55 protein-coding genes (2 of these 55 running past the window's edge) are annotated in these 56,666 nt (G+C 69.9%); 33 read left to right on the top strand and 22 right to left on the bottom strand.

Translation table 11 applies throughout. The features are described 5' to 3' along the window. The 3 genes from ACX80L_RS14755 to ACX80L_RS14745 form a co-directional block, all read left to right on the top strand. Window positions 1-978, top strand: the 3' portion of a protein-coding gene (locus ACX80L_RS14755; protein WP_459290529.1) for an ABC transporter family substrate-binding protein. The gene continues 672 nt to the left of window position 1, outside the view; the window shows 978 of its 1,650 coding nt (coding positions 673-1,650); its start codon lies off the left edge, out of view; the stop codon is at window positions 976-978. Between the two features lie 232 nt (window positions 979-1,210). After that, window positions 1,211-2,752 carry an ABC transporter permease gene (locus tag ACX80L_RS14750; RefSeq protein WP_208741619.1) on the top strand — a complete coding sequence of 514 codons (1,542 nt, stop codon included), beginning with the start codon at window positions 1,211-1,213 and terminating at the stop codon, window positions 2,750-2,752. Then, a complete protein-coding gene (locus tag ACX80L_RS14745; RefSeq protein ID WP_459290527.1) occupies window positions 2,749-3,783 on the top strand; it encodes an ABC transporter permease in 1,035 nt (344 codons plus the stop codon). Before ACX80L_RS14750 ends, ACX80L_RS14745 begins: the two co-directional genes overlap by 4 nt. 8 nt (window positions 3,784-3,791) lie before the next feature. Here the strand turns inward: ACX80L_RS14745 and ACX80L_RS14740 are convergent, their stop codons facing one another. Next, a complete protein-coding gene (locus ACX80L_RS14740; protein WP_459290525.1) occupies window positions 3,792-4,418 on the bottom strand; it encodes a PH domain-containing protein in 627 nt (208 codons plus the stop codon). Window positions 4,419-4,507: 89 nt separating this feature from the next. Here ACX80L_RS14740 and ACX80L_RS14735 point away from each other — a divergent pair, with 89 nt between their 5' ends. From ACX80L_RS14735 to ACX80L_RS14705, 7 genes are all read left to right on the top strand, one after another. Continuing rightward, window positions 4,508-6,337: an ABC transporter ATP-binding protein gene (locus ACX80L_RS14735; protein ID WP_459290523.1), complete on the top strand. Its 1,830-nt coding sequence runs from the start codon at window positions 4,508-4,510 to the stop codon at window positions 6,335-6,337. Between the two features lie 370 nt (window positions 6,338-6,707). Further along, a complete protein-coding gene (locus ACX80L_RS14730) occupies window positions 6,708-8,345 on the top strand; it encodes a peptide ABC transporter substrate-binding protein (protein ID WP_459290521.1) in 1,638 nt (545 codons plus the stop codon). Between the two features lie 133 nt (window positions 8,346-8,478). Next, window positions 8,479-9,405: an ABC transporter permease gene (locus tag ACX80L_RS14725; protein WP_459290519.1), complete on the top strand. Its 927-nt coding sequence runs from the start codon at window positions 8,479-8,481 to the stop codon at window positions 9,403-9,405. Then, window positions 9,398-10,420: an ABC transporter permease subunit gene (locus ACX80L_RS14720; RefSeq protein ID WP_133083297.1), complete on the top strand. Its 1,023-nt coding sequence runs from the start codon at window positions 9,398-9,400 to the stop codon at window positions 10,418-10,420. Before ACX80L_RS14725 ends, ACX80L_RS14720 begins: the two co-directional genes overlap by 8 nt. Further along, entirely contained in the window at window positions 10,417-12,129 is a 1,713-nt protein-coding gene (locus tag ACX80L_RS14715) for a dipeptide ABC transporter ATP-binding protein (protein WP_133083296.1), read from the top strand. Before ACX80L_RS14720 ends, ACX80L_RS14715 begins: the two co-directional genes overlap by 4 nt. Before the next feature lie 216 nt (window positions 12,130-12,345). Next, window positions 12,346-14,262 carry a translational GTPase TypA gene (gene typA / locus ACX80L_RS14710; protein WP_208741611.1) on the top strand — a complete coding sequence of 639 codons (1,917 nt, stop codon included), beginning with the start codon at window positions 12,346-12,348 and terminating at the stop codon, window positions 14,260-14,262. A gap of 13 nt (window positions 14,263-14,275) precedes the next feature. Continuing rightward, window positions 14,276-14,878 carry a hypothetical protein gene (locus ACX80L_RS14705; protein WP_459290516.1) on the top strand — a complete coding sequence of 201 codons (603 nt, stop codon included), beginning with the start codon at window positions 14,276-14,278 and terminating at the stop codon, window positions 14,876-14,878. Between the two features lie 12 nt (window positions 14,879-14,890). Here ACX80L_RS14705 and ACX80L_RS14700 read toward each other — a convergent pair whose 3' ends face one another. After that, entirely contained in the window at window positions 14,891-15,385 is a 495-nt protein-coding gene (locus ACX80L_RS14700; protein ID WP_208741610.1) for an ArsR/SmtB family transcription factor, read from the bottom strand. Between the two features lie 51 nt (window positions 15,386-15,436). Continuing rightward, window positions 15,437-15,673, bottom strand: coding sequence for a hypothetical protein (locus ACX80L_RS14695; protein ID WP_133083292.1), 237 nt, complete (start codon window positions 15,671-15,673; stop codon window positions 15,437-15,439). 144 nt (window positions 15,674-15,817) lie between these two features. Here ACX80L_RS14695 and fdxA point away from each other — a divergent pair, with 144 nt between their 5' ends. From fdxA to ACX80L_RS14680, 3 genes are all read left to right on the top strand, one after another. Next, complete coding sequence (gene fdxA / locus ACX80L_RS14690; RefSeq protein ID WP_049829022.1) at window positions 15,818-16,144, top strand: ferredoxin; 327 nt, start codon at window positions 15,818-15,820, stop codon at window positions 16,142-16,144. Window positions 16,145-16,147: 3 nt separating this feature from the next. Next, the gene (gene dapC / locus ACX80L_RS14685) at window positions 16,148-17,299 is read left to right on the top strand and encodes a succinyldiaminopimelate transaminase (protein WP_459290555.1); all 1,152 of its coding nucleotides are present in this window, start codon (window positions 16,148-16,150) and stop codon (window positions 17,297-17,299) included. 167 nt (window positions 17,300-17,466) lie between these two features. Beyond that, complete coding sequence (locus ACX80L_RS14680; protein WP_133083290.1) at window positions 17,467-18,750, top strand: citrate synthase; 1,284 nt, start codon at window positions 17,467-17,469, stop codon at window positions 18,748-18,750. An 86-nt stretch (window positions 18,751-18,836) separates the two neighbouring features. Here the strand turns inward: ACX80L_RS14680 and galE are convergent, their stop codons facing one another. Further along, window positions 18,837-19,862 (bottom strand): UDP-glucose 4-epimerase GalE, encoded by a 1,026-nt coding sequence (galE, locus tag ACX80L_RS14675; protein WP_459267071.1) that lies wholly within the window; start codon window positions 19,860-19,862, stop codon window positions 18,837-18,839. Between the two features lie 166 nt (window positions 19,863-20,028). On the opposite strand from galE, the gene ACX80L_RS14670 reads away from it, so the two are divergent. Next, complete coding sequence (locus ACX80L_RS14670) at window positions 20,029-20,637, top strand: hypothetical protein (protein WP_459290514.1); 609 nt, start codon at window positions 20,029-20,031, stop codon at window positions 20,635-20,637. 12 nt (window positions 20,638-20,649) lie between these two features. On the opposite strand, the gene ACX80L_RS14665 is transcribed toward ACX80L_RS14670, so the two are convergent. Together ACX80L_RS14665 and dapD are read right to left on the bottom strand one after the other, a co-directional pair. Next, complete coding sequence (locus ACX80L_RS14665) at window positions 20,650-21,465, bottom strand: hypothetical protein (protein ID WP_459290553.1); 816 nt, start codon at window positions 21,463-21,465, stop codon at window positions 20,650-20,652. Between the two features lie 66 nt (window positions 21,466-21,531). Continuing rightward, window positions 21,532-22,512, bottom strand: a complete 981-nt coding sequence (dapD, locus tag ACX80L_RS14660) for a 2,3,4,5-tetrahydropyridine-2,6-dicarboxylate N-succinyltransferase (protein ID WP_133080998.1) — start codon at window positions 22,510-22,512, stop codon at window positions 21,532-21,534. A gap of 33 nt (window positions 22,513-22,545) precedes the next feature. On the opposite strand from dapD, the gene dapE reads away from it, so the two are divergent. Then, the gene (gene dapE, locus ACX80L_RS14655; RefSeq protein ID WP_133080997.1) at window positions 22,546-23,637 is read left to right on the top strand and encodes a succinyl-diaminopimelate desuccinylase; all 1,092 of its coding nucleotides are present in this window, start codon (window positions 22,546-22,548) and stop codon (window positions 23,635-23,637) included. A gap of 72 nt (window positions 23,638-23,709) precedes the next feature. Here the strand turns inward: dapE and ACX80L_RS14650 are convergent, their stop codons facing one another. From ACX80L_RS14650 to ACX80L_RS14635, 4 genes are all read right to left on the bottom strand, one after another. Next, window positions 23,710-24,579: an amino acid ABC transporter permease gene (locus ACX80L_RS14650; protein ID WP_133080996.1), complete on the bottom strand. Its 870-nt coding sequence runs from the start codon at window positions 24,577-24,579 to the stop codon at window positions 23,710-23,712. After that, window positions 24,576-25,253 (bottom strand): amino acid ABC transporter permease, encoded by a 678-nt coding sequence (locus ACX80L_RS14645; protein WP_133080995.1) that lies wholly within the window; start codon window positions 25,251-25,253, stop codon window positions 24,576-24,578. The genes ACX80L_RS14650 and ACX80L_RS14645 overlap by 4 nt, the downstream gene beginning before the upstream one ends. A 77-nt stretch (window positions 25,254-25,330) precedes the next feature. Then, complete coding sequence (locus tag ACX80L_RS14640) at window positions 25,331-26,170, bottom strand: transporter substrate-binding domain-containing protein (protein WP_133080994.1); 840 nt, start codon at window positions 26,168-26,170, stop codon at window positions 25,331-25,333. Window positions 26,171-26,229: 59 nt separating this feature from the next. After that, window positions 26,230-27,006 (bottom strand): ATP-binding cassette domain-containing protein, encoded by a 777-nt coding sequence (locus ACX80L_RS14635; protein ID WP_133080993.1) that lies wholly within the window; start codon window positions 27,004-27,006, stop codon window positions 26,230-26,232. 118 nt (window positions 27,007-27,124) lie between these two features. On the opposite strand from ACX80L_RS14635, the gene ACX80L_RS14630 reads away from it, so the two are divergent. The 5 genes from ACX80L_RS14630 to ACX80L_RS14610 all read left to right on the top strand — a co-directional run bounded on the left by ACX80L_RS14630 (window position 27,125) and on the right by ACX80L_RS14610 (window position 30,665). After that, window positions 27,125-28,009, top strand: coding sequence for an LOG family protein (locus ACX80L_RS14630; RefSeq protein ID WP_459290511.1), 885 nt, complete (start codon window positions 27,125-27,127; stop codon window positions 28,007-28,009). A 35-nt stretch (window positions 28,010-28,044) separates the two neighbouring features. Beyond that, window positions 28,045-28,443 carry a DivIVA domain-containing protein gene (locus tag ACX80L_RS14625; protein ID WP_133080991.1) on the top strand — a complete coding sequence of 133 codons (399 nt, stop codon included), beginning with the start codon at window positions 28,045-28,047 and terminating at the stop codon, window positions 28,441-28,443. Then, on the top strand, window positions 28,440-29,123 hold the full coding sequence (locus ACX80L_RS14620; RefSeq protein ID WP_459290509.1) for a DNA-3-methyladenine glycosylase I: 684 nt from the start codon (window positions 28,440-28,442) through the stop codon (window positions 29,121-29,123). The genes ACX80L_RS14625 and ACX80L_RS14620 overlap by 4 nt, the downstream gene beginning before the upstream one ends. Then, a complete protein-coding gene (locus ACX80L_RS14615; RefSeq protein ID WP_459290507.1) occupies window positions 29,120-30,331 on the top strand; it encodes a hypothetical protein in 1,212 nt (403 codons plus the stop codon). The genes ACX80L_RS14620 and ACX80L_RS14615 overlap by 4 nt, the downstream gene beginning before the upstream one ends. Window positions 30,332-30,497: 166 nt before the next feature. Then, entirely contained in the window at window positions 30,498-30,665 is a 168-nt protein-coding gene (locus tag ACX80L_RS14610) for a DUF3117 domain-containing protein (RefSeq protein ID WP_087076540.1), read from the top strand. A 12-nt stretch (window positions 30,666-30,677) separates the two neighbouring features. Here ACX80L_RS14610 and ACX80L_RS14605 read toward each other — a convergent pair whose 3' ends face one another. After that, window positions 30,678-31,316 carry an O-methyltransferase gene (locus ACX80L_RS14605; protein WP_208741597.1) on the bottom strand — a complete coding sequence of 213 codons (639 nt, stop codon included), beginning with the start codon at window positions 31,314-31,316 and terminating at the stop codon, window positions 30,678-30,680. A 300-nt stretch (window positions 31,317-31,616) separates the two neighbouring features. Between ACX80L_RS14605 and sigE the strand changes: the two genes are divergently transcribed. The 3 genes from sigE (at window position 31,617) to ACX80L_RS14590 (ending at window position 33,754) form a co-directional block, all read left to right on the top strand. Continuing rightward, on the top strand, window positions 31,617-32,267 hold the full coding sequence (gene sigE, locus ACX80L_RS14600; RefSeq protein ID WP_459290504.1) for an RNA polymerase sigma factor SigE: 651 nt from the start codon (window positions 31,617-31,619) through the stop codon (window positions 32,265-32,267). Between the two features lie 4 nt (window positions 32,268-32,271). Further along, window positions 32,272-33,240: a zf-HC2 domain-containing protein gene (locus tag ACX80L_RS14595; protein WP_133080986.1), complete on the top strand. Its 969-nt coding sequence runs from the start codon at window positions 32,272-32,274 to the stop codon at window positions 33,238-33,240. Window positions 33,241-33,343: 103 nt separating this feature from the next. After that, the gene (locus tag ACX80L_RS14590; RefSeq protein WP_133080985.1) at window positions 33,344-33,754 is read left to right on the top strand and encodes a Sec-independent protein translocase TatB; all 411 of its coding nucleotides are present in this window, start codon (window positions 33,344-33,346) and stop codon (window positions 33,752-33,754) included. Between the two features lie 37 nt (window positions 33,755-33,791). Here ACX80L_RS14590 and ACX80L_RS14585 read toward each other — a convergent pair whose 3' ends face one another. Genes ACX80L_RS14585 through ACX80L_RS14575 form a run of 3 tightly spaced genes read right to left on the bottom strand, consistent with a single transcriptional unit; the run spans window position 33,792 to window position 36,794 of the window. Beyond that, a complete protein-coding gene (locus ACX80L_RS14585; RefSeq protein ID WP_459290501.1) occupies window positions 33,792-34,922 on the bottom strand; it encodes an Mrp/NBP35 family ATP-binding protein in 1,131 nt (376 codons plus the stop codon). Next, the gene (locus ACX80L_RS14580; RefSeq protein WP_459290499.1) at window positions 34,919-35,518 is read right to left on the bottom strand and encodes a DUF1003 domain-containing protein; all 600 of its coding nucleotides are present in this window, start codon (window positions 35,516-35,518) and stop codon (window positions 34,919-34,921) included. Before ACX80L_RS14580 ends, ACX80L_RS14585 begins: the two co-directional genes overlap by 4 nt. After that, entirely contained in the window at window positions 35,511-36,794 is a 1,284-nt protein-coding gene (locus ACX80L_RS14575) for a magnesium transporter MgtE N-terminal domain-containing protein (RefSeq protein WP_133080982.1), read from the bottom strand. The genes ACX80L_RS14580 and ACX80L_RS14575 overlap by 8 nt, the downstream gene beginning before the upstream one ends. A 183-nt stretch (window positions 36,795-36,977) precedes the next feature. Between ACX80L_RS14575 and ACX80L_RS14570 the strand changes: the two genes are divergently transcribed. Further along, entirely contained in the window at window positions 36,978-37,874 is an 897-nt protein-coding gene (locus ACX80L_RS14570) for a general stress protein (protein WP_459290497.1), read from the top strand. Window positions 37,875-38,009: 135 nt separating this feature from the next. Here ACX80L_RS14570 and ACX80L_RS14565 read toward each other — a convergent pair whose 3' ends face one another. Next, window positions 38,010-39,590 carry an aminopeptidase P family protein gene (locus ACX80L_RS14565; protein ID WP_459290495.1) on the bottom strand — a complete coding sequence of 527 codons (1,581 nt, stop codon included), beginning with the start codon at window positions 39,588-39,590 and terminating at the stop codon, window positions 38,010-38,012. Between the two features lie 104 nt (window positions 39,591-39,694). Between ACX80L_RS14565 and ACX80L_RS14560 the strand changes: the two genes are divergently transcribed. Next, on the top strand, window positions 39,695-40,537 hold the full coding sequence (locus tag ACX80L_RS14560) for a PHP domain-containing protein (protein ID WP_459290493.1): 843 nt from the start codon (window positions 39,695-39,697) through the stop codon (window positions 40,535-40,537). A 73-nt stretch (window positions 40,538-40,610) separates the two neighbouring features. Here the strand turns inward: ACX80L_RS14560 and ACX80L_RS14555 are convergent, their stop codons facing one another. The 4 genes from ACX80L_RS14555 to ACX80L_RS14540 form a co-directional block, all read right to left on the bottom strand. Next, window positions 40,611-41,480, bottom strand: coding sequence for a DNA-methyltransferase (locus tag ACX80L_RS14555; RefSeq protein ID WP_459290491.1), 870 nt, complete (start codon window positions 41,478-41,480; stop codon window positions 40,611-40,613). Between the two features lie 6 nt (window positions 41,481-41,486). After that, complete coding sequence (locus ACX80L_RS14550) at window positions 41,487-43,229, bottom strand: DEAD/DEAH box helicase (protein ID WP_459290489.1); 1,743 nt, start codon at window positions 43,227-43,229, stop codon at window positions 41,487-41,489. A 259-nt stretch (window positions 43,230-43,488) separates the two neighbouring features. Beyond that, the gene (locus tag ACX80L_RS14545; protein ID WP_459290487.1) at window positions 43,489-45,018 is read right to left on the bottom strand and encodes an RNB domain-containing ribonuclease; all 1,530 of its coding nucleotides are present in this window, start codon (window positions 45,016-45,018) and stop codon (window positions 43,489-43,491) included. Between the two features lie 65 nt (window positions 45,019-45,083). Next, window positions 45,084-45,530 carry a YdeI/OmpD-associated family protein gene (locus tag ACX80L_RS14540; protein ID WP_459267052.1) on the bottom strand — a complete coding sequence of 149 codons (447 nt, stop codon included), beginning with the start codon at window positions 45,528-45,530 and terminating at the stop codon, window positions 45,084-45,086. Between the two features lie 168 nt (window positions 45,531-45,698). Here ACX80L_RS14540 and ACX80L_RS14535 point away from each other — a divergent pair, with 168 nt between their 5' ends. Continuing rightward, window positions 45,699-46,520, top strand: a complete 822-nt coding sequence (locus tag ACX80L_RS14535; protein WP_459290485.1) for a ferritin-like fold-containing protein — start codon at window positions 45,699-45,701, stop codon at window positions 46,518-46,520. A gap of 87 nt (window positions 46,521-46,607) precedes the next feature. Here ACX80L_RS14535 and ACX80L_RS14530 read toward each other — a convergent pair whose 3' ends face one another. Together ACX80L_RS14530 and ACX80L_RS14525 are read right to left on the bottom strand one after the other, a co-directional pair. Then, window positions 46,608-46,832, bottom strand: coding sequence for a DUF3107 domain-containing protein (locus ACX80L_RS14530; protein ID WP_133080975.1), 225 nt, complete (start codon window positions 46,830-46,832; stop codon window positions 46,608-46,610). A 49-nt stretch (window positions 46,833-46,881) separates the two neighbouring features. Beyond that, entirely contained in the window at window positions 46,882-47,502 is a 621-nt protein-coding gene (locus tag ACX80L_RS14525; protein ID WP_244186268.1) for a TetR/AcrR family transcriptional regulator, read from the bottom strand. A gap of 147 nt (window positions 47,503-47,649) precedes the next feature. On the opposite strand from ACX80L_RS14525, the gene moeB reads away from it, so the two are divergent. Further along, complete coding sequence (moeB, locus tag ACX80L_RS14520) at window positions 47,650-48,945, top strand: molybdopterin-synthase adenylyltransferase MoeB (protein ID WP_459290483.1); 1,296 nt, start codon at window positions 47,650-47,652, stop codon at window positions 48,943-48,945. Window positions 48,946-48,994: 49 nt separating this feature from the next. Here moeB and ACX80L_RS14515 read toward each other — a convergent pair whose 3' ends face one another. Further along, entirely contained in the window at window positions 48,995-50,395 is a 1,401-nt protein-coding gene (locus ACX80L_RS14515) for a glutamyl-tRNA reductase (protein WP_459290481.1), read from the bottom strand. A 182-nt stretch (window positions 50,396-50,577) separates the two neighbouring features. On the opposite strand from ACX80L_RS14515, the gene hemE reads away from it, so the two are divergent. The 6 genes from hemE to ACX80L_RS14485 form a co-directional block, all read left to right on the top strand. Then, on the top strand, window positions 50,578-51,639 hold the full coding sequence (gene hemE, locus ACX80L_RS14510; protein ID WP_133080972.1) for a uroporphyrinogen decarboxylase: 1,062 nt from the start codon (window positions 50,578-50,580) through the stop codon (window positions 51,637-51,639). A gap of 2 nt (window positions 51,640-51,641) precedes the next feature. Continuing rightward, window positions 51,642-53,168: a protoporphyrinogen oxidase gene (gene hemG, locus ACX80L_RS14505; protein ID WP_459290479.1), complete on the top strand. Its 1,527-nt coding sequence runs from the start codon at window positions 51,642-51,644 to the stop codon at window positions 53,166-53,168. A gap of 72 nt (window positions 53,169-53,240) precedes the next feature. Continuing rightward, the gene (hemQ, locus tag ACX80L_RS14500; protein ID WP_459290477.1) at window positions 53,241-53,957 is read left to right on the top strand and encodes a hydrogen peroxide-dependent heme synthase; all 717 of its coding nucleotides are present in this window, start codon (window positions 53,241-53,243) and stop codon (window positions 53,955-53,957) included. A 47-nt stretch (window positions 53,958-54,004) separates the two neighbouring features. Further along, on the top strand, window positions 54,005-55,162 hold the full coding sequence (locus tag ACX80L_RS14495; protein ID WP_208741747.1) for a ferrochelatase: 1,158 nt from the start codon (window positions 54,005-54,007) through the stop codon (window positions 55,160-55,162). Continuing rightward, window positions 55,159-56,106 (top strand): hydroxymethylbilane synthase, encoded by a 948-nt coding sequence (gene hemC, locus ACX80L_RS14490; protein WP_133080970.1) that lies wholly within the window; start codon window positions 55,159-55,161, stop codon window positions 56,104-56,106. The genes ACX80L_RS14495 and hemC overlap by 4 nt, the downstream gene beginning before the upstream one ends. 6 nt (window positions 56,107-56,112) lie before the next feature. After that, on the top strand, window positions 56,113-56,666 hold the 5' portion of the coding sequence (locus tag ACX80L_RS14485; protein ID WP_459290475.1) for a uroporphyrinogen-III synthase. It continues 304 nt past the right edge of the window; the window shows 554 of its 858 coding nt (coding positions 1-554); the start codon lies at window positions 56,113-56,115; its stop codon lies off the right edge, out of view.

The raw sequence follows: 56,666 nt of genomic DNA, 5'->3' as shown, positions 1-56,666 counted from the left end.
ATCGCCTCGGCCATGACTCCGGACCAGTCCATGACGCTCGTTCGCAACGAGGACTACACCTGGGGCCCCATCCCGAAGGTGGACGAGATCACGGTCCGCTACATCGGCGAGGCGCCTGCGCAGGTCCAGGCGCTGCAGAACGGTGAGGTCGACATCATTGCACCGCAGGCCTCGGCAGACACCGTCGAGCAGCTGGAAGCCGTTGAGGGCGTCACCCTCGTGCGTGGAAATGAACTGTCCTACGACCACCTGGATCTCAACTTCAGCGGTGTCTTCGAGGACGAGAAGGTCCGCGAAGCCTTCATGAAGACCGTGCCCCGCCAGCAGCTGGTGGACTCCATCACCAAGAAGCTGAACCCTGACGCTGAGCCGCTCGACTCCCAGCTCTTCCTGACCGATCAGGAGCCTTACGAGGAGGCCGCCTCGAACAACGGGTCCGACGCCTACGACGAGGTCGACATCGAAGGGGCGAAGGAGCTGCTCGACGGGGCGACACCCGAGGTCAGGATCATGTACAACCGCGACAACCCGAACCGCCTCAACTCCTACACGCTGATCGCGGAGTCCGCCTCGCAGGCCGGCTTCAAGATCGTCGACGGCGGCCTCGGTGCCTCCGACTGGAGTGCGGCACTCGGCAACGGCACGTACGATGCGACCATCTTCGGCTGGATCAACACGGGTGTCGGCGTATCCGGCGTGCCGCAGATCTTCAAGAGTGAGGCCGGTTCCAACTTCAACGGGTTCTCGAGCCCCGAGGCCGACGAGCTGATGGACGAGCTCGTCGTGACCACGGATCCCGACAAGCAGGACGAACTGCAGGTCCAGATCGACAAGCTCATCTGGGACTCGAAGTACGGACTGCCCCTGTTCCAGGTGCCGGGCATGAATGCCTACAGCGACAACGTCAGCGGCGTCGAGTACATGCCGAACCTGACCGGTGTCTGGTGGAACTTCTGGGATTGGCAGATCGCCCAATAGCTCGACCACCGGGACACCGGCTCTGAGCGAGGAGGCGCCGGGACAGGAGAAATCGCCTGTCCCGGCGCCTTCGTCTGTTCCGCCTACAGCGAGGGTGCCGCCCGGTCGGCGCCCGTACAGAGGTTCCCGGAAGTGCGGGATCGGCCGCGTCCCGGCGGCCTGAAACCCTGCACTACACTTCTGCGATAGCACGGGAATGACCCATCGAATCCGATATTGAGGCTCGAAATCTATGGTGACCTACATCGTTCGGCGTCTGGTGACGGCCGTCCTCATCCTGTTCGGTGCGTCCTTCGTGGTCTACCAGCTCACGGCGCTCTCCGGCGATCCGCTGGAGGAGCTCCGGGCCAGCAACGCCCCGAACCGGGAGCAGCTCATCCAGGCGCGGACGGAGCTTCTCGACCTCAACACGCCGGCGCCGCTGCGCTACTTCGGCTGGCTGGCGGGTGCCGCGAAGTGCCTGATCCCCTTCGCGGCGACCTGCGACCTCGGATCGAGCATCCAGGGTGAAGCCGTGACCACGGCACTCGTCCGCGCGATGGGCAACACCATCACGCTTGTCACCACGGCCACCGTACTGGCGATCATCATCGGTGTCTCGCTGGGCATCATCACCGCCCTGCGCCAGTACAGCGGACTGGACTACGGCGTCACGTTCATGTCCTTCCTGTTCTTCTCCCTGCCGATCTTCTGGCTCGCCGTCCTCCTCAAGGAGTTCGGCGCCATCGGCTTCAACAACTTCCTCGCCGATCCCCGGATACCGGGTTCGACGATCCTCGTCGTCGCCATCGCCAGCGGCCTCATTTGGGCGCTGTTCGCCAGCAGGTCATGGAAGCGCAAGGGGATCGCCTTCGTCCTGGGCGCCGTCGTCGCCGCGGCGCTCCTGTTCGTGCTGGACCTCGTCGACTGGTTCTCCTCTCCCGGGCTCGGGCCGATCGTCATCCTCGTCACGGGCGTCGGTATCGCCTTCGGCATCGTGCTGCTGACGGCGGGGCTGCGCAACCGCAAGGCCCTGTACTCGTCCCTCATCATGGTGGCGATCGGCCTGGTGGCGTACTACGTCGTCAACCCGATCCTCAACGCCGCCACGATCTGGATGATCGTCGTCCTCGCGATCCTCACCGTGCTCGTCGGCATGGCGGTCGGCTACGTCATGGGCGGGTACGACCGCGGTCAGAGCATGAGGGCAGCGGCCATCACCGGCCTGCTCATGGGACTGCTGATCGTGGTGGACCGCTTCATGGTCACGTGGCCGTCCTACGTCAGCAACTCGCGCGTGCGGGGGAGGCCGATCGCCACCGTGGGCGCCGAGACGCCCGGGCTCGAGGGGACCTTCTGGGTCACGGGCCTCGACACATTCACCCATCTGCTCCTGCCCACCCTCGCACTGCTGCTCGCCTCACTTGCGAGCTACAGCCGGTACTCCCGCGCATCGATGCTTGAGATCATGAACATGGACTACATCCGCACGGCGCGCGCGAAGGGCCTCAGCGAGCGGACCGTGGTCATGCGGCACGCCTTCCGCAACGCGCTCATCCCCCTCGCGACCCTCGTCGCCTTCGACATCGGCGCCCTGATCGGCGGTGCCATCATCACGGAGCAGGTGTTCGCCTTCGCAGGGATGGGGCAGCTCTTCGTGCAGGCGCTGCAGCGCACCGACCCGGATCCGATCATGGGCTTCTTCCTCGTGGCCGGCATCCTGGCGCTGGTCTTCAACCTGGTGGCCGACATCGTGTATTCGTTCCTCGATCCTCGTGTAAGGGTGAAAGCATGAGCACTCAGACTCCCTCCGACCTGCCCGGCGGAGAAGCGGGGACCATCACCGGTCCCACCCACCCCGTCCCGGAGGTCGAGGCGAAGGGCCTGTCCCAGGGGCAGATCGTCCGCAGGAAGTTCTTCGACAACACGGCCGCGATCATCAGCCTCATCGTGTTCGCCATCATCTTCGTCCTCGCGTTCACGTCCGTCGGGTTCGCGGGCATCCCCGGCTGGTGGAAGTACAACCACACCGAATTCGTCGCCCTGCTCAACGGAGGTGCCCCGACCGTCACCGGACCGTTCAGCTGGGGTGAGCACCCGTTCGGGCAGGATTCCATCGGGCGCGACTACTTCGCGATGACGATGCGCGGAGCGCAGAACTCGATCATCATCATGTTCCTCATCGGCGCTCTCGCGTGCCTCGTCGGCGTCGTGGTCGGGGCGTGCTCCGGCTACTTCCGGGGCTGGACCGAGGCGGTGCTGATGCGCTTCACCGACATCATCATCATCATCCCCCTGGTCCTGATCGCGGCGACGCTGGGCGAGTCCGTCAACCGGTTCGTCGGCAGCGGCGCCCAGGTGTGGCTGCTCGGCATCTTCCTCGGCCTGATTGCCTGGACGGGCCTCGCCCGCCTGGTCCGCGGCGAGTTCCTCACGCTGCGGGAGCGCGAGTTCGTCGACGCGGCGAAGATCGCCGGCGCGTCCAACACCCGCATCATCTTCAAGCACATCCTGCCGAACGCCGTCGGCGTGATCATCGTGAACACCACGCTGCTCATGTCCGCGGGCATCCTGCTCGAGACAGCCCTGAGCTACATCGGGTTCGGCGTGAAGGCACCCGATGTGTCCCTGGGCCTGATCATCAGCCAGAACCAGGAGGCGTTCCAGACGCGTCCGTGGCTGTTCTGGTTCCCCGGGCTGTTCATCGTGCTCATCTGCCTGTGCATCAACTTCATCGGCGACGGACTGCGCGACGCCTTCGACCCGCGGCAGAAGAAGTTCAACGCCAACCGGGCCAAGGACGCAGAGAAGCCCGCCGCGGCGTGAGGAGCTTCCTAGGACGCGAGGTTCAGCGACGCGGCGCCCGCGGCGACCAGGACCACCGCCACGGCGAGATGCGGGAGATTCCAGGAGCGTCGGGCGCGTTCCGGGCGGTCGACATCGAGCGCGCCGCTCTCCACCAGGTCCTGCCAGCGCGAGCGGACCAGGTACGCCGCGTAGCCGGAATCCGTGTTCTTGAGATCGCCCGGGCGGATGGACCCTCCGGGGCCGTAACTCGTGGACGGCAGATTGGTCACGTGCTCGGGCTTCCCCGCGTGGGTTCCCCAGACTCCCGGAGCAGGCGCGGCCCAGGCGGTGAAGGCACCGGTGGGCGTCACGAGCTTCAGGGCGTACTTGGTGTCCACATCGATCAGCGCGGCCCAGGGGACGCGGACGGTCGCCAGCGGGTTGCGGAGGGTCACGGCGTCCTCCGCGAGGACGACCGCCGGGTACCAGAACAGCCACCAGCCGAGGTAGGCGATTCCGACGAGCGGCCAGCCCGCGAGCAGGCCGCCCGCGCCCTCGGTCGCCACGACCGACGCGAGTCCGCCCGCAGCGACGAGGACAGCGACCCCCGTGAACCAGACACCGGTGCGCGGTTTGAACACGGTGGCCCCTGCCACTTCCCTCGAGCTCTCCATGGCTCAATAGTCCCAGCACCGCAGCCGCGCGCGGCAATCCAGGAGGCTGCGCGCCCGCGCGGTGCCTCCGTCACGAAGGAGATCCCCTCATGAGTACCCAGGTAATCGGCGGCACCGGTGACACCGGCGCGGACCGCGACGCGTCCCAGGGGCCCGTGCTCGAGGTCCGCAACCTCAGCGTCGACTTCGGCGTGGACAAGAAGTGGGTCCCGGCGGCGATTGACCTCAACTACGAGGTGATGGCCGGCGAGGTGCTGGCGATCGTGGGGGAGTCCGGCTCGGGCAAGAGCGCCAGCTCCATGTCGCTGCTCGGGTTGCTGCCCTCCAACAGCCGCGTCACGGGTGAGGTGCTGCTCAACGGCAAGTCCGTGCTGACGATGTCGCCGGCGAAGCTGCGGCAGATCCGCGGCAACGACGTCGCGGTCATCTTCCAGGAGCCCATGACCGCGCTGAACCCCGTGTACACCGTCGGGTTCCAGATCGTCGAGACGCTGCGCCTGCACAACGAGATCTCCCCGGACGAGGCCAGGCAGCGGGCGTTGCGCCTGCTGCAGATGGTCGAGCTTCCGGATCCCGACAAGGCGTTCCGCTCCTACCCGCACCAGCTCTCCGGCGGCCAGCGCCAGCGCGCGATGATCGCTCAGTCGCTGTCCTGCGACCCCAAGCTCCTGATCGCCGATGAGCCGACCACGGCCCTCGACGTCACCGTGCAGGCCGAGATCCTCGACCTCATGCGCAACCTGCGGAACCAGCTCAACAGCGCGATCGTGCTGATCACGCACGACATGGGCGTGGTGGCGGACCTCGCCGACAGGATCGCCGTGATGCGCAAGGGACGCATCGTGGAGACGGGCACGGCGGAGCAGATCTTCAACGCTCCGCAGCACGAGTACACGAAGGCGCTGCTCGCCGCCGTGCCCCACCTCGGACAGGGGGACGGGGACGACGACGTCGACATCACCGCGGCGCTGGCGGCGGCGACCCACACGGAGCTGCAGACGATCGATCACGACGAGCTGGAACGGCGTGAGCAGGAGGTCCTCGCCCAACTCCCGGCCGAGGACGCGGTGGCCCCTCCGGCCGCCGCGCCGGTGCTCGAGCTCGTCGACGTCGCCATCGAGTACCCGAAGCAGGGTCGGGTCCCGGCCTTCCGGGCGGTGGAGGGCGCGAACCTCACCGTCTACCCCGGCCAGGTCATCGGGCTCGTCGGCGAATCGGGCTCCGGCAAGACCACCATCGGCAGGGCCGCCGTCGGCCTGCTGCCCGTGGCCGCCGGGTCGCTGAAGGTCGTGGGTACCGACATCTCCGGTCTCCGGCCCACGTCCAGGGAGCTCGTGGCGGTGCGGCGCCATGTCGGGATGGTGTTCCAGGACCCGTCGTCGTCGCTGAATCCCCGGTTGCCGATCGGCGAGAGCATCGGTGAGCCGATGTTCCTCGCGGGTGAGGCCAAGGGCGGTGAGCTGCAGAAGCGCATCGAGACGCTGCTCGACCAGGTGGAGCTGCCGCGCTCCTACCGCAACCGGTATCCCCACGAACTCTCCGGCGGTCAGAAGCAGCGCGTCGGCATCGCGCGGGCGCTGTCGCTGAAGCCGAAGTTGATGGTCGCGGACGAGCCGACGTCGGCCCTGGACGTGTCGGTGCAGGCGAAGGTCCTCGAGCTCTTCCAGAACCTGCAGCGCGAACTCGGTTTCGCCTGCCTGTTCGTCACCCACGACCTCGCCGTCGTGGACGTGCTCGCGGATTACATCTGCGTGATGAAGCGCGGACGGATCGTGGAGCAGGGCACCCGTGACCAGATCCTCCGCAGCCCGCAGGACCCGTACACCCAGCGGCTGCTGGCGGCCGTTCCGCTGCCCGATCCGGCGAAACAGCGCGAGCGCCGTGAACTGCGGGCGAAGCTCCTGGCGTCGACCGACTAGCCGCCCCGCACCGGCGAGGAGCCCGTCCTGCCTACCGGCGGGGCGGGCTCTCCCGTGAGCTCCCTGCAGGTCCCGCCGTGGCGGGCGCTGCAGGGATCCGCCGCGTCGTCCTGTCGCCGGTACAGAGCCGGAGTGCCAGTTCCCGCACCCGTTATCAAAGCGTGATGCCGCGCCCTTCTCCCCGCTGGCCTGCGGAAATACTGGAACGGCTGCCGAAGCTGAAAGCCGGCTGGGAGCCTTCCCCGACAGGATGTTCAGGGAAGCAACAGAACGGGCATAGAATCTTCCGGTGTGAGTTGGCTCTCGCTACCTGCGGGACAACTATCCGGCCACATCAACGCCGGAACGACCCAAATACCTAGGAGGCGGAATGCGTTTCACGCGCACTTCCCAAATGCTCAGCGTCGCGGCCATCGCCGTTCTGTCGCTGAGTGCATGCGGCGGCGGAAGCACTGAATCCAGCACGGGCGGCGGCACCACGGACGCCGTCATCGTGGTGGACGGATCCGAGCCCCAGAACCCGCTGATCCCCACCAGCACCAACGAGGTGGGTGGCGGAGCGATCCTCGACCTCATCTTCGCGGGCCTGGTCAGCTACGACGCCGAGGGCAAGCCCCAGAACGAGATGGCAGAGTCCATCGAGACCGAGGACGCCCAGAACTACACGATCACGCTCAAGGAGGGCAAGACCTTCACCAACGGTGACCCCGTCACCGCGAGCTCCTTCGTGAACGCCTGGAACTACGGCGCCGCCGCGAAGAACGCGCAGCTCTCGAGCTACTTCTTCGAGAGCATCGAAGGCTACGACGAGGCCAGTGCCGAGGGCTCCACCGTGGAGACCATGAGCGGCCTCACCGTCGTCGACGACCGGACGTTCACCGTCAAGCTGGCCCAGCCCGAGTCCGACTGGCCGCTGCGCCTCGGGTACAGTGCGTTCTTCCCGCTGCCCGCCGCCGCCCTCGAGGATCCTGCAGCCTTCGGCGAGAACCCGATCGGCAACGGACCCTACAAGTTCGCGTCCGAGGGTGCCTGGCAGCACAACCAGCAGATCGAACTCGTGCCGAACGACGAGTACGAAGGCCCCCAGGCCGCCCAGAACGGCGGCGTGACGTTCAAGATCTACCAGAACGACACGACGGCCTACCAGGACCTGATCTCGGACAACCTCGACGTGCTGAAGACGATCCCGACGAGCGACATCAAGAACTTCAAGAACGACCTCGGCGAGCGCTCCATCGAGTCGCCCTACGCGGGTAACCAAACGATCGCCGTGCCGTACTACCTCCCGAACTGGGAGGGTGAGGCGGGCAAGCTGCGGCGCCAGGCGCTCTCGATGGCGATCAACCGTGACGAGATCACCGAGGTCATCTTCAACGGCGGTCGTGAACCTGCGAAGGACTTCACCGCTCCCGTCCTTGAGGGCTACAGCGCGGACCTGCCGGGCAGCGAGAACCTCGAGTACAACCCGGAGGAGGCCAAGAAGCTCTGGGCCGACGCCGAGAAGATCGCGCCCTACGACGAGTCGCAGCCCCTGACCATCGGCTACAACGCCGACAAGGGCGACCACAAGACGTGGGTCGAGGCCGTGGTGAACAACATCAAGAACAACCTGGGCATCGAGGTCGCGGGCAAGCCGTACGCGACCTTCAAGGAAGCGCGTACGGAAGCCACGGAGGAGACCCTCACCGGTGCCCTGCGTGCCGGCTGGCAGGCCGACTACCCGTCGCTGTACAACTTCCTCGGACCGATCTACGCCACCGGCGCCGGATCCAACGATGCCCGCTACAGCAACCCGGAGTTCGACCAGGAGCTGACCGACGGACTCGCCGCCAGCTCCGTCGAGGAGGGCAACGAGGCCATGAACAAGGCCCAGGAGCAGCTCCTCGAGGACCTCCCGGCCATCCCGCTGTGGTACCAGGTCGCCCAGGGCGGCTGGAGCAACAACGTGGACAACGTCGAGTTCGGCTGGAACGGTGTTCCGCTCTACTACGCCATCACCGGCAAGTAACCCGTAGCGGTCCCGGGGCCTGCCCGGCACAGGGCAGGCCCCTTTTCCGTGCCAACGAAAAGGTTTTCCACCTCATGAGCAACCCCCACCCGCGTCCCGTCCGGACGCACGCCGCACCGGGAGGTGCGCACTGATGGTCTGGTACATCGTCCGACGCTTCCTGCAGCTGATCCCGGTCTTCCTCGGCGCCACCCTGCTGGTGTACTTCCTCGTCTTCAGCCTCCCCGGCGACGCCACCGCCGCCATCTGCGGCGAGCGTGGCTGCACCCCGGCCGTCGTCGCGGGTCTCCGCGAGCAGTACAACCTGGACCAGCCCTTCTGGATCCAGTACCTGCTGTACCTCAAGGGCGTGCTGACGTTCGACCTCGGCACCAACTTCTCGGGCCGGCCGATCGCCACCATCATCGCCGAGGTCTTCCCGACGACGGCGAAGCTCGCCGTCATGGCCCTGGTCATCGAGGCCGTCTTCGGCATCGTCTTCGGCCTCATCGCGGGCCTGCGCAAGGGCAAGCTGTTCGACTCCTCCGTGCTCGTGCTGTCCCTGATCGTGATCGCCGTGCCCATCTTCGTGCTCGGCTTCCTGATGCAGTTCCTCATCGGGGTCAAGCTCCAATGGACCAACCCGACGGTCAGCGGTGACGCCACCTTCACGGAGCTCCTGCTCCCGGCGGTCGTCCTCGGCCTGGTGTCCTTCGCCTACGTCCTGCGCCTGACCCGTACCAGCATCATCGAGAACGTGAATGCGGACTATGTCCGCACGGCGACGGCCAAGGGCCTCAGCCGCCGGCGCGTCGTCGTCGTGCACGTCCTCCGCAACTCGCTGATCCCCGTGGTGACCTTCCTCGGAGCCGACCTCGGCGCCCTCATGGGCGGCGCGATCGTCACCGAAGGAATCTTCAACGTCAACGGCGTCGGCAACACCCTCTACCGTGCCGTGCTGAACGGAGACGGACCGATGGTCGTCTCGATCGTCACGTTCCTGATCCTCATCTTCTGCCTCGCGAACCTGCTGGTGGATCTCCTGTACGCGTGGCTGGACCCAAGGATTCGATATGCCTGAACCAACACCCACCTCCACCGGGACGCAAGCTCCCACCGAGGCACCCACCCCCGTGGCACGCACCAAGAAGTCCGCCTACCCGATCGAGCACTTCGTGGCGGACCCCGACGAGACACCGGTGCGGGCAACCGACAGCGCTGTGTCCGACGCCGCGCCCCGCAGCCTGTGGGGTGAGGCGTGGCGCAGCCTGCGCAAGCAGCCGCTGTTCCTCATCAGCGCCGTCCTGATCCTCGCAGTGGTCTTCGTGGCGCTGTTCCCCGGCATCTTCACGAACGAGCCGCCGAACGAGAACTGCCTGCTCGAGAACTCCGACGGCGGGCCGGCCCCCGGCCATCCGCTGGGCTTCACCGTGCAGGGCTGCGACATCCTCTCGCGCGTCGTCTACGGCACGCAGTCCTCCCTCACCGTGGGTCTGTTCGCCACGCTCGGCGTGGTCCTCATCGGAGGGCTGATCGGCGCGCTGGCCGGCTTCTTCGGCGGCTGGGTGGACGCGGTCCTCGCCCGCGTGGGCGACATCTTCTTCGCCCTGCCGCTGATCCTCGGTGCGATCGTCGTGGTGCAGCTTCCCGTCTTCCAGCAGAACCGCAACGTGTGGACGCTGGTGGTCATCCTCGTGACGTTCGGCTGGCCGCAGATCGCGCGCATCACGCGTGCGGCGGTCATCGAGGTGCGCAACGCCGACTTCGTGACGGCCGCGCGGTCCCTCGGCGTCTCGCCGCTGGGCTCCCTCGTCAAGCACGTCATCCCGAACGCGCTCGCACCGGTGATCGTCATCGCGACGATCTCCCTCGGCACGTTCATCGTGGCGGAGTCGACGCTGTCGTTCCTCGGCATCGGACTGCCGCCGGACGTCATGTCGTGGGGGAACGACATCTTCTCCGCGAAGCCGTCGCTGCGCAGCAACCCCATGGCCATCTTCTGGCCGGGCCTCGCGCTGTCGATCACCGTTCTGAGCTTCATCATGCTGGGCGACGCCCTGCGTGACGCTCTCGATCCGAAGGCACGCAAACGATGAGCCACAGCACCAGCAACGCAAGGGCCGCAGCGCCGTCGGGCATGCCGCAGCCGCTGCTCGAACTCCGCGACCTCGCCATCACCTTCTCGACGTCGAACGGGGACGTCCCGGCGGTGCGCAACGCGCACCTGACCGTGATGCCCGGCGAGACCGTCGCGATCGTGGGGGAGTCGGGCTCCGGCAAGTCGACGACGGCGCTCGCCGCCATCGGCCTCCTGCCGGCCAACGGCCGCGTCTCGAACGGCAGCATCATCTTCGACGGGGAGGACATCACCTCCGCGTCGGAGAAGCGCATCATCGAGCTCCGGGGTTCCTCTATCGGCATGGTGCCGCAGGACCCCATGTCCAACCTGAACCCGGTGTGGAAGATCGGTTTCCAGGTCAGGGAGACCCTGAAGGCCAACGGCCTGCCGAGCGGCCCGCAGGACGTGGCGAAGGTGCTCTCGGAGGCGGGCCTGCCCGACGCCGAGTCGCGCGCGAACCAGTACCCGCACGAGTTCTCGGGCGGCATGCGCCAGCGTGCCCTCATCGCCATCGGACTGTCCTGCCGTCCGCGGCTGCTCATCGCCGACGAGCCGACGTCGGCCCTGGACGTCACCGTGCAGCGGCAGATCCTCGACCACCTGGACACCATGACGGAGGAGCTCGGCACCGCCGTGCTGCTCATCACGCACGACCTCGGCCTCGCTGCCGAGCGCGCGCACAAGGTGATCGTCATGTACAAGGGGCAGGTCGTCGAGGCGGGTCCCGCCCTCGAGCTGCTGACCAACCCGCGCCACCCGTACACGCAGAAGCTCGTGGCATCCGCGCCGTCGATCGCGTCCCGCCGCATCGAGTCGGCGAAGCGGGCCGGCATCGAGACGGAGGACCTGCTCGCCCCGGCGTCAGCGAAGAGTGCTTCGCCGGACAAGGTGATCGAGGTCGAGGACCTGACGAAGGTCTTCAAGATCCGCGGGAACTGGGGCAAGTCCACGGAGTTCACCGCGGTGGACAAGGTGTCCTTCTCGATCGCACGCGGCACCACGACCGCCGTCGTCGGCGAGTCCGGCTCGGGCAAGTCGACCGTCGCGAAGATGGTCCTCGGGCTGGAAGGGGCGACCTCGGGCAGCATCCGCTTCGACGGCGTGGACATCACCACGCTCGGACGCAAGGAGATGTTCGACTTCCGCCGCCGCGTGCAGCCGATCTTCCAGGACCCCTACGGTTCGCTCGATCCGATGTACAACATCTACCGGACCATCGAGGAGCCCCTCCGTGTCCACGGGGTGGGGGACGCGAAGAGCCGGGAGAAGAAGGTACGCGAGCTGCTCGACCAGGTGGCACTGCCGTCCGCGATGATGCAGCGCTTCCCCAACGAGCTGTCCGGCGGCCAGCGCCAGCGCGTGGCGATCGCCCGCGCCCTGGCCCTGGACCCGGAGGTCGTGATCTGCGACGAGGCCGTCTCGGCGCTCGACGTGCTGGTGCAGGCGCAGATCCTGAACCTGCTCGCCGACCTGCAGTCCGATCTCGGCCTGAGCTACCTCTTCATCACCCACGACCTCGCGGTGGTGAGGCAGATCGCCGACTCCGTGGCCGTCATGGAGAAGGGCAGGCTCGTCGAGCAGGGGACCACGGACGAGGTGTTCGACAACCCGAAGACCGCCTACACGCAGGCGCTGCTCGCGGCGATCCCCGGCGCCGGACTCGTGCTGCCTCCCGAGGTCGCATAGCGGCCCGGCACGACGGCGCCCACCGCGCCGACCGGAGGACGACGGCGGCGGTTCCCTTCCCGGGGGCCGCCGCCGTTGTGCGCCCACAGCGAATCCGGACGCCGATTGACAGGGCGCATTAGGTCTGTTTTTACCTCTCGCCTAGACTGGTAGGAGGGCGCGCACTGCAGCCGCCGTCACTTTCCCCGCAGTTGATACTGAATTGAGTCCTTACGCATGTCTGAAACCACAGGCAACACCGCTGTCCGCAGCGATCTCCGCAACGTAGCCATCGTGGCCCACGTTGACCACGGAAAAACCACCCTGGTCGATGCCATGCTGAAGCAGACCAACTCGTTCGCTGCGCACGGCGACGTCGCCGACCGCGTCATGGACTCGGGTGACCTCGAGCGCGAGAAGGGCATCACCATCCTCGCCAAGAACACCACGGTGTTCTACGACGGTCCGTCCGCCAAGGGCGAGACGATCACTATCAATGTCATCGACACCCCCGGCCACGCCGACTTCGGCGGCGAGGTCGAGCGCGGCCTGTCCATGGTCGACGGCGTCGTCCTCCTCGTCGACGCGTCCGAGGGCCCGCTGCCCCAGACCCGCTTCGTCCTCCGCAAGGCCCTCGCGGCCAAGCTCCCCGTGGTGCTGCTGGTCAACAAGACCGACCGCCCCGACTCCCGCATCGAGGAGGTCGTCAGCGAGTCCATGGACCTGCTCCTCGGCCTCGCCTCCGACCTCGCGGACGAGGTCCCCGACCTCGACCTCGACGCGATCCTCAACGTTCCCGTCGTCTACGCCGCCGCCCGCGCCGGTGCCGCCTCGCTCGAGCAGCCGGCGGACGGGACCGTGCCGTCGAACGACAACCTGGAGCCCCTGTTCCAGACGATCATCGAGCACATCCCCGCACCCCGCTACAACCCCGAGGGTGTCCTGCAGGCACACGTGACCAACCTGGATGCCTCGCCGTTCCTCGGCCGCCTCGCCCTGCTGCGCATCTTCAACGGAACCCTGCGCAAGGGCCAGACCGTCGCCTGGGCCCGCCAGAACGGCGAGCTGAAGTCCGTCAAGATCACCGAGCTCCTCGCCACCAAGGCGCTGGACCGTGTTCCCACCGACTCCGCCGGACCCGGCGAGATCGTCGCCGTCGCCGGCATCGAGGGCATCACCATCGGTGAGACCCTCACCGACGTCGACAACCCCCAGCCCCTGCCGCTCATCACGGTCGACGACCCCGCGATCTCCGTGACCATCGGCATCAACACCTCGCCGCTCGCCGGCAAGGTCAAGGGCGCCAAGGTCACGGCACGCCAGGTCAAGGACCGCCTCGACAAGGAGCTCATCGGCAACGTCTCGCTCCGCGTCCTGCCCACCGCACGCCCCGACGCGTGGGAGGTCCAGGGCCGCGGCGAGCTCGCACTGGCCATCCTCGTGGAGCAGATGCGCCGCGAGGGCTTCGAACTCACCGTCGGCAAGCCCCAGGTGGTCACCAGGACCATCGACGGCAAGATCCACGAGCCGATGGAGCACATGACCATCGACGTCCCCGAGGAGTACCTCGGCGGCGTCACCCAGCTCATGGCCGCCCGCAAGGGCCGGATGACCAACATGGCCAACCACGGCACCGGCTGGGTCCGTATGGAGTTCATCGTCCCGGCGCGAGGCCTGATCGGCTTCCGCACCCGCTTCCTGACCGACACCCGCGGTGCAGGTATCGCAGCGTCCATCTCCGAGGGCTACGAGCCGTGGGCCGGTGACATCGAGTACCGCACCAACGGTTCGATGATCGCCGACCGCGCCGGCGTCGTGACCCCGTTCGCGATGATCAACCTGCAGGAGCGCGGCTCCTTCTTCGTGCAGCCCACCTCCGAGGTGTACGAGGGCATGATCGTCGGCGAGAACTCACGCGCCGATGACATGGAGGTCAACATCACGAAGGAGAAGAAGCTCACCAACATGCGTGCGGCCTCCTCCGACACCTTCGAGAACCTGACCCCGCCCCGCAACCTCACGCTCGAGGAGTCCCTCGAGTTCGCCCGCGAGGACGAGTGCGTCGAGGTCACGCCGGAGTCCATCCGTATCCGCAAGGTCATCCTCGACGCCAACGAGCGCATGCGCGCCTCGCGTTCACGCGCCCGCGCCTAGCTCCACGAGCACCATGGCACACGACGACGCCGGCGCCTCCCCAGCGGGGGAGGGCCGGCGTTCGGCGTTCCCGGGGACGGGGGACTCCGGCCCGATCTCACGGGCGGACCCGTCCGTGCCGGACGCATCGGCCGCCGGACGGTACGGGAGCGACGACGATCGACGGGCGGCTGCGGCCGCGGCTCCTGGCGCCCGGCCCGGGTCGTCGGGCCCCGCGACGTCCGCCCCGAGCCGCATCGTGGCCGTGGTGGGGGCTGCCGTCGCCGGGATCACGGCAGCGGTGTTCGGGACGCTGCTGCACGCGCACGTGCTCTTCGTCGCCGGTACGGCGCTGCCCGTGGGCGCGGTGGCCGCACTGGCGCTCGCCGGCAGCCTGTTCCTGCTGAGCGGGCTCTGGGCGCGGAGCGTCGCGATGACGGCGGTGGCAGGAGTGGTCGCGTACGGCGTGGTCGCCCTGCTGTCCACGTCGTCGAAGACGCTGATCCTCACCGGCTCGTCGGAGGTCGCCCCGGGGACCGCCGCCGCGGGCAACCTCTGGCTCTTCGGTGTGCTCGCGATGACGCTCGTCGCCGTGACGCTGGGCGCCGTCGTGCTGCGTCCGCAGCGGCGCCGCTAGCAGTCCGCGGAGTCAGTCCGCGGTGCGGTCCAGGTGGTGCGCGAGCATGATCGAGGTGGCCGTGCCGTCCTCGTCGGGGTCCCGCCGGGCGTACTCCTCGAACACGTCACGGATGCGGCCCATCATCTCGGCGCGGTGCTCGTCGTTGAGCCGGACGCCGAGGCGCCAGACGTCGATCTCGGACGGCTGCAGGCCCTCGATCTCCTGCAGGAACGTCTCCACGAGCACGGGCGCCGCATTCGGGATACGGCTGTGCCAGGACAACCCTGTGGCGCGGTAGGGGATCTCCTTGGCGCCACGGTTGCCGGTGCGGGCGTCGTCGGCCGCGAGGAAACCGGTGGACAGGAGGGTGCGCACGTGGTGCAGCGCCGTCGCCGGATTGAGATCCAGCGTCTCGGCGATCTCCTTGTTGGTCCTCGCCTTGTGGAGGCACAGACGCAGGATGCGGAGCCTGACAGGGGAGCTGAGCGCCCGGCCTCGGGCCTGGAGATCCTCGTCTGTGTCCATCCGCCGATTATACGGGAATTCGACCTATCGATTGATAGGTCCCAATCACTGTTACGCCGTTCCCCGGCGGGGGGCCCTGCGCGGCGGAGCCGGCGGCACCGTCTTCGCGGCCGCCACATCGGAGAGTAGGACGACGTCGTCCCCCCTGCGGGTGCGCACGGTGCAGCTGGTGCCGTCCCGCGCGATCAGGTCGCCCAGCGAGTCGGTGAAGCCGTCGTCGAGGCGGCGCCGCACGACGACCCTCGTATTCAGAGGGAGCGAGGCGAGGAGGTCGAGGGGGCTCTGCACCCGTCAAGGGTAGACCTCCGGGCGCGTCGGCGCGGCCGACCCCGGGCGGGGAGCGGGTGGTCCTGCCGGAGGGAGGCGTTGCGTTAAGCTGGAGACCGCACCTCGGGTGCGCAGCCGACCCAGCTCCAACGAAAGGCGTGGGAAGTGACCTACGTAATCGCGCAGCCATGCGTGGACGTCAAGGACAAGGCCTGTATCGAAGAGTGCCCTGTCGACTGCATCTATGAGGGCGAGCGGTCGCTCTACATCCACCCCGACGAATGCGTGGACTGCGGCGCGTGCGAGCCCGTCTGCCCGGTGGAGGCCATCTACTACGAGGACGACACTCCCGAGCAGTGGGCCGAGTACTACAAGGCGAACGTCGAGTTCTTCGACGATCTCGGCTCGCCCGGCGGTGCCGCGAAGGTCGGCAACACGGGCTTCGACCACCCCATCATCGCGGCCCTGCCGCCCCAGAACCAGCCCGCGTAGGTGGTGGCCGGGGAGCCGAAGCCGTTCGGCCTGCACCTGCCCGACTACCCCTGGGACGCGATGGCGCCCTACCGGGCGGTCGCCGCCGAGCACCCGGCGGGCGTGGTGGACCTGTCCATCGGGACGCCCGTCGATCCGACCCCGGAACTGATCCGGTCCGCGCTGGCCGCGGCCGCCGATGCGCACGGGTACCCCACCACGCACGGCACCACAGCGCTGCGGGAAGCCATCAGCGCCTGGTTCGCGCGCCGCCGCGGCGTGCCGGGCCTGGATCCCCTCGACATCCTGCCCACCGTCGGGTCCAAGGAACTGGTCGCGTGGCTGCCGCTCCTGCTGGGACTCGGCGAGGGGGACGTCGTCGTCCGTCCCACGGTGGCGTACCCGACCTACGACATCGGAGCCCATCTCGCGGGTGCGACGCCCGTCCCGGCCGATTCCCTGGCGGAACTCCCCGCGGACGTGCGCGCCCGGGTGCGCCTCGTCTGGATCAACTCGCCGGGCAACCCCACGGGGGACGTGCTCGACGTCCACGCCCTGAAGGCGATCGTCGACGACGCCCGCTCCCTCGGAGCCGTCGTCGCATCGGACGAGTGCTACGGGGAACTGGGCTGGGGCGCCTGGGATCCCGCGGAGGGTGGCGAACCCGTGCCCAGCGTCCTCGACCCACGGGTCTCCGGCGGCTCGCACGAGCTCCTGCTGGCCGTCTACTCACTGAGCAAGCAGTCCAACCTCGCCGGGTACCGTGCTGCCTTCACGGCCGGCGATCCGGCGATCATCGCCAGCCTCGTCAACTCGCGCAAGCACGCCGGCATGATCGTGCCCTATCCGGTGCAGGAAGCGATGCGCGTGGCGCTCGGTGACGACACCCACGTGGCGGAACAGAAGGACCTGTACCGGCGACGCCGTGCCCTGCTGGTCCCGGCCCTCGAGGCCGCCGGATTCACCATCAGCGGTTCCGTGGCCGGCCTGTACCTCTGGGCGTCCGACGGCGAGCCCACCTGGGACACCATCGGCCGCCTGGCCGGGCTCGGCATCCTCGCGGGCCCCGGCACGTTCTACGGGGATGCGGGTTCAGGTTTCATCCGGGTCGCGCTCACGGGCAGCGACGAGAGGATCGAGGCGGCGGTCGCCCGCCTCGCCGACCTGGTCCGCTGAGCGGCGCTGGTCACCGGTGCACGGCGAAGGGCAGCAGGATTAGTGATCGGGCCCCGCTGGCGGTAGCGTTTCAGCTGAATGTGCGTTTCCCGGAGTGACGTGTGTCCTCCTGTGTTGCGATGACGATATGTGGCGACGACCTCGCTCCAGCTCCTGAAGGAGAATCGATGACCGAGCAGAATGCTGCTTCCCTGCACTACGGCGGTGGCGAACTCAGCCTCCCGCTGGTGCCCGCCGTTGAGGGCAACAACGGCTACGACGTGTCGAAACTGCTGAAGCAGACCGGCCAGGTCACCTTCGACCCGGGCTTCATGAACACAGCGGCCACCACGTCCGCGATCACCTACATCGACGGCGACGCCGGGATCCTGCGCTACCGCGGCTACCCGATCGAGGAACTCGCGAAGAACTCGAGCTTCCTGGAGGTCTCCTACCTCCTCATCTACGGCAACCTGCCGACACCCGAGGAACTGTCCGCGTTCGACGGACGGATCCGCCGCCACACCCTGCTGCACGAGGAGCTCAAGGGCTTCTTCGGCGGATTCCCCCGCGACGCGCACCCCATGCCCGTGCTGTCCTCGGCCGTCTCGGCGCTGTCCACGTTCTACCAGGACTCCCTGGACCCCTTCGACGACGAGCAGGTGGAGCTCTCCACGTTCCGCCTCATGGCGAAGCTGCCCGTCATCGCGGCCTACGCGCACAAGAAGTCCATCGGCCAGCCGATGCTGTACCCGGACAACTCCATGAACCTCGTGGAGAACTTCCTGCGGCTCTCCTTCGGCCTGCCGGCCGAGCCGTACGACCTCGATCCGATGATGGTCAAGGCCCTGGACCTGCTGCTCATCCTGCACGCGGACCACGAGCAGAACTGCTCCACGTCGACGGTCCGCCTCGTGGGCAGCTCGAACGCGAACATGTTCGCGTCGGTCTCCGCGGGCATCAACGCTCTCTTCGGCCCGCTGCACGGTGGCGCGAACGAGGCCGTGCTCAACATGCTGCGCGACATCCAGGCCAAGGGCATGCAGCCCGAGGACTTCATGGAGAAGGTCAAGAAGAAGGAAGACGGCGTGAAGCTCATGGGCTTCGGGCACCGCGTCTACAAGAACTACGACCCGCGCGCCAAGATCGTCAAGGCCACGGCCCACGACATCCTCAACAAGCTCGGCGGCAACGACGAACTGCTCGACATCGCCATGCGCCTCGAGGAGAAGGCGCTCGCGGACGACTACTTCATCGAGCGGAAGCTCTACCCGAACGTCGACTTCTACACGGGGCTGATCTACAAGGCGATGGGCTTCCCGGAGAAGATGTTCACCGTGCTGTTCGCGATCGGGCGCCTGCCCGGCTGGATCGCGCAGTGGCGCGAGATGATGCAGGATCCGCAGACCAAGATCGGGCGCCCGCGCCAGCTGTACACGGGCGAGGGAGAGCGGCACTACCCCGCGATCTGAGCCGCGGGACGAGCTTTCCCGCACCCGGTACGGAAACGGCCGCCCACCATCAGGTGGGCGGCCGTCGTCGTTCCGGGACGAGGAGGTCAGGCGACCGGGGCCGTCGCGTAGCCCTGCGGGTTGTTCCTCTGCCAGCGCCAGTGGTCCTCGCACATCTCGGCGAGGGTCCGCGTCGCGGACCAGCCGAGGTCGGCCAGGGCGGAGGAGGGGTCCGCGTAGCTCACGGCCGCGTCGCCGGGCCGGCGGGGAGCGAACTCGTAGGGGATGTCCCGGCCCACCGCGGCCGAGAACGCCGTGAGGACCTCGAGGACGGAGGAGCCGTTGCCGGTGCCGAGGTTCCACGTGTGCACGCCGCCGCGCGCCACGAGGTAGTCGAGCGCGGCGAGGTGCCCCTCGGCGAGGTCGACCACGTGGATGTAGTCGCGCACGCCCGTGCCGTCCGGCGTCGGGTAGTCGTTGCCGAACACCATCACCTTCTCGCGCCGGCCGACGGCCACCTGCGCCACGAACGGCAGCAGGTTGTTGGGCACGCCGGTGGGGTCCTCACCGATGGTGCCCGAGGCATGCGCGCCCACCGGGTTGAAGTAGCGCAGCAGGGCGATGTTCCACCGTGGGTCGGCGGCACCGAGGTCCGAGAGGATGTCCTCGATCTGCTCCTTGGTGCGCCCGTAAGGATTCACCGCGTCCAGGGGGAGCTTCTCGGTGAGGGGTACCTCCTCGGAGGCACCGTACACGGTGGCGGACGAACTGAAGACCAGCGTGCGCACGCCGGCATCGTCCATCACACGCAGCAGGTTCAGCGTGCCCCCCACGTTGTTGGAGTAGTAGTACAGCGGCTTCTCGACCGATTCACCCACGGCCTTCAGGCCCGCGAAGTGGATCACCGCGTCGACCTTCTCCTCCGCGAAGATGGACCGCAGCCGGGGCTCGTCGAGCAGATCGGCCTGGTGGAACGTGGGCGTGCGGCCGGCGAGGGCCGCGACACGCTCGAGCGAGGTCTCGGTGGAGTTCAGCAGGTTGTCGACGACGACGACGTCATGGCCGTGTTCGAGCAGGGTCAGGACGGTGTGCGAGCCGATGTAGCCACTGCCACCGGTAACGAGGATCTTCATGCTTCCATCCTAGGTCGGCGTCCCACCCGACTCTTCCACCGCATCGTCCTCCGGGCCGTCCTCCGCGTGCGGTTCCATGAGTCCAGCGAAACGGACGCGGCTCTGGAGCGGCCGCGGGTGCGGGGTCTACTCTGGGAGCCAGCCCGACCGGTCCCGAAGGAGGCCCATGTCGTACCCCGGGTACAGCACGTACTTCACCGTGGACACCTCCCAGGTGCTCCTCGTGGCGCTCTACCTGCGGGACTGCGCCGGGCTGCGGGGGGTCGGACTCCCCGCGCTGCCGCCGATCGTCCCGTCCGTGCGGACGGTCGAGACCCGGCGGCTGACCGAGCCGTCAGGTGGTGACACGGCACTGCGGGTCGAGTGGGAGGCGTGGTGGCACAGCCTCCTCGGAGGCCGTATCAGCGACGCCGTCCTGCCCCTGCCGCCACGCTTCGAGGCGCTGGACGGCATGGAGGCGCTGAAGGCGCTCATGCGGGCCCACGTCGGGGCAGCCATGGACTGGGCCGAGGAGCGGTGCGCGGAGTATGCCCTCCACGCGGGGGCGAGGGGCGCCGACAGCATGGAGTACCTGCTGGCGCGGATCGTGCAGGAACGCGAGCTTGAACTGGGCCGGGCCGCCCGCCACTTCACGCTGCAGGTCGTCGAACTCCCGCTGGGCGTCCACCGCGCGTGGTGGGTGGAGCCGGACAAACTCCTGATGTGCCAGGAGCTGTTCGACGACGAGCGGTCCTTCCGCAGCTATGTGGAGCCGGTGGTCAGGGTGCTCGCCTGAGCCGTTGGCCGGTCAGGGCGTCATCCCCGCGACGGTGACGACCAGGGTCCCGGGGTCCGTCGGCGTCGGAGTCCACCCGCCGTCGGACCTGACCCATGCGAGGCCCCCGTACGCGACCGAGGTGATGTGCAGATGGGCGGCGTTCGCGACGGCCCACTGCGCGGCCGCCCAGCCCGTCGTCCCGCTCACGCCCAGGGTGAGGGTCCTCCCGTCGGCGACGCCCCCGAGCGGCCCGAAGACCTCGTCGGCGGCGTCGGACACCGCGAGGGTGTCGCCGTCCGCGGCCGGTTCCCGGAGCGTGCAGTCGAGGGCGGCAGGGGAGTTGCCCGTCAGCGCGGAGGCGAAGGCGCGTCCTTCCGGCTCGTGGTCCGCGTACGCCTCGGGGTAGGCGGACCGCTGGACCGTCTGCGCCGCCTCGGTGATGGGCAGCGTCTCGTAGCCCGGCACCTCCACCAGGGCGTCGTAGAAGGCGCCGGTGGCGTAGAGCGGCGTCATGACCTGCTCCTCCGTGCCCCAGCCCTGCGAGGGCCGCTGCTGGAACAGCCCGCGGGAGTCGGGGCCGGCGTCGTCCCCGTAGCCGATGTTCTCGAGCCGCGACTCCTGGATGGCCGTGGCGATCGCGATGGACGCCGCCCGCGCAGGCAGGCCGCGCTGGACGGCGACGCCGGAGATCAGGGCGGCGTTCCCGGCCTGCGTCGGGCTCAGCTCGAAGGTATCGGCGCCCACCGTGGCACTGCAGCGTTCACGGACCAATACCTGGCTGTCCTGGAGCTGGTCGAGCGCGAGGACGCCACCGCCGACTACGACGATCCCGAGGGCGGCGAGCATGGCACCGGTCCGCAGCCGGCGCCGGCGGCGACGGACAGCAGCGGAGGGGGGCCGCGGCACCACGGGCTAGTTGGCGTGCAGGGCCGGGTTGAGCGCGATCCCGTCGCCGGTGCGCGGACGTGCCTCGACCGCACCGGTGGCGGAGTTGCGCAGGAAGAGGATGCCCGGTTCACCCGAGAGGTCCTTGGCCTTCACGAGCGTCCCGTCCTGAAGGGTCACCTTGGTGCCGGCCGTGAGGTACAGGCCGGCCTCGACCACGCAGTCGTCCCCGAGGGAGATGCCCACACCGGACTCGGCGCCGAGCAGGCAGCGCTCACCGATGGTGATGCGTTCCTTGCCGCCACCCGAGAGGGTGCCCATGATCGAGGCGCCGCCGCCGATGTCGGAGCCGTTGCCCACCACCACACCCGCGGAGATACGGCCCTCGACCATGGAGTGGCCGAGGGTGCCCGCGTTGAAGTTCACGAAGCCCTCGTGCATCACGGTGGTGCCGTCGGCGAGATGGGCACCCAGGCGGACACGATCGGCGTCGGCGATCCTCACGCCTGCCGGCACCACGTAGTCCACCATGCGCGGGAACTTGTCGACGCCGTGCACGGCCACGGGTCCGCGCGCCCGCAGGGCGGCCCGGACGGTCTCGAAGCCCTGCACGGGGGCCGGTCCGTGGTTCGTCCAGACCACAGTGGCCAGGAGCCCGAAGATGCCGTCGAGGTTGATGGTGTTGGGCTCGACGAGCCGGTGGGAGAGCAGGTGCAGCCTCAGGTACGCGTCCTCGGTCCCGGCCGGGGCGTCGTCCGGATCCACGGCGAGGTCCACGACCCGCTGGGTCACCTGCCGCGCGTCGTCGGACCCGGAGCCTGCGAGCGTCTCGAGGGTGTTGCGCAACTCCTGCTGCGCGGCGGCGTCCATCGGATCGGCTCCGAGCCAGGGGGCGGGGAACCACGTATCCAGGACGGTGCCGTCCGAGGCCACCGTCGCGAGGCCGATGCCACCGGCCACACGCTGGGAGGCTCCGGGCAGGGAAGGGCTGGGCGTAGGAGGAGTCATGGGCAGCAGTCTACCGAGGGATAGGGTTGCAGCATGATTCAGACACCCTCCGTGGAGCTCGACCTGGCCTCCGACGTCGCCCAGCTCACAGCCCGACTGATCGACGTCGAGAGCGTCTCGGGCAACGAGGCGGGCATCGCCGACGCCGTCGAGCGGGCCCTGCGACCCCTGCAGCACCTCGAGGTGGTCCGCGACGGCGACTGCGTGCTGGCGCGGACGCGGCTCGGCCGCGCCGAGCGGGTCATCCTCGCCGGTCATCTGGACACCGTTCCGCTGCCCACCACCGCCGGGTCGAGGGGGACGGTCCCGTCCACCTGGGAAGGGGATGTGCTCTTCGGCCGGGGAGCGACGGACATGAAGGGGGGCGTGGCCGTGCAGCTCGCGCTCGCCGCCGCGCTCACCGCGCCGAGCCGCGACATCACCTTCATCTTCTACGACCACGAGGAGGTCGAGGCCTCGCTCAGCGGGCTGGGCCGCGTGGCCGTGTCCCATCCGGAGTGGCTGGAGGCGGACTTCGCGGTCCTCCTCGAACCCACGGACGGCACGGTGGAGGGAGGGTGCAACGGCACCGCGCGCTTCGACGTGCGCGTCACCGGGAAGGCATCGCACTCCGCCCGCGCCTGGATGGGGGAGAACGCCATCCACGGCGCCGCCGAGATCCTCGTCCGGCTCCGCGACCACGAGCCGGCGACCGTCCATGTCGACGGGCTCGACTACCGGGAGAGCCTGAACGCGGTCAAGATCAGCGGCGGCACGGCCGGCAACGTGATCCCGGACAGCACGGTCATCGAGGTGAACTACCGCTTCGCGCCGGACAAGACGCCCGAGCAGGCGGAGCAGTACGTACGGGCGCTGCTCGAGGGCTTCTCCGTCGAGCGGACCGACGCCGCCGCGGGAGCGCGGCCCGGTCTCCAGCATCCGGCGGCGGCGGCCTTCGTGGCGGCTGTCGGCGCCGAACCCAAGCCGAAGTACGGCTGGACCGACGTCGCGCGGTTCAGCGCCCTCGGCATACCGGCGGTCAACTTCGGTCCGGGCGACGCACTGCTCGCGCACACGGACGACGAGCACGTGCAGGCCGACGCGGTGCGCGCATGCCTCCGCGCCCTGACCACCTGGCTGTCCTGACCCGACCGCACACGACGAAGGGCCCGGCTGGTGCCGGGCCCTTCGTCGTCCAGGGGTGCAGTGGATGCCTCCTCAGGTGGAGGCGGCATCCATGGCGATGGCGCCCTTCGCGGCCGGTTTGCGCCCCTTCGTCCGGAAGCTGAGGAGCGTGGAGAGCCGGGTCGCCAGCGTGGAGAGCGCGAAGTTGATGGCGATGAAGATCGCTGCCGCGACGAACAGCGACGGGATCACGTTGCCCTCGCCCACCCCCAGGCGCCGCGTGAACTGCAGCAGCTCCGGGTAGGTGATGATGAAGCCCAGCGCGGAGTCCTTCAGGATCACCACGAACTGGCTGATCAGGGCCGGCAGCATGGCGATCAGGGCCTGCGGGACCTCGATGGAGCGCAGCGACTGGTTCCGGGTCAGGCCGATCGCCATGCCCGCCTCGCGCTGGCCCTTCGGCAGGCCGTGGACGCCGGAGCGCACGAGCTCGGCGATGACCGACCCGTTGTAGAGCGTCAGGGCGATGATCACGGCGATCAGTGGTGCGTCCTGCGGCTGGACGGCGCCCGAACTGCCGAGCGCCAGCCAGAAGAAGATCATCATGAGCAGCACGGGGACCGCGCGCAGGACCTCCACGACCAGGCCGGCGAACCAGCGGATCGGCGCGGCGTGCGAGAGCCTCCCGACGCCGAAGATCAGCCCGAAGAGGACCGAGGTGACGATCGAGATGCCGGCGGCCTTCAGGGTGTTGAGCAGCCCGGGCAGGATGAAGAACTCCCAGGTCCTCGACTCGAGGAAGGGTGACCACATGCTCCCGGTCAGCTGGCCCTTGTCCGCCAGGGCGGAGACCACCCAGGCGAGGATGCCGAGGACGACCAGCACACCCACGATGTTGCCGATGAGGATGTTGCGCCGGGCGCGCGGGCCGGGGGCGTCGAACAGGACCTGTTGGACGCTCATCGTGCCACCGCCAGTTTCCGTGAGGCCCAGGTGGTCAGGAGACCGATCGGGATCACCAGGATCACGAAGCCGAGGGCGAAGGTGAGGAAGATCGGGATCACGAGGTCCGACCGAAACTCGATCATGGTCTTCATGAGGCCGGAGGACTCGGTGGCGACCGAGCCGGCCGCGGCGACGGTCGAATTCTTGATGAGGGCGATCAGGACGTTGCCGAGCGGGGCGATCGCCCCGCGGAACGCCTGGGGCAGGATGATGAGGCGCGCGGCGGGGAGGAAGCTGAGTCCGATGGCACGCGCCGCTTCGGCCTGGCCGAGCGGAACCGTGTTCACGCCGCTGCGGATCGCCTCGCAGACGAAGGCGGCATGGTAGAGCGCCAGTCCCACGATCGCGATCCGGAACAGGCTGAGGTTGAGGTCACTCGCCAGGCTGATCTGCATGACGGAGAACAGACCGAGGAACCCGAACGCGAGGATGATCGTCAGCGGGGTGTTACGGAAGATGTTGACGTAGGCCGCCCCGAACCACTGCAGGCTGGGGATGGGGGAGATACGGAACAGTGCCAGCACCGTACCGATGGCCAGGGCCCAGATGGCGGCCCAGAACGACAGCTGGATGTTGACCCAGAACGCTGCGGGCACGTCGTAGGTCTCGAACAGCGACAGGTAGTTCTCCACGGTTCACCTCTTTCCTGGTGGGGAACATGGCATTGGTGGGGTGGTCCGTGCGGACCACCCCACCAATGATTGCGGTGCTACGCGCAGGGCGCCGGGGTCGGCGGGTTCAGCTCTGCGTTGAAGGTGTAGTCGGCACCCTCGGTGTTGCTGGTGATCGCTTCTTCCCAGGCACCGTCGTCGATCATCTTGGTGATGGCCGCATTGATGTCCTCGCACATGTCGCTGCCCTTGGGGAGCCCGACGCCGTAGTTCTCCTCGGAGAACGTGTTACCGACGACCTTGAACTTGCCGGCGTTGGACTCCTGCGCGGCGAGGCCGGCGAGGATGATGTCATCCGTGGTGACGGCGTCGATCTGGCCGCCGCCCATCGCGGTGACGCACTCCGCGTAGCCGGGCTGCTCGACGAGCTGCACCCCGGGGTACTGGTCCTTGATCTTCTGGGCGGAGGTGGAACCGGTCACGGAGCACAGGTTCTTGCCCTCGAGGTCCTCGGGGCCGGCGATGTCGCTGTCCGTGGGGACGAGGAGGTCCTGGCCGGCCACGAAGTACGGACCGGCGAAGTCGACGGTCTCCTTGCGGGTGTCGGTGATGGAGTACGTCGCGAAGATCATGTCCACCTGGCTGTTGGACAGCAGGTTCTCGCGGTTCGCCGACGGGGCTTCCACGAACTCGATCTGCTCCTCGGTGTACCCGAGCTCGTTCGCGACGTACTTCGCGACGTCGACGTCGAAGCCCGAGTAGGAGCCGCCCTCGTCGTAGCCGAGGCCCGGCTGGTCGAACTTGATGCCGATGCGGACGGTCTCGGCGCTGCCGCTCTCGCCGCCCTCCGACTCGGCGCTGTCGCCGCCGCCACAGGCGGACAGCGTCAGTGCGGCCACCGCAGCTACCGCGGCTGCTGCATATCGGGTCTTCTGCATTGGTTCTCCTTGCGTTGGGGCCTTCCGGAGGCCTTCTGGTATGCGGATGGTGCGGGGGGTCAGTGCGAGAGGATCTTGCCGAGGAAGTCCTTGGCGCGCTCGCTCTGCGGATTCGTGAAGAACTCCTCAGGCGTGGCCTGCTCCATGATCTGGCCGTCCGCCATGAAGATCACGCGGTCGGCGGCCCGGCGGGCGAAGCCCATCTCGTGGGTCACCACGATCATGGTCATGCCCTCCCTCGCGAGGGCCACCATGGCGTCGAGGACCTCGTTGATCATCTCCGGGTCGAGCGCCGAGGTGGGCTCGTCGAACAGCATGACCTTGGGCTTCATGGCGAGCGCGCGGGCGATCGCGACGCGCTGCTGCTGCCCGCCGGACAGCTGCGCCGGGAGCTTCTGCGCCTGGTTGTCGACGCCCACGCGCTTAAGCAGCGACATCGCGAGCTCCTTCGCCTCGCCGCCCTTCATGCCCCGGACCTTCACCGGACCGAGCGTGACGTTCTCGAGGATCGACTTGTGGGCGAAGAGGTTGAACGACTGGAAGACCATCCCGACGTCGGCGCGGAGTTTCGCCAGGGCCTTGCCCTCTGCGGGGAGCACCTTGCCGTCGATGGTGATCTCGCCGTCGTCGATGGTCTCGAGCCGGTTGATGGCGCGGCAGAGCGTCGACTTCCCGGAGCCGGAGGGGCCGATGACAACCACGACCTCACCGCGGGCGACGTCCAGGTTGATGTTCCGAAGGACGTGCAGGTCCCCGAAATGCTTGTTCACGTCCCGGAGGGAGACGAGGGGAGTTCCCGAGGACGCGGGCGCAGCCGGTTGCGGTTCACTTGTCATGGGAGAAATCTAGCGAACTATTCCCTGCCAGCAATACACAGTGGGGCAAAGGCACCGATTGTGATTAAAGAGCAATCAAAAGCAGCCCGCCGGCCTTTCCGTTGGCTAGCCTAGGGAAATGTCTCCCTCCCAGCACCCCTCGGCCAGCAGCGACACCGGGACCACCACCCTGCACGACGACGGCGCCCTCGCCGGATCCGGGCCGTCCGGATCCCCGGTTGCGGACGGCACGTCCGGCAGTCGTGCGACCGATCCCGCGGGAGCTGGCCGGGCCACTCGACGGAAGGGCTCGGTCGAGCTGAGGCGCGGCCAGGCGACGGTCCCGCAGTCGGACAACATGCTCCTCGACGCCGACGAATCCGGAGGCTTCACCCGCACCGACCCGTGGCGCGTGCTGCGCATCCAGAGCGAGTTCGTGGAGGGTTTCGGGACGCTGGCGGACCTCGGTCCGGCCATCAGCGTCTTCGGTTCGGCCCGGACCGCGCGCGACTCCTCGTACTACGCAATCGGCGAGGAGGTGGGCCGCAGGCTCGTGGAATCCGGCTACGCGGTCATCACGGGGGGCGGTCCGGGCGCGATGGAGGCGGCGAACAAGGGCGCCTGCGAGGCCGGCGGTACCTCCGTGGGCCTGGGCATCGAGCTGCCCTTCGAGCAGGGAATGAACGAGTGGGTGGACCTCGGCATCAACTTCCGCTACTTCTTCGCGCGGAAGACCATGTTCGTCAAGTACGCGAGCGGTTTCGTCGTGCTGCCGGGTGGCTTCGGTACCCTCGACGAGCTGTTCGAGGCGATGACCCTCGTGCAGACGGGCAAGGTGACCTCCTTCCCGATCGTGCTGATCGGCGTGGACTACTGGCGCCCCCTGGTCGAATGGATCGAAGGCACCCTGCTCGCCGAGGGCACCGTCTCCCGGCAGGACCTCTCGCTGCTGCAGCTGGTCGACACCGCCGAGGAGGCCGTGCGCATCGTGGCCGCGTCGGCCGGTCACGAGCACCGCGGCTGAGGGTTGCTCCGGAGGAACTCTGACACCATAGCGCTGTGACTATCTTCCTGGTGATCCTCGCCATCCTGCTGGTGGGAGGGACCGCGCTCCTCGCCTCGGGGCGTCCGCTCCCGGCGGCCCTGCACGGGTTCGCACCGGGTACCCGCGCCGACGGGCCGGATGCCGCGGCCGTCGCCCGCACCGGGTCCGGCGCCCCCCGGATGCAGGGGGACGGGCTGGGACTGGTGGAGCCGGTGGCGTCGCTGCCGCCCGTCCTGCTCCCCGACGTGCCCGCCGCAGCGGATGTCGATGCCGTCCGCTTCGGTCTCGGCCTCCGCGGCTACCGGATGGACCAGGTGGACGAGGTCCTCGACCGGCTGGCGGCGGCGCTCGAGGAACGCGACGCCCTCATCGGGGACCTGCGCTCGCGGCTCGCCGCGAAGGACGCCGGATGACCGGCATCGCGGTCCCGGGATCGGACGGCCGGCTCCGGTGCGGCTGGGCGGTCTCCAGCGCGGAGTACGAGCGGTACCACGACGAGGAGTGGGGGAGGCCCGTCCCCACCGAGGCGGGGCTCTTCGAACGGCTGAGCCTCGAGGCGTTCCAGTCCGGCCTGAGCTGGATCACGATCCTGCGCAAGCGGGAGGCGTTCCGCACGGCCTTCGCCGGCTTCGACCCGGCGGCCGTGGCACGGTTCGGCCCCGGGGACGTCGAGCGCCTGATGAACGACGCCGGTATCGTCCGCAACCGGCAGAAGATCGAGGCCACCATCTCGAACGCGGCGGCGCTGCTGGCGTTGCCGGACGGCACGACCCTCGGATCGCTGCTGGAGGCCCACCGACCCCTGCAGAAAGCCGTGCCCGCGACCCTTGCGGACGTCCCTGCCATCACGCCCGAGAGCACGGCACTGGCCCGGGAGCTCCGCAGCTTCGGCTTCCGCTTCGTGGGACCGACGACGGCGTACGCGATGCTGCAGGCCACGGGCTACGTGGACGACCACCTCCGCGACTGCTGGGTCCGGGTGGCGGCAGGGCCGGCGGTGCTCACCTCCCCGGACTCCCCGGACTCCCCGGACTCCCCGGCCGACCCGGCCGACCCGGCCGATCCGGCCGTCGCCTCCCCGACCGTTCCGTGAGCAGCACGGGGACGGCCGGTGTGCGCCGGTCCTCGCTCCGCCGGGTGCCCTGGCCCGTGCCGGTGCTGGCGGTCTTCCTCGCCGGGCGCCTCGTCTCCACCGTGATCCTCCTCCTCGCTGCGTCGCGCCAGGGCGCGAGCCCCTGGTCCGGGCCCTCACCCGCCTACGGCACCTTCATCGACTACTGGGACAGCGGCTGGTACGAGCGCATCTTCACGGAGGGCTACCCCTCCGATCTGCCGCGGGACGCCGGCGGCACGGTCCTCCACAACCAGTGGGCGTTCCACCCGCTCTTCCCGGGACTGGTCCGCGCGCTCGATGCCGTCACGGGCCTCGGCTGGGGGATCCTCGCGCCCTCCGTGTCCATCGCGGCCGCTGCCGGTGCTTCCCTCGTGGTGTACCGGCTGTTCCGGCTCCGCTCCGACGCCGCGGGGGCCCTCGCGGGCGTCGCGGTGGTGTCCTTCGCGCCCGTCGCCGCCATCCTGCAGGTGCCCTACGCGGAGTCGCTGCACCTGCTGCTGCTCGCCTCCGCGCTCTACCTCGTCGCCACGCACCGCTACTACGCGGCGATGCCCGTCGTCGTGCTCATGTGTTCCGCGCGTCCTGCCGGAGTGCCGTTCGCCATCATGGTCGGGATCCTGTTCCTCCACGCGCTGCAGGTCGCGCACCGGTCGGACGACGCCGCCGGGCGCAGCGCCGCAGGGCGGGTGCGGCCGCTGTTCCTGCTGGGGGTCGTCGCCTCGCTCTCCGCCGTCGCGTGGCCCGTCGCCGCGTGGGTGGTCACCGGCCAGCGCGACGCCTATGTCGCGACCGAGACCGCATGGCGCGGAGAGGCGCTGGCGCCCTTCGTGCCGTGGTTCGAGGCGCCTGCCGCCGTGCTGGGACCCGCGGCGGGAGCGCTGGTGGTCGTGGCGCTGGTGATAGGCGCCGCCGCCCTCTTCCTCTCCCCGGGCATGCGCTCGATCGGGCTGGTGCTCGGCGCCTGGTGCGCCGGCTACCTGCTGTACCTCGCGGCGTTCTGGGATCCGCAGTCCAGCACCTGGCGCATCCTGCTGCCGCTCTTCCCCCTGGCGCTCGCGGCCGCACGCCTGGGCGGCGGCCGCGTCCTGTGGGTGCTCCTGCCGGTGTCGGTGGTCCTCCAGTTCCTCTGGGTGGACTGGCTGTGGGCGTGGACGCCGTCCGGGCCGGACGGTGATTATCCACCCTGAGTGTGATCCACGCCGCACCTGAATTAGCAGGAGCAGGCCTTGTGCTGAATAATGAAGGGGATGACGTGCACCACCGGGACCCTCATCGGGCCACCGGGTCAGGCGCACCGTTTACTGTCGCGCTGCCGCTGACCGCGGTTGCGCCCTGTTGAAAGGGACACTCCCCATGGCTGCCATGAAACCGCGTACCGGCGATGGACCGATGGAAGTCACCAAGGAAGGGCGCAGCCTCATCATGCGGGTGCCGATCGACGGGGGCGGACGCCTGGTCGTCGAGCTCAACGCGGAAGAAGCGGGCAAGCTCAAGGACTGCCTGCTCACTGTCACCACCTAGGCGGCAGCGCCGTCAGGCGCGCTGCTTCACCGCCAGCAGGAGCCCGGTCCCGGTCGGCAGGAGCGCCGACACGAGGGACTCGTTCTCCCGGATCATCCGGCCGACCTGGCGCAGTGTGTTGGTCGACTGCTCCCGGACGGCCGGCTCGGCCACCCGGTCCTGGTCCAGGGCGTCGTTGACGATCATGATCCCACCGTCCTTGAGCAGGCGTGTGGCCTGCTCGACGTAGGCCGGGAGCCCGGGCTTGTCCGCGTCGATGAAGACCAGGTCGTACGCGCGGTCCGTCAGGCGTGGGAGGACATCGGCGGCGCGGCCCGAGATGGTGCGCGTGCGGTTGGACGGGATGCCGGCCTCCGAGTAGGCCTCGCGCGCGGCGCGGAGGTGGTCCACGTCGGAGTCGATCGTCGTGAGCACCGCGTTCCGTCCGAGTCCCCTCAGCAGGCAGACGCCGGACACGCCTGCGCCGGCGCCCACCTCGACGGCGGTGCTCGCCTTCGACGCCGCAGCCAGCACGGTGAGCGCCGCGCCGACCGCAGGCGTCACGGGGGTGACACCGAGTTCGTGGGAGCGGTCTCGGGCCCGAAGGAGGATGTCGTCCTCGTCGGGGAGTCCTTCCGTGTAGGACCAGCTGCTGTGTTTGTCGGCGGCCATGGACGTCCGTTCTATGGTTCTCGGGGATGCGGGCTGGAAGGGGCGGAAGCCCCGCCCCAACCCTACTGTGCGGCGCAGCAGGACTTCCATGCGGCGCGTCCTGCCCCGGGGCGGACGGTGCGTGACCCACGCACCGGGGGAGAGCGACGTCCACGGATCTGCCAGCGAGTTCCCAGCTTGGTACGAAAGACTTTTCTCTCGGGACATCCAGCAGCAGCGCAGTCCCGAATCCCCGGTACTCCCGCAGGTCGTGCGCCCGCGGGACGCAGCCTGTTCGGGATTCGCGGCGAGAAGGGGAACATGATGTCTAGTGTCAAGGCGGGGCAGATCGCCGTGGAGGCCAGCACGGGCGCGGACGAGCCGCTGCTCGACGAGCACGGCAACCCCTGGGTCGCACCATCCTGGGAAGAAGTCGTCACCAACTACTCACCGAAGGTCTATCGCCTCGCGTACCGGCTCACGGGCAACAGGTTCGACGCCGAGGACCTCACCCAGGAGGTCTTCGTGCGGGTCTTCCGTTCCCTCGCGAATTTCAAGCCCGGAACGCTCGACGGCTGGCTGCACCGCATCACCACCAACCTGTTCCTCGATCAGGCCCGACGGAAGACGCGCATCCGGTTCGACGGACTCACCGAAGAGGCCGAGAGCCGCCTCCCGAGCAAGCACCCGGGCCCCGAGCGCAGCTTCGAGTTCAACAACCTGGACATCGACGTGCAGTCGGCACTGGAGGAACTGCCGCCGGACTTCCGCGCAGCCGTCGTACTCTGCGACCTCGAAGGCCTCGCCTACGACGAGGTGGCGCAGGTGCTCGGGGTGAAGCTCGGTACCGTCCGCTCGCGCATCCACCGCGGCCGCACCATGCTGCGGGAGAAGCTCGCCCACCGCGACCCGCGCCGGTCGGGCGGGAACGGTCCTGCCCTCGGCGTGCCACGGATCGCCGGTCTGGGCTAGGCCGATGCTGCATCCCCATCGCTCGCTGCAGGACCTCGTCGACGGTGAGTTGTCCGACAGGCGCCGCATCGCCGTGGAGCGCCATGTCTCCCGCTGCGCCTCGTGCGCTGCGGGCGTGGCCCGGCTCCGACGTCTCAAGAGCGCGCTGCTGGGACTGCGCAACCCGTCACCCGACCCGGACCTGCAGCGCAGGCTGCTGTCGCCCGGGTTCGGGTCCGCCGGGGTCCAGGAGCGGACCGGCTCGAGTGCGGCCTTCGTACGCGCCCATCACGAGCGCACCGGTCCCGTCCGCAGCCGCCGCACGCTGGTCGCCACGGCCGGTGGGTCCGCCGCCGTCGTCGCCGCGCTCCTGGCCAGCGCCTACGTCATCGGATCGGAGACCCGGCCCGCGACGGTCGCCGAGGCCGGCGGCACCACCGCGTTGCGCGCCGGCTGGGAGGCCGTGGCACCCCGGACGCCCACCTACCTGGACACCGACCAGCTGGAGACCCTGCGGGCCGGCGGCTGGTACTGCCCGGAACTCGAATCGCTCGGCTTCGACCTCCGCAGCGCCGAGGGCATCACCGTCGACGGCACACCGACCCTGGAACTCGTCCTGGAGAACGACGGCGACACCGTGACCGTCTACGAACAGCGGAAGGTCGGCGGCGCTGTGGATGCCGCTGCTCCGCCGCTGAACGCCGTCACCGGGAACATCGTGACGCAGGACGGCTTCGAGCACGTCGGCGGTGCAGGCCAGGACGTCTGGGTCCTGTCCGGCCGGCCCTGGCAGGTCGTCCTCGATTCGCCGTCGGTCACCTACACCGTGGTGTCCGACCTGCCCGCGGCCGCCATGCCGCAGACGCTCAGCCAGCTCGTGATGGCGGAGCACGCCCAGCTCGCGCTGGCGCCGCAGGGCGGGGACGACTCCATGGTGGAGCGCATCCTCCGCGGTCTCTCGACGATCACCCACCCCGAGGAGAACGGCGGCTGACCGGCGGTGTCGCCGGTCTGTGGCTCCCGCGGGCACGGCCCGGCGTCCGGCCCGCGGTGGCGGCGAATGTGGTCGGCGCAGGCCGGGAAGGTAGTCTTTTCACGTGTTGGGAATCAACGGCCTCGAACTCGTGGTCCTGGCGATCATCGCCGTCATGGTGCTCGGCCCGGAGCGTCTTCCGGAGTACGCCGCCCAGCTCGCTCGTCTCGTCAAGGGCCTGCGCCGCATGGCCTCGGGTGCGCGCGAGCAGCTCCGGGAGGAAGTCGGTCCGGAACTGGACGAGGTCGACTGGCGGAAGCTCGACCCACGCCAGTACGATCCCCGCCGGATCATCAAGGAAGCCCTCCTCGACGACATCGAGGACGTCTTCAAGCCCGTGAGCAGCGGCGCCCCGAAGGCCGCCCCTGCTCCCGCGGTGGCAGCCGCCGGTGCCGTCCGTCCGGATGCGTCCGTGCCGTTCGGTCCCCGCCTCGGCTCGGGGCAGTCCGCTCCGTACGACCTCGAGGCCACCTAGACGCGGGGCATGGCGCTCCGCTCGGCGGTGCCTCTCGTCAGCGCGGGCTGAGCGGCAGCTTCAGTCCGTCCAGGCCCCGTGGGCGACGGGCGAGCACAGCGGCGATCGCCTCCAGCTCCGCACGGGCCCTCGAGCCGTCCCGGCCGAGGACGAGAGGAGTGCCGGCGTCGCCGCCCTCGCGCAGGGCCACCTCCAGCGGGATGCTGCCGAGCAGGGGGACCTCGGTGCCGAGCGTGTCCGTCAGCCTCGCTGCGAGGGTGCTTCCACCTCCCGCGCCGAAGAGTTCGAGCCGCCCGCCGTCGGGCAGCTCGAGCCAGGACATGTTCTCGATGACGCCGGCCACTCGCTGACCGGTCTGCGCGGCCATGGCGCCGGCGCGTTCGGCGACATCGGCGGCAGCGCTCTGCGGGGTCGTGACGACCAGGAGCTCCGACGACGGCAGCAGCTGGGCCACGGAGATGGCGATGTCGCCCGTGCCCGGCGGCAGGTCCAGGAACAGGGCGTCCAGGTCACCGAAGTACACGTCCGTCAGGAACTGCTCGAGCGCCCGGTGCAGCATCGGCCCGCGCCAGGAGATGGGCTGGTTGCCGTCGACGAACATGCCGATGGAGATGACCTTCACGCCGTGGGCGACGGGCGGCAGGATCAGCTCGTCGACGCGGGTGGGCTGCTGCGTGATGCCCAGGAGGGCGGGGACCGAGAACCCGTAGACATCGGCGTCCACGATCCCCACGCGGAGCCCCTGCGCCGCCATCGCGACCGCGAGGTTCACCGTCACGCTCGACTTGCCGACACCGCCCTTCCCGCTGGCGACCGCGTAGACGCGGGTGAGGGATGACGGCTCGTTGAACGGGATCCCGCGGCGGCCGCCGGCGCCCTTCAGCTGCTCCTTCAGGGCGTCGCGCTGGGCCTGGTCCATCACGCCGAGCTCCACCTCGACGTCGTCGACGCCCTCCACGACGGACAGGGCAGCCTCGGTGTCCCGCCGGATGGTGTCCCGCAGGGGACACCCGGCGATGGTCAGGAGGACCCGGATCCGGACGGTGCGCCCCTCGACGGCGACCGCGTCGACCATGCCGAGTTCGGTGATGGGACGGCGCAGCTCGGGGTCGATCACCGAGGTGAGGGCGTTCCGCACGGCCTCCTCGACGGGCAGGGCGGCACTCACCGGACGGGTTTCCTCCCGGCGGGCTGGACCTTCGGCAGCGCCACCGTACTCTCCGGGGGCTTCCGGGGCCTGCGTTTCTGCAGGGTCAGTTCCTGTCCGTCGGTCGTCTCGAGCAGCTCCTCGAGGACGGAGCGCAGCTCGGACCGGACGTAGTCGCGTGTCGCCACCTCGCGCAGGGCGATGCGCAGCTCCGCGATCTCCCGCGTGAGGTACTCGGTGTCGGAGAGGTTCCGCTCCGCCCGCTGGCGGTCCTCACGCATGGAGACGCGGTCGCGGTCGTCCTGGCGGTTCTGCGCGAGAAGCAGCAGCGGTGCCGCATAGGAAGCCTGCAGGGAGAGCATCAGGGTCAGTGCCGTGAACCCGAGGGCCGCGCTGTCGAAGCGCAGGTTCGCCGGAGCGACGGTGTTCCACGTCAGCCAGACCGCGACGAAGACCGTCATGTAGAAGAGGAACTGCGGCGTGCCCATGAAACGGGCGATGTTCTCCGTGCCGCTGCCGAAGCGGTCCGGGTTCGGTCGCAGGCGCGGGAGGAAGCGCTTGCGCGTCTCGCGCGGCGTATCCAGTCCGCGTGAATTCGACTTGATCCTCTCAACCACGGCGGTCACCTCGTTTCGGTCCGGATGTGTCGTCCTGGGCCCGCCAGTCGTCGGGCAGCAGGTGATCCAACACGTCGTCGACGGTCACGGCGCCCACCAGCCTGCCGTCGGCGTTGACCACCGGCAGCGAGTTCAGATTGTAGGTGGCGAGGATCCTCGACACCTCGCTCACGTTCGCCTGGTCGCCCACGGCCTCGAGGTCCGTGTCGATGATGTTGCCGAGCGGCTCGGGCGGCGGGTAGCGCAGCAGCTGCTGGATGTGCACGACGCCGAGGTAGCGCCCCGTCGGCGTCTCGAGCGGCGGGCGGCAGACGAAGATCGAGGAGGCGAGGGCCGGGGTCAGCTCCTCCCGGCGGACGTGCGCGAGCGCCTCGGCGACGGTCGCCTCGGGAGGGAGGATGACGGGCACCGTGGTCATGAGCGAACCGGCGGTGTCCTCCTCGTACTCGAGCAGGCGGCGTACGTCCTCGGCGTCGTCGGGCTCCATGAGCTGCAGGAGCTCCTCCTTCTGCGCCTCGGGAAGCTCGTTGAGGAGATCGGCCGCGTCGTCGGGGTCCATCTCCTCGAGGACGTCGGCCGCGCGCTCGCGGGTCAGGGACTGCAGGATCTGGACCTGGTCGTCGTCGGGCAGTTCCTGGAGGACGTCCGCGAGGCGGTCGTCCTGGAGCTCGCCGGCGACCTCGATGCGCCGTTTGTCGTTCATCTCGTGGAGCGCGTCGGCGAAGTCGGCGGGCTTGAGGTCGTCGTGCTGGGCGACGAACTGGGTGGCGCCCTGCGGTTCGTCCGTGGTGCCGTGGAAGGCGTCGAGCCAGTCGATGATGAGGCGCTCGCCGCCGCGACGCAGGCCGCGCAGGGGGGAGGTCGATCCGCCGCGTCGCACGAACAGCTGGGAGACGTGCCAGTCGCCCGCACGGTTGCGCTCCATCGCGATGTCCTCGACGACGGCGCTCCCGCTTCCGTCACGCAGGGTCAGGCGTCGGTCGAAGAGCTCGGCCACCACCAGCATCTCCGCACCACGCTGCTCGAAGCGGCGGAGGTTGACGAGGCCGGTGCAGATGATCTGGGACGGGTCCATCGAGGTGATGCGCGTCATGGGGACGAACACGCGCTTCTTGCCGGGAACCTCGACCACGAGGCCCACGACCTGCGGAGGCCTGGTCGGGCCGCGGTCGAGGACGACGGCGTCCCGGAGGCGGCCGAGGCGGTCACCCAGGGGATCGAACACATCGAGCCCCAGCAGTCGGGCGACGAAGACGCGGGTCGGGTTGTTAGTCACAGCTCTAGGCTATCCGCCGCCGCACGAGGGGACGGCATCGGGACGGCATCGCGACGATCGGTCGGACCGCCGGCGGTGGTACGGCATCTGCGGCGGGCCCTCCCTGCCGGTGGCGGGGGGGCGGGAGTTCACCGCGGGCGATACTCCTCCCACGTGATCGAGCAGTACGCAAGAATGGGATGCATGTCGACACCACCTCTCGGAACCACTGCCTCCCGCGACCTGGGCCGGGTGCTGCCCACGGGCGAGACCATCGGCCGGTACACGGGGTACCTCGATGCCCAGAAGGCCGTGGACTACCTCGCCGACCACAAGTTCGCGGTCGAGCGGGTGGCGATCATCGGCAACGACCTCAAGACGGTGGAGCGCGTCACCGGGCGCCTCAGCTACCCGCGGGTGGCGCTCGGCAGTGCCGCGACTGGCGCCTGGTTCGGCCTCTTCGTGGGTGTGATCCTGAGCCTCTTCGCCGGCAGCGAGACCGGCGTCACCATCACGTCGTCGATCGCGCTCGGAGCGATCTTCTGGCTGCTGTTCGGCGTCATCACCTACGCGTTCCAGCGCGGCAAGCGTGACTTCACCTCCACGAGCCAGGTCATCGCGACGAGCTACGACGTCATCGTCGATCCGAGCGTGGCGGCCGACGCACGCCGGTTGCTACAGCAGCTCCCGATGAACGGGCAGGCCCAGCACCCCGGCGCGAACCCCTCCGCCTGGGGCCAGGCACCCGGGCAGACATCCGGGCAGACATCCGGCCAGGCATCCGGCCAGGCACCCGGGCAGGCGCCCGAGCGGCCCGCGTCGTGGAACGATCCCTTCCCGGGGCAGCAGCAGCCGCAGCAGGCGGGGACGGCCGAGGGGCAGACCGCCGGTCCCGGCACGAGCGGTCCGCGCAGGGGGCAGTTCCCCGACCTTCCCGACGGCCGGCCCCAGTACGGTGTGCGCGTCGAGGACCAGCCCGGCGCACCGGGGGCCACGGAGGCCCCGGTGCCGTCGGCGGACGGCGGGCAGGACGGTCCCGTGGAGGACGGACGGCCCGGGACCCACGGCTCCAGCTCGGCCGGGGGACCGCACCAGGGGTAGCAGCGGCCGGACAGCAGCGGCTGGGGAGCGACCGACGGCGCCGCCGGGCGGCGCCGGAGAAGGCAGTGCCAAAGAAGGCAGGGACCCTCGGGTCCCTGCCTCCTTTCATGAACGGGGTGGGCTTCCGCCCCGGGGCTATTCGCCGGTGCTGCCCCAGATGCCGGCCATCCAGTCCTCGACGTCGTCCGGGCTCCGGGGCAGGGCCGCGCTGAGGTTGACGGGCCCGTCGGCGGTCATCAGCACGTCGTCCTCGATGCGCACGCCGATCCCGCGGTACTCCTCGGGGACCGCGAGATCCTCCGCCTTGAAGTACAGGCCCGGTTCGATGGTGAAGACCATGCCCTCTGTGAGGATCCCGTCCAGGTACAGCTCGCGCTTGGCCTGCGCGCAGTCGTGGACGTCCATGCCGAGGTGGTGGCTCGTGCCGTGCGGCATCCAGCGACGGTGGTGCTGCCCCTCGGGCGAGAGCGCCTCGTCGAGGGATACGGGGAGGAGTCCCCACCGGTCCAGGTTCTCCGCCAGGACCGTGACGGCCGCGAGGTGGACCTCCCGGAACTTCCGGCCCGGCTGTGCCGCGGCGAAGCCCGCATCGGCGGCATCGAGCACGGCCTGGTAGATCCTGCGCTGCGTCTCGGTGTACCGCCCGTTCACGGGGATGGTGCGCGTGATATCGGCGGTGTAGAGGCTCTCCGCCTCCACCCCGGCGTCCAGCAGCAGCAGTTCGCCGGCCCTGACCTGGCCGGTGTTGCGGATCCAGTGGAGCGTCGTCGCGTTGTTCCCCGATGCCGCGATGGTGTCGTAGCCGAGGTCGTTGCCCTCCTCGCGGGCCCTGGCGAAGAACGCGCCTTCGACCACGCGCTCGCCCCGGGGATGAGTGATGGCCCGGGGGAGGGCGCGGACCACCTCGTGGAACCCGCCGACGGTGGCGGCGACCGCCGCCTCCATCTGCTCGATCTCCCAGGCGTCCTTGATGAGCCGCAGCTCGGACAGCGCCTCGGCGAGCACCGCATCGAGGGCGTCCGCCTTCTCGAGGTCCACTCCGGTGTTGATCCGGGAGGTGTCGACGAGCGCATCGGCATTGAAGTCGACCTCCCGGAGCAGGCGGATGCTCACCCCACCGATCTCGGGTACGCCGGCATCCTTCGTGATCGCCACCTCGAGTTCGGCGAGGTCCGCCGTCGCGAGGGCGAGCTGGGCCCGGATCTGTGCCATCGAGAGGCGCTGGCCGATCCAGAACTCGCCGTAGCGCGCATTCGCGTAGAACTCGGCGCTGTCGCGTCCCGCGAGTTCCCGGAAGTACAGCGTGGCCGTGTGGTTCCCGCCGTCGTCCCCCGTTCCCTGTTCCACCGGTTCGAGGACCAGCACGGCGTCGGGTTCGTGGTCGAGGCCGAGTCCGGTCAGGTGGGCGAATCCGGAGTGCGGACGGTAGCGGTAGTCGGTGTCGTTGGAACGGACCTTGAAGGGGCCGGCCGGGATCACGATGCGCTCGCCGGGGAAGCGGTCGGAGACGGCGCGACGACGGCGGGCGGCGTGCGCCGCGACGGGCGCTGCGGCCGGGAGGTCCTCCGACGCCGGTGCCCAGCTGCTGGCCATGAAGGCCTTGAAGGCGTCCGAGTCGGGCCGCTGGGAGCGGTTCTCGTTGCGGTCGGACAGCGGCTGGCCCTCCGGCGAGTCGGTGGGGTTTCGGGGTGCGGGGGCGGTGTCGTCGGTGCTCACCCCGCCATCGTCTCACCGTCGCCGTGCCGCGGGAAAGTCCGTGCCCCGCGGCGACGCCGTGCCGCAGGCAGGCCGGAACCCCGCCGGCGCGTAGATTGGGTCCGGTGAGAATCGACCTGCACACCCACTCCAACGTCTCGGACGGCACGGAGGACCCCGATGTCCTGATCGCGTCCGCCGCCGCCGCGGGCCTCGACGCCGTCGCCCTCACCGACCACGACTCGACGGCGGGCTGGGACCGGGCAGCGGCGGCGGCGGCGACGCTGGGCATCACCTTCGTCCCCGGCATGGAGGTCTCCTGCCGCACCGACACCGGCATCAGCGTGCACGTGCTGTCCTACCTCCACGACCCGGAACACGCCGGCCTCCGCGAGGAGATCGGGAAGTCCCGCACGGCGCGCCTCACGCGCGCCCGCCGCATGGTCGAGCTCATGTCCGAAGACTTCCCCATCACCTGGGACCTGGTCGAGGAGCATGTGACCGAGGGTGCGACCGTGGGCCGTCCCCACATCGCCGACGCCCTGATCGCACTCGGCGTCGTGACCACGCGGTCCGAGGCCTTCGACCGCATCCTGACCGCGCGTTCCCCCTACTGGGTCAGCCACTACGCGCCGCATCCCGCACGCGCCGTCGCCCTCATCCGCGCCGCCGGCGGTGTCCCGGTCTTCGCGCATCCCTCGGCCTTCAACCGTGGGGCGGTGGTGGGGGGCGCCGTCATCGACGAGATGATCGACTCCGGCCTCCTGGGACTCGAGGTGGAGCACCGCGACAACCCGGAGGGTGCACGCGGAGAACTGCGGACGATCGCACGCGAGAACGGGCTGCTGGTCACCGGCTCCAGCGACTACCACGGAAGCGGCAAGCCCAACCTGCTGGGCGAGAACGTCACGACCCGTGAGACGCTCGAGACCATCGCCGGGCTCGCCACGGGGACGCCGCTGGGCTAGGTCCTCCGGTCCGCCCCGGATCCTGCGGCCCCCGGACCCGGAGTACGCCGGACCCGGCAGCCGGCCGTGCGTGTCAGATCCAGGGCGCCAGGCGCTCGCGCATGACCTCGATGGCCTGCGGGTTCCTGTCCACGCAGACGAAGCGCCGGCCGAGCTTCCCGGCCACCGCTCCGAGGGTGCCCGACCCCGCGAAGAAATCCAGCACCCAGTCGTCCTTCCGGCTGCTCGCCGCGACGGCGCGCCGGAGCAGGCCCTCGGGCTTCTGGGTGGGGTAGCCGGTCTTCTCGCGGCCCGTGGGGGACACGATGGTGTGCCACCAGACATCCGTGGGGAGCTTGCCGAGCGCAGCCTTCTCCGCCGTCACGAGTCCGGGCGCCATGTACGGTTCGCGGTCGACCTCGTCGCTGTTGAAGTAGTACGCCGAGGGGTTCTTCACGTACACCAGGATGTTGTCGTGCTTCGCGGGCCACCTGCGCTTGGCCCGGGCACCATAGTCGTAGGCCCAGATGATCTCGTTCAGGAAGCAGTCGCGCCCGAAGAGGACGTCCAGCATCACCTTGGCGTAGTGCACCTCGCGGTAGTCGAGGTGGAGGTAGAGGGTGCCGTCGTCGGCGAGGAGCCGCCACGCCTCGGCGAGCCGGGGCACGAGGAAGTCCCAGTAGTCCTCGAAGGCGTCGTCGTAGCTCGCGAGCATGCCCTTGACGGTCGAGTAGGAGAGCCCCTTGAAGCCCACGCGGTCGCCCGCGCCGTCGACAGCCCGCACCATGGTGGTCTGCTGGCGGCGCTGCGCGCGGCCGGTGTTGAACGGGGGATCGACGTAGATCATCGTGAAGGCCGCATCCGGCAGCGTCGCCAGGTACTCGGCGTTGTCCGCGTGCACCACGAGGTTCGCGCCGTCCGCCCTCCAGGTGGGAGGCGCGGACGGCGCAGGGAGTCCGGTCACCGAGGGCTAGTCCTCTGCGCCGCCGGCCGGCTTCGCGACGACCTCGCCGTTGCGCCGGCGCGTGCGGCTGCGGCGCTGCCGATCGCCCGCGGGAACCTCGGCGTCGGAGCCGGGACGACGGCGGTGTCCGCCGGACTCGACGGCGTCACCCGTGGGTGCCGATGCCGCCGGTGCAGCAGGTGCGTCCGCGGAACGGCTACCGCCCCGACCACGGCTGCGTGGGCTGCGCGGGCCGTCGGCGGAGTCGCCGGCCGTCCCACCGTCGCGGCGCTGGCCGCCGCGTCCGCCGGAACGCCCGCGTCCGCCGTCGCCCCCGGCACTGTCGGGGCGTGCACCGCCGCCGCGCTTGCCGGTCTCGCCCAGGTCCTCCAGGACCTCCGCGTTGATGCCGGCGAGCTTGCGGTCCTTGCGGGGCAGGCGCCCCTTGGTGCCCTCGGGGATGTCGAGATCGGTGTAGAGATGCGGCGACGAGGAGTAGGTCTCCACGGGCTCCGGCGTGTCGAGGCCGAGGGCCTTGTTGATGAGGCCCCAGCGGGGGACGTCGTCCCAGTCGACGAAGGTGACCGCGGTGCCCTTCTTTCCGGCGCGGCCCGTGCGGCCCACGCGGTGCAGGTAGGCCTTCTCGTCCTCGGGGCACTGGTAGTTGATGACGTGCGTGATGTCCTCGACGTCGATGCCGCGCGCGGCGACCTCCGTGGCCACGAGCACGTCGATCTTGTCGCCGCGGAAGGCACGCAGTGCCTGCTCGCGGGCACCCTGGCCCAGGTCGCCGTGGATCGCGCCGGCCGCGAAACCGCGGTCGATCAGTTCCTCGGAGAGCTTCGCCGCCGTGCGCTTGGTCTTGCAGAAGATGATGGCGCGGCCGCGGCCCCGGGCCTGCAGGATGCGGGCCACCACCTCGGCCTTGTCCAGGTTGTGCGCCCGGTAGATGACCTGGCGGATGTCCTTCTTGGTGATGCCCTCGTCCTCGGGATCCGCGGCGCGGATGTGCGTGGGCTGCGTCATGTAGCGGCGGGCCATCGCGATGACGGGGCCGGGCATCGTGGCCGAGAACAGGAGGGTCTGGCGCACGGGAGGGGTCGCGGCGATCAGGGTCTCGACGTCGGGCAGGAAGCCGAGGTCCAGCATCTCGTCGGCCTCGTCGAGCACCACGATCTTGACGTTCTTGAGCACCAGCAGTTTCTGCCGGTACAGGTCGATCAGGCGGCCCGGTGTCCCGACGACGATCTCGACGCCCTTCTTGATGGCCTCGATCTGGGGCTCGTACGCGCGGCCGCCGTAGATGGTGACGATGCGCGCGTTGCGCTTCTTCGCCGCCGTCGTGAGGTCGTTCGCCACCTGGACGGCGAGCTCTCGCGTCGGCACCACGACGAGGGCCTGCGGGGCGCCCGGGACGGGGAGCTTCTCGTATCCGGCGTCGTCGGGACCGACGACGCGCTGGATCGCGGGGATGCCGAAGCCGAGGGTCTTGCCCGTGCCGGTCTTCGCCTGGCCGATGATGTCGTGGCCGCCGAGGGCGATCGAGAGCGTCATCGCCTGGATGGGGAAGGGGTGGGTGATGCCGGCGTCGCTCAGGGACTCGACGATGTCGGGGCGGACGTTGAAGTCCGCGAAGGTCTCGGCGACGGCCGCGTGCGGCTCCTCCGTGGTGACCAGGGTCTCCTCGACGTCGATGGCGTCGGAGGAGTTGTCGGCGACGAGGTGGTGCGTGTCCGTGGCCGGGGTGTTGTCTGCGTTCGTGTTGTGCACGTTCTACCGTTCATTCAGGCCGAGCGGCCGCCGAGGCTCGACGCCGGGATGGATCCATCCTGTGCGGAGCGTATCGGCGGGCGCGGGGCGTCCAGTGGAAGCCGATCGCGGGCTTGCAACTGCGTGCGGGCTGCGGAGGGAGACCTGCGCCCGCGGGAAAACTCGGGATCGAGTAGGTACTGCGGGTTATCGACGGATTGATAACGACCGGGCATCCATTACTACACCCTCAGCCTACCCTGCCGGTCCGTGCGGGGCCTCATCGCAGGTCCCGCTGGGGCGCGTCCGTCGGTTTGACCTCGAAGCGGAGACGCCGCCGGACGATGTCCGCTTCGAGCAGGACCACGGTGACGCGCTCTCCCGCCACGAGTTCGCCGTAGCACTTCGCCTCCAGCGGGGGTTCGGTGACCTGCACCGTGCCGGACAGGCGCGGGGCCTGCCGGCCGGGCGCGTCCTCGACGGCGGGCGGGGAGCCCTGCAGGACGACGGCGGAGAAGGCCTCGCCGATGCGGTTGCTCAGCAGCGCCGCCTGCACGGCGTCCATCGCCCCGGAATCGAGCCGCGAGGCCGTCTGGTTCGAGGACGCCATCAGCGCATTGAGGTCGGGGAGGGCGGCACGCACCCACTCCGGGACCTCCTCGCCGGCGCACAGCGCTGCGCACGTGACGAGCACGAAGCGGTCCACGAGGCGGCGCAGGGGGGCGGTGGTGTGCGCGTAGGGCGCCGCGATGGCCGACTGCACGACGGCGTCGGGTACCGCGCCGTCGAACGCGGTGTAGCCGGCGCCGCGGAAGAGCGAGGCCGCGGCGTGCATCAGGGCGAGCTGCCGCGGGTCGGCGACGTCGAGCGTGCGCAGGAAGGCGCCGTACGGCATGTCCGGGGGCCAGGGGTGCTCGAGTGCCTCCGACTGGCGGCGGAACTTGCCGAGTGCGCCGTCGTCGGGCTCGGGCATGGTGCGCAGGATGCCGATGCCGCCGTCGATCATCATGCGGGCCGCGGCCATGCCCGTCATGAGCGAGATCTGCGCGTTCCAGTCCTCGCACGGAAGGGACGGCTCGGTGATGATGGCGTAGCTCTCGCCGTCGTGCGTGATCTCCTGGCGCGGCAGGTTGAGGCTCGCCCCACCGCGGTCCAGTTCCTGCTGGATGCGCCGGAGCCCGATCTCGCGGAGGAGGAGGAGCTGCTCGTCCGCGGTGCCCGCGTCGATCGCCGCCTGGACTTCGGCGTAGGTGAGCTGGCGGCGGCTGCGCACCGTGGCTCGGCGGACGGTGACGGACCGGACGACGGCCCCGGCGTCGAGGTCGAAGTGCCACACGAAGGCAGGGCGGTCCTGGTCGGGAAGGAGGCTCGCGGCGTCCTCGGAGATGGTCTCCGGGTGCAGGGAGATCCGTCCGTCGGGCGCGTACAGGGTCTGGCCGCGGAGCCTCGCCTCTGCGTCGACCGCGCCCCCGGCCCGGACGAAGAGCGGTACGTCGGCGATGGCGTACCAGACCTCGTAGCCCGCGTCGGGTCCCTGCCCGGGATCGTCCGACCTGCCGGACCCGGCACTGCGCGCCAGGTGGACGGCCTGGTCGAGGTCGGTGGAGCCGGGCGGGTCGATGGTGAGGAAGGGCAGGTCTCGCAGGTCGGCGTCCGGCAGGCGGGAGGCCGCTACGGCCCCGGCCGCCTCGCGGAGCACGTCCTCCGGGAAATCCTCACGGATGTCGAGTTCCTCGCGGAGGGACCGCAGCGACTCGGTGAGCCGTTGCTGGGACTCGCGGTCCCTGAGGTCCATATGCTGTGCTGGCACACGCCTTACGGTAGTGCACGTTCACGACATCGGGCAGGGCGGATGTCGTGAACGTGTCCGCGCCGTCAGGAAGGCGGCGGGCGGAGGGAGTCCACGGCCTTGAGCACACGGCGTCGGCGCGTGTCCGCGCCCCTCGCCTGGACGATGGGCAGCACCAGGGCCTTCCTGCGGCTCACGGACAGCGCATCGAACGCGTGGACCAGCGCCGGATCGTCGGACAGCGCGACGGCGAGATCCTCGGGGACGTCCACGGTGCGCTCCTCGGTGTCGAGGTCCAGCCCCACGGTCACCGTCCGGCCGGCCTCGATGCCGGCTGCCGTGCGGTGCTCCGCGCTGACCGGGATCATGGGGCGCCCGTCCATCGACCCGACGGTGGTGCGGTACGTGTAGGTCCCGATCGTGACGCGCACCGGGGGACGCCTGCCCCCGCCGAGCGCGGCCAGGACCTGCTCGGGCACCTGCAGCCCGGTGGCCGTGCGGCCCGAGAGTTCGAGGACGGCGGAGAAGTCCACGGGTGCCTGCCTTCCATCCGGTTGTGCGCCGGAGCATCGGGAACCGCACAGCAGCGGGATCCCGCCGTCCGGACTGGGACGAGCCTAGGCGGCGTCGCCGTTCCGCAACAGGTGCCGGGCGCCGTAGGGCGGGTTGCCCCACCCCTGCGATTGCGTACTCTTAGCAGAATGAACAACGGCTCCACCGACCGCACGGCCCTTTCCACGACCGGGCAGGACCGTGCCGTGTCGCCGGCCCCTTCGGCGGTGCGCACGACGCGCCCGGAGCCTCCGACGGCGTCCGACGGGCCGGACGCCGTCGTCCGGCCGGCAGCGGGCGGCCCCGCGCCCGACGCCTTCTCCGACCCCCGCTACGCCCGCTTCGTCACAGACCTGCTCGGTGTCATCGCCTACGGGGAACTCTCGGGCTTCGAGCGGTTGTCGTCGGACGCCCGCTTCTCGCCCAGCCTCGCGGACCGTGCGAGCCTCGGTCGGCTCGCGGTCCGGGAGTTCGAGCACTTCGAGTCGGTGACGGCCTTCCTGGGCCGGCGGGGCGTGTCCGTCGAGGACGCCATGACCCCGTTCCAGGCATCCATCGATGCGTTCCACGAGCGCACGCGGCCCGGCGACTGGTACGAGTCGCTCATGAAGGCCTACGTCATCGACGCCTTCTCCGGCGACTTCTACCGGGCCCTGGCCGACAGCCTCGACCCGGCCACCCGCGAACTCATCGGCGCCATCGACTCGGGCGAAGGCGCCGCCCACCTGCAGCGGCGCCTGAAGGAGGCGCTCTCCGACGATCCGCGCCTCGCCTCGCGCCTCGCGCTCTGGGGGCGCAGGCTCGTCGGGGAAGCCCTCACGCAGGCGCAGCGCGTCGGTATCGAGCGTGAGTACCTGGCGGGACTGCTCTTCGCCGCCGAACCCGACCACGCGCAGCACACCACGGCCCTCTTCGCGCAGCTCACCCGCAACCACTCGCGGCGCATGAGCGCACTCGGACTCACCGCGTAGTCCGGCGCCCCTCACAGAAGGACCCGCGGGCCACGCCTTCCGGCGTCGCCCGCGGGTCCTCGTCCGCGTCCTGCTGTCCGCCCGGTACTAGAGCGCGCCGAAGCCCACGCGGCGGGTCTCCTCGGCGCCGATCTCGACATAGCCGAGGACCGACGTCGGAACGATCACCTGACGGCCCTTGGAATCCTTGAGGCGCAGTTCGGTACCGCCGCTCATCGCCGCGGCCACGAGCTCCGCGATCGCGTCGGCGCTCTCGGCGGAATCGAGGATGATCTCCCGGTTGACGTTCTGGATACCGATCTTGACTTCCACGGCGCATGCCTCCTGTGTAGTGAACCTGTGATTCGTACCGAAACCTACTCTAGATTTCCTTGGGGAAGCGGCTGATTCCGCGCCAAGCTAAACGGTAGATCAGCTCCGCGGCGGCATCGATGTCGAGGCTGCCGTCGGTCTCCAGCCAATATCTGGCGCTGATCTGCGCCATCCCCGCCAGGCCGCGGCCCAGCAGCGTCGCCTCCACCAGGGAGAGCTGGGTGTCACCCGCGATCACACCGGCGATGTCGTTGGCGAATTGCGCGTTGAAAGCCTCGAGCCGGCTGCTCACGTCGGGCTCGTTGCTGATGTCCGACTCGAAGACGAGGCGGTGCGCCCTGCTGTCCTGCGCGATGAACTGGAAGTAGGCACGCATGGTCGCGTGGACGCGGAGCTTGTTGTCGTCCGTGGAGCGCAGGGCATCGACGAGCAGCTGCGTCAGCTCGGCGAGGTGGCTGTCGAGCAGGGCCAGGTAGAGGTCGCGCTTGCCCGGGAAGTGCTGGTAGAGCACCGGCTTGCTGACCTTGGCCGCGACGGCGATGTCGTCCATCGCCGCGCCGTGGTAGCCGCTCCCCACGAAGACCTCCTGCGCCGCTGCCAGGAGCTGCCGGCGGCGTTCGTCCCGCGGCAGCCGGAGGGACTTTCCTGAGGCGGTCGGTTCTGCACTCACGTAGGGCGATCCTCGGTTCAGCGGTCGGTGGACGTCCGCCCAGTTTACCCACCGGTCTCCCGGTCCACCCGTTCCGGGTCGCGGGCCGTCCCCGTCCCCGCACGCCGGTCGCTGGCCGGTGCGCGAGGAAGCGGAATACCCTTGGGCATGACCGCTTCCCCGTCGTCGCCGCCCGTTCCCGCACCCGTGTCCGGCGCCGCTGCGCCGACGGCGGAACCGATCCCCGAGCCATTGGAGCGATGGCAGGGAGGGGCGGCGGGACTGCCTCCGCTCGTCGACGCGACCGGGAGCCTGACGCAGGAGGAGAGCTCCCGCTACTCCCGGCACCTGATCATCCCCGGATTCGGGCCCGACGCGCAGCTGCGCCTCAAGAATGCGCGCGTGCTCGTGATCGGGGCCGGTGGTCTCGGCTCGCCCGCGCTGCTCTACCTGGCTGCGGCGGGGGTGGGGACGCTCGGCATCGTGGACGACGACGACGTCGAGCTCTCGAACCTGCAGCGCCAGGTGATCCACTCGATGCCCGACATCGGACGGTCGAAGGCCGAATCGGCGCGCGACAGCATCCTGGCGCTGAATCCGCTGGTCGGCGTGGTCCTGCACCGGGAACGGCTCGACCGGTCCAACGCCCTGACCCTGTTCGCCGGTTATGACGTCATCGTCGACGGCACGGACAACTTCGCCACCCGGTACCTCGTGAACGACGCCGCCGCGATCCTCGGCAAGCCCTACGTGTGGGGTTCCATCCTCCGGTTCGACGGGCAGGTCAGCGTGTTCTGGCAGGATCACGGACCCACCTACCGCGATCTCTATCCCGAGGCGCCGCCGCCGGGATCCGTGCCGTCCTGCGCGGAGGGAGGCGTGCTGGGCGTGCTCTGCGCGCAAATCGGCTCCGTGATGGTCAACGAGGCGATCAAGCTCATCACGGGGGTGGGCACCACCCTCCTCGGCAGGGTGCTGGTGTTCGACGCGCTGGACATGAGCTGGCGGGAGGTGCGCGTGCGTCCCGACCCGACGGCGGCGCCCATCACCGAACTGATCGACTACGAGCAGTTCTGCGGGTTGCCGCCTGCCGGTCCGACCGCCGCACCGGACGGTCCCGGCGGCGAGGACCGGGTCCCGACGATCACCGTGGACGAACTCGCGCGGCTCCTCGCCGAGCGGTCCGCGGGCACGGCCGATTTCGAGCTGCTCGACGTCCGTACCCCGGAGGAGTACGCCATCGTTCACATCGACGGCGCGGTGCTGGTCCCGAAGGACACGATCCTCGACGGTGACGCCTCCGTGGACACCGGCCGGACCGTCTACGTCCACTGCAAGTCGGGCGTCCGGTCGGCCGACGTCGTGCGCTTCCTCCGGGCGCAGGGGCACCCGGACGCGCGGTCGGTGGACGGCGGGATCATCGAGTGGGTCCGCAGGATCGAACCTGCGAAGCTGACGTACTAGGCCACGGATCAGGTGCCCGTCCCGGGCGTCCGCCGACAGCGGCAGGGGACTAGGCGCTGCGGGCGGGCCGCTCGTGGTCCACCGGGCACACGGCGCCGTCGGCATGCGAGTGGTGCAGCCGGGCGGCCGGGACCACGGCGGCGGACGCGGTGGCTCCCTCGGCGGTCGCCGGGGCGGCGGGCGCCTTCGGGGCGGCGGGCGCGACGTCGATCCCGTACAGGGCCTCCAGCGCGGCGGTGTAGTCGTCCTGGCGTCCCTCGGCGGCGAGTTCGCGGGCACGGACGGTCGGTACGTGCAGAAGCTGGCGGACCATGCGCCGCAGGGCGAACTCGACCTCCTCGGCAGCCGCGGTGCAGCCGTGCTGCGCCCTCACGCGTTCCATCTCGGAGTCGAGCACGGCCTGGGTGTGCTGCCGCAGCGCGACGATCGCGGCGTTCATCGCCCGGGTGTTCTGCTGCTCCTCGAAGGACCGCGCGGCCTCGCGCACGAGGTCGCCGGCCTGCGCGAGGGCGTCGGCCTGCTCCTCCGGTGCAGCTGCGCGCACGGACTCGAGGGTGATGAGCTCGACGTCGTCGAGGGTGCCGACGGCGGGATCGAAGTCGTGGCTCAGCGCCAGGTCGATGACCACGAGCGGGCGGTTGCTGCCCTCGCGGACCCGTTCGATGTCGGCGGCGTCGATGCGTGCGTCACTGCCGCTGCACCCGATGACCACGTCCGCCCGGCGCATGGCACCCGGCAGGTCCGCGGCCGCGACGGCCGTCCCGCCGCGTGTGGCCACGAACGCGTCCGCGCGTCCCGAGGACGAGAAGACGGAGATGTCGGTGCAGCCCCGATCCTTGAGCGCGGCCATCGTGGCCCCCGCGTAGGCGCCGGTGCCGAACAGCACCACGGCCTTGCCGGACCAGTCGGCGTCGTCGGAGATGTCGCCCGCCAGTTCGAGGGCGACGGAGACGATCGAACGCCCGCGGCTGCCGAGCGCGGTCTGTGCCCCGACCTCCTTCGCGGTCTTCGACGCCGCCTGGAAGAGGCGTACCAGTCCGCCGCTGGCCGCTCCCGAGCCCTGGGCCTCGGTGAGTGCGCGCCGGACCTGTCCGGCGATCTCGCGTTCCCCGATCACGGCGGAGTCCAACCCGGCGCCGACGGCGAACAGGTGTTCTGCGACGTCCTGGCCCGTGTGCGTCTCGAAGGAGGCGGACACCGACTTCTCGGGAATCCCGGAGTACTCGCTGATGGTGGAGACGATCGCGGACCGTGCGGCCTCCACGTCGTCCTCCGACGGGGCCTCCGCGTAGATCTCGAACCGGTTGCAGGTGGCGAGGACCACGGCGCCCGACACCGACCTGTCGTCGGCGAGCGCGACGGAGGGGACCTGGGGCGCCCCGACGCTCAGTCGGGCAACGGTTTCCAGGTCGACGTTCGAGTGTGTCGCTACAAGTGAAAGAAGTACCACAGCCCCTCAATCATACCGAGAACGACCCCCGTTCCCTGAATAGGTGATCCTTACCGGCGCTTGCAAACCGCGGAATCCTGCGGGATCGTGTCCCTCCACGAGCAGGTGATGTTGCCCACGCCCGGCCCGGCGCCCGGCGGCCCGGTTAACCATCGGCCGGGATCTTCGGCAGAATCTGCGGTATGGACCTTGGAGCATCGCACCCGCTGGTCGACGGACGCACGTCCGGCTCGGCCCTCATCTCCGCGTATCGCGGGCTGACTCCGCACCGCCGGCCCGTGTGGTTCATGCGCCAGGCGGGACGGTCCCTGCCCGAGTACCGTGCGCTGCGGGAGGGCACGAACATGCTCGAGTCCTGTCTGGACCCGGAGATGGCGTCCGAGATCACCCTCCAGCCCGTCCGCCGGCACGACGTCGACGCCGGCATCTTCTTCTCGGACATCGTGATCCCGCTCAAGCTGGCCGGGGTCGACGTGGACATCGTCCCCGGTGTCGGTCCCGTCCTCGGCAAGCCCATCCGGTCCGCAGCCGACGTGGCGGCCCTGCCCCGGCTGACCGACGAGGCGCTCGAGCCCATCCGGCAGGCCGTCGCCCTCACCGTCGCCCAGCTCGGCTCCACACCGCTCATCGGATTCGCGGGTGCCCCCTTCACCCTGGCCGCCTACATGGTGGAGGGCCGGCCGTCACGCGACCACCTCGGTCCGCGCACCATGATGCACTCCGACCCGGACACGTGGCGAGCGCTGACGGAGTGGGCCGCGGATGCCTCGGGCATGTTCCTCCGCGCCCAGCTGGAGGCCGGTGCGAGCGCAGCGCAGCTGTTCGACTCGTGGGCGGGCTCGCTGGGGCTCGCCGACTACCGTCGTTCCGTCGCACCGGCGTCGCGCCGCGCCCTGGACCACGTCCGCGGCCTCGGGGCACCCCTGATCCACTTCGGCACCGGGACCTCGGAGCTGCTCGTCGCCATGCACGAGGTGGGAGTGGACGTCATCGGTGTCGACTACCGCCTGCCCCTCGACGAGGCCGGCCGTCGGCTCGGCGGGACCGTCCCCCTCCAGGGCAACATCGACCCGGCCCTGCTCCCCGCACCCTGGCCCGTCCTGGAGCAGCACGTCCGCGACGTGCTCGAGGCCGGTTCGTCGGCTCCGGGCCACGTGGTGAATCTCGGGCACGGGGTCCCGCCGGAGACGGACCCGGACGTCCTGACGCGCGTCGTCGAGCTCGTCCACTCCGTGGAGCCGTAGGCATGACGAGGCGCGGGGACCGCGACGGGGCTGCCGGGCCGCACGGGGACCCGATGGCGCAGGAGCGGGTCCCGCGGCGCCGGACCGTCGTCGTGATCGGCGGGGGCATGGCCGGCCTCGTGGGCGCCCGCACGCTCCTGCAGCGGGGCTTCCACGTCACCCTGCTCGAGCGGTCCGGCCGTTTCGGAGGGACCGTGGACGGACGCGTGCTCGGCGGTCTCCAACTGGACAGCGGTGCCGAATCCTTCTCCACCCGCTCCGCCACCGTGCCCTCGCTCGCCGAGGAACTCGGGCTGGGCGACCGCATCGTGGCCCCCGACGCGACCGGCGCCTGGGTGCAGCTCCCCGGCAAGGACCTCGCGGCCTCGGCGCAGCCGCTCCCCAGCTCCGGGGTGCTCGGCATTCCCGCGGATCCGTCGGATCCCTCCGTCACCGCGGTGATCGGCCGGGCCGGCGCCCTCCGGGCAGCCCTCGACAGGGTGCTGCCGGTGGGCCCGCTCGCGACCCGCACCAGGGTCAGCCTCGGTGAGCTCGTCCGCACCCGGATGGGAGATGAGGTCCTCACCCGCCTCGTGGCCCCCGTTGCCGGCGGCGTGTTCTCGGCGGACCCCGACGACCTCGACGTCGACTCCGTGGCACCCGGGCTGCGCGCCACCATGGGTCGCCTCGGCTCCCTGGGAGCGGCGGCCGGAGCCCTGCGGCAGGCGGCGCCGGCCGGTGCCGCGGTCGGCGGTCTCGCCGGAGGCATCGCGCAGCTCCGCGACGCCCTCGTGGCGGAACTCGTCGCTGCCGGCGCCGACCTGCGCACCGGCGAGCAGGTCACGGCGATCACCCGCTCGGGCGCGGCGTGGACCGTGACGACGGAACACTCGATCCTTGCGCGACGGATCCCGGCCGACGGCGTCCTCGTCGCGACCGAGGGCCGTGCCGCCGTCGACCTCCTCGGTCCGGCCATCCCTGCGGTGGCCGGCGAGCGGCCGGACCCGGTGCCGGGCGTCGCCCTGGTCACGCTGATCGTCGACGTCCCCGAACTCGACGCCCGCCCGCGCGGCACCGGCGTGCTGGTGGCCCGCGGCGTGGAGGGAGTCGCCGCCAAGGCGCTGACGCACGCGACCGCCAAGTGGGCGTGGCTGCGCGACCAGGCCGGACCCGGCTCGCACGTGCTCCGGCTGTCCTACGGACGCGTGGGGGACACCCCGGCCGATGTCGGACTGGCCACGCCGGACGATGCCCTCTACCGCCACGCGCTCGCCGACGCCTCGTCCCTGCTCGGCGTCCCGATGCAGGAGGCGGATGTGCTCGACTGGGACGTGGTGCGCTGGGCCGGTGCCCTGCCCCACGCCTCCGTGGGTCACCGGGAGCGCGTGGCACGCATCCGTGCGCTCGTCGCCGACCAGTCGGAATCCCTCGCCGTCACGGGCGGCTGGCTCGCCGGGACGGGCCTCGTCGCCGTGATCGACGATGCCAAGGCGCGCGCCGGCGTGCTCGCCGACGCCCTCGATGCGGCCGCTCCCGACGCCCCGATGTGACATTCCTCGCTTCTACCGCGTGTAGAAGAAGAGGATTTCGGATCGTCTCCCGGCAGGGGGCAAACTAGTACCATGACTGAGCTAACCGGTAGCAGGCCCGCCCACGCTCCACAGCAGACCGGGGAGGGCGCCGACGCCCCCGGTGAGCTGTTCTACACACTCTGGACTGTCTTCCGGCGGGGAACCGCGACGACGGATTCCGGCACCCCCCTCGAGGAGGTCCTCGCCTCCTTCGAGGAGGACGGCGTGGTGCTCCGCGGTTTCTACGACGTCTCGGCCATGCGCGCCGACGCCGACATCCTGGTCTGGCTGCACGGCCCCCGTCCCGAGGCGCTGCAGGCCGCGATCCGCAGGCTCCGCCGCACCGGGACGTTCGCCGGGACCTCCATGGTGTGGTCGGCGATGGGGGTCCACCGCGACGCCGAGTTCTCGAAGTCCCACAGTCCGGCCTTCTCCCGCGGGGTGGCGCCGGCCGAATGGGTCTGCGTGTACCCGTTCGTCCGGTCCTACGAGTGGTACATCCTCCCCACCGAGGAGCGCCGCGAGATGCTGACGGACCACGGCATGAAGGGCCGCAAGTACCCCCAGGTGATCTCCAACACGGTCTCATCCTTCGCCCTCAATGACTACGAATGGATCCTGGCACTCGAGGCTCCCGAACTCGTGGACCTCGTGGACCTCATGCGGTACCTCCGGGAGACGGAAGCACGCCGCCATGTCCGCGAGGAAGTGCCCTTCTACACGGGCCGGCGGATCCACCACGACGAGATAGCAGAGGTGCTCAAGTGACGACACAGGCTTTCAACCCACTCGACGGGGTCGACGCGGACGGGCGCATGGCCCCCAAGGCGTACGACGCCGTCGTGCTCGCCTCCTTCGGCGGTCCCGAGGGGCAGGACGACGTCATCCCCTTCCTGCGGAACGTCACGCGCGGCCGCGGCATCCCGGACGAGCGCCTCGAGGAGGTCTCGCACCACTACCGCGCCTTCGGCGGGGTCAGCCCCATCAACAGCCAGAACCGCGCGCTCCGCGCCGCCATGGAGGCGGAACTGCGCCGGCGCGGGATCGACCTGCCCGTCTACTGGGGCAACCGCAACTGGGAGCCCTTCATCGCGGACACGCTGCAGGAGGCCTACGACGCCGGCCACCGCAAGGTGCTCGCCGTCACCACGAGCGCCTACTCCTGCTACTCGAGCTGCCGCCAGTACCGTGAGGACCTCGGGATGGCCCTCGTGAAGACCGGCCTCGAGGGACGGCTGGAGGTGGACAAGGTCCGGCAGTACTTCGACCACCCCGGGTTCGTGGAGCCCTTCGTCGAGGGCGTGGCGGCCGGGCTCGCCACGGTCCGTGCAGGACTCGCCGAACAGGGCACGCCGGACGCGCCCGTGCACATCATGTTCTCCACCCACTCGATCCCCATGGGCGACGCCGAGGCGGCAGGACCCCGCAACGGGGAGGGCGGCCCGGCCCACGAGGAAGGCGCCTACGTGGCGCAGCACCTCGCGACCGCCCAGGCCGTGCTGGACAGGATCCCGGAGTCCGAGGGGGTCGAATGGTCGCTGGTCTACCAGTCCCGCTCGGGTGCACCGCACATCCCGTGGCTCGAGCCGGACATCAGCGACGCCCTCCGGGACCGCTACGAGAACGGGACGCGCGGGGCCGTCATCGTCCCGCTCGGATTCGTCTCCGACCACATGGAGGTGGCGTGGGACCTCGACACCGAGGCGATGGAGACCTGCGGTGAACTCGGGATCGTCGCCGATCGCGTGCCCACCCCGGGCACGCACCGGAAGTTCGTCGAGGGCCTGGTCGACCTGATCCTCGAGCGGACCATCGACAACAACATCGCCGACCGCCCGTCGGCGACCGCCCTCGGCCCCTGGTACGACGTCTGCCGACCGAACTGCTGTGCCAACCGCCGCGGCGAGAAGCCGACCATCGCGGCGGTCGACTCCACCGTGGGGACGCCGCTGCCCAACCCCGGTACCGAATGACCGGGCACATCCGGGTCGGGACGCGGGGCAGCGCCCTGGCGATGACGCAGACGACGACGGTCGCGGAGCGGGTCTCGGACCTCGCAGGGCTGCCCTACGACCTCGTCCGCGTCCGCACGGAAGGGGACGTCTCCAAGGGGTCGCTCTCGCAGATCGGCGGCACCGGCGTCTTCGTCGCCGCCCTCCGGGACGCACTGCTCGAGGAGCGGTGCGACATCGCCGTGCACTCGCTCAAGGATCTGCCCACGCTCCCGGCTCCAGGGCTCACCGTGGCCTCGGTGCCCGAGCGTGAGGACGTCCGTGACGCCCTGTGCGCACGGGACGGACTGACGCTCGCCACGCTTCCCGACGGCGCACGCGTGGGCACCGGTTCCCCGCGGCGCGCCGCGCAACTGCGGTCGGCGCGGCCGGGGCTCGAGGTCGTCGACATTCGCGGGAACGTCGACACGCGCCTCGGACGCGTCGCCGGACTCGTGATCGGTGCGCCCGGTGACCTCGACGCCGTCGTCCTCGCCGCGGCAGGACTGCGGAGGCTGGGACGCCAGGACGCCATCACGGAGCTGATCGACACCGACGTCATGCTGCCCGCGCCCGGCCAGGGCGCCCTCGCGGTCGAGTGCCGCGAGTCGGAGCCGACACCCGAGCTGCGCGGAGCCCTCGCGGACTACGACCACCTGCCGACCCGGCTCGCGGTGACTGCGGAGCGCGCCGTCCTGCTGCAGCTCGAGGCAGGCTGCGCGGCACCCATCGGCGCCCTCGCACACCTCCGCGGCGACGAGCTCGCGCTGGAGGCCGTGGTGTGCAGCCTCGACGGCCGGTCGATCCTCCGGCTCACGCGCTCGGCACCCGCGACGGACGCCGTGGCCGCCGCGCGGCTCGGGCTCGAACTCGCAGAGGAGCTGCTGGCCGCCGGCGCAGCCGACATCGCGCCGCTGAACAGCTAGGCCCGCATGACCCACGATCGGGCGCTCCCGTCGGTGATCATCCTCCGGCACCCCGAGCGGTCCGCCCGGATCGCCGATGCGCTCCGCGCGGCGGGCCTGCGTGTGTTCGCCCTGCCACTGACCGACACCGAACTGCCCGCGGACGTCGCTGCCGTCGCCGCGGAACTGGGTGCGCTCGGCAGGGGGGCGTACGAGTGGCTGGTCGTGACCAGCGGGAACGCCGTCCGGGCGCTCGAGCTCGTCGCGGCGTCCGGGCCCACGTCCCTCCCGGAGCTGGTCCGCGCGGGCGGTACGAGGGTCGCCGCCGTCGGCTCGACCACCGCGCGCCTGCTGGCGGACTACGACATCGAGGTCCACCTGGTGCCGCGGGACGCGTCGTCGGCCGGCCTGCTGGGGGAGTTCCCGCACGGTACCGGCGCGGTGCTCGTGCCGCAGGGGGACCTCGCCCCGGGGAACCTGCAGGCCGGCCTCGCCGGACGCGGCTGGGCAGTCCGTCGTGTGGAGGCCTACCGCACCGTGCCCTACCCCGCCGACGCGGCGCGGCGGGTTCCGGCGATCCA

It is taken from the genome of Arthrobacter sp. MDT1-48-3, assembly GCF_054511015.1.
This window is presented reverse-complemented; position numbering and strand designations above follow the sequence as displayed.

Coding starts and splice junctions, on each gene's coding strand:
- ACX80L_RS14750 (WP_208741619.1), top strand. CDS start 1,211: ATGGTGACCTACATCGTTCGGCGTCTGGTGACGGCCGTCCTCATCCTG.
- ACX80L_RS14745 (WP_459290527.1), top strand. CDS start 2,749: ATGAGCACTCAGACTCCCTCCGACCTGCCCGGCGGAGAAGCGGGGACC.
- ACX80L_RS14740 (WP_459290525.1), bottom strand. CDS start 4,418: ATGGAGAGCTCGAGGGAAGTGGCAGGGGCCACCGTGTTCAAACCGCGC.
- ACX80L_RS14735 (WP_459290523.1), top strand. CDS start 4,508: ATGAGTACCCAGGTAATCGGCGGCACCGGTGACACCGGCGCGGACCGC.
- ACX80L_RS14730 (WP_459290521.1), top strand. CDS start 6,708: ATGCGTTTCACGCGCACTTCCCAAATGCTCAGCGTCGCGGCCATCGCC.
- ACX80L_RS14725 (WP_459290519.1), top strand. CDS start 8,479: ATGGTCTGGTACATCGTCCGACGCTTCCTGCAGCTGATCCCGGTCTTC.
- ACX80L_RS14720 (WP_133083297.1), top strand. CDS start 9,398: ATGCCTGAACCAACACCCACCTCCACCGGGACGCAAGCTCCCACCGAG.
- ACX80L_RS14715 (WP_133083296.1), top strand. CDS start 10,417: ATGAGCCACAGCACCAGCAACGCAAGGGCCGCAGCGCCGTCGGGCATG.
- typA (WP_208741611.1), top strand. CDS start 12,346: ATGTCTGAAACCACAGGCAACACCGCTGTCCGCAGCGATCTCCGCAAC.
- ACX80L_RS14705 (WP_459290516.1), top strand. CDS start 14,276: ATGGCACACGACGACGCCGGCGCCTCCCCAGCGGGGGAGGGCCGGCGT.
- ACX80L_RS14700 (WP_208741610.1), bottom strand. CDS start 15,385: ATGGACACAGACGAGGATCTCCAGGCCCGAGGCCGGGCGCTCAGCTCC.
- ACX80L_RS14680 (WP_133083290.1), top strand. CDS start 17,467: ATGACCGAGCAGAATGCTGCTTCCCTGCACTACGGCGGTGGCGAACTC.
- galE (WP_459267071.1), bottom strand. CDS start 19,862: ATGAAGATCCTCGTTACCGGTGGCAGTGGCTACATCGGCTCGCACACC.
- ACX80L_RS14670 (WP_459290514.1), top strand. CDS start 20,029: ATGTCGTACCCCGGGTACAGCACGTACTTCACCGTGGACACCTCCCAG.
- ACX80L_RS14665 (WP_459290553.1), bottom strand. CDS start 21,465: ATGCTCGCCGCCCTCGGGATCGTCGTAGTCGGCGGTGGCGTCCTCGCG.
- dapD (WP_133080998.1), bottom strand. CDS start 22,512: ATGACTCCTCCTACGCCCAGCCCTTCCCTGCCCGGAGCCTCCCAGCGT.
- dapE (WP_133080997.1), top strand. CDS start 22,546: ATGATTCAGACACCCTCCGTGGAGCTCGACCTGGCCTCCGACGTCGCC.
- ACX80L_RS14650 (WP_133080996.1), bottom strand. CDS start 24,579: ATGAGCGTCCAACAGGTCCTGTTCGACGCCCCCGGCCCGCGCGCCCGG.
- ACX80L_RS14640 (WP_133080994.1), bottom strand. CDS start 26,170: ATGCAGAAGACCCGATATGCAGCAGCCGCGGTAGCTGCGGTGGCCGCA.
- ACX80L_RS14635 (WP_133080993.1), bottom strand. CDS start 27,006: ATGACAAGTGAACCGCAACCGGCTGCGCCCGCGTCCTCGGGAACTCCC.
- ACX80L_RS14630 (WP_459290511.1), top strand. CDS start 27,125: ATGTCTCCCTCCCAGCACCCCTCGGCCAGCAGCGACACCGGGACCACC.
- ACX80L_RS14620 (WP_459290509.1), top strand. CDS start 28,440: ATGACCGGCATCGCGGTCCCGGGATCGGACGGCCGGCTCCGGTGCGGC.
- ACX80L_RS14610 (WP_087076540.1), top strand. CDS start 30,498: ATGGCTGCCATGAAACCGCGTACCGGCGATGGACCGATGGAAGTCACC.
- ACX80L_RS14605 (WP_208741597.1), bottom strand. CDS start 31,316: ATGGCCGCCGACAAACACAGCAGCTGGTCCTACACGGAAGGACTCCCC.
- sigE (WP_459290504.1), top strand. CDS start 31,617: ATGATGTCTAGTGTCAAGGCGGGGCAGATCGCCGTGGAGGCCAGCACG.
- ACX80L_RS14595 (WP_133080986.1), top strand. CDS start 32,272: ATGCTGCATCCCCATCGCTCGCTGCAGGACCTCGTCGACGGTGAGTTG.
- ACX80L_RS14570 (WP_459290497.1), top strand. CDS start 36,978: ATGTCGACACCACCTCTCGGAACCACTGCCTCCCGCGACCTGGGCCGG.
- ACX80L_RS14535 (WP_459290485.1), top strand. CDS start 45,699: ATGAACAACGGCTCCACCGACCGCACGGCCCTTTCCACGACCGGGCAG.
- moeB (WP_459290483.1), top strand. CDS start 47,650: ATGACCGCTTCCCCGTCGTCGCCGCCCGTTCCCGCACCCGTGTCCGGC.
- hemE (WP_133080972.1), top strand. CDS start 50,578: ATGGACCTTGGAGCATCGCACCCGCTGGTCGACGGACGCACGTCCGGC.
- hemG (WP_459290479.1), top strand. CDS start 51,642: ATGACGAGGCGCGGGGACCGCGACGGGGCTGCCGGGCCGCACGGGGAC.
- hemQ (WP_459290477.1), top strand. CDS start 53,241: ATGACTGAGCTAACCGGTAGCAGGCCCGCCCACGCTCCACAGCAGACC.
- ACX80L_RS14495 (WP_208741747.1), top strand. CDS start 54,005: ATGGCCCCCAAGGCGTACGACGCCGTCGTGCTCGCCTCCTTCGGCGGT.
- hemC (WP_133080970.1), top strand. CDS start 55,159: ATGACCGGGCACATCCGGGTCGGGACGCGGGGCAGCGCCCTGGCGATG.